The sequence below is a fragment of the Pseudomonas acericola (SeqCode) genome (genome assembly GCF_053456465.1).
This window is the reverse complement of the sequence record NZ_JBRFJB010000002.1, coordinates 964,588-1,022,258: the sequence shown is the minus strand read 5'-3', so window position 1 is coordinate 1,022,258 and position 57,671 is coordinate 964,588. Positions and strand designations below refer to the sequence as shown.

Sequence of the window (57,671 nt, the reverse complement as noted above, 5' to 3'; positions counted from 1 at the left end):
GGTGCAACACGGCATGCTCGGCCAGCAAAGCGAAACCGACCAGGCCGCCACCGCCATCAACGAGATGACCGCCACCGTCTACCACATCGCCCAACACGCCGGCGCCACCCGCGACCTGTCGCAGACCGCCGACTCTCTCGCCGGCAGCGGCCAGGAAGTGGTAACCCGCGTGCAACGCTCGATTGCCGGGCTGTCCACCGGCGTGCAACAGACCGCCGAAATGATCCAGAAACTCGCCGAAGACAGCCAGAAAATCAACGGCGTGGTCGGGGTGATCCACAGCATCGCCGAACAGACCAACCTGCTCGCTCTCAACGCCGCTATCGAAGCCGCCCGCGCCGGCGAAATGGGCCGTGGCTTTGCCGTGGTCGCCGACGAGGTGCGCAACCTGGCCAAGCGCGTGCAAAGCTCCACCGACGAAATCACCCGCATGGTCTCCGCACTGCAAGCCGGCACCCGCGACGCGGTGGACTTTATGCAGGAAAGCTCGTTCAAGGCCGACGACTGCGTGCAACAAGCCCTCGAAGCCGGCAACGCCCTCGCCGAAATCACCAGCGCCGTGGCGCAGATGCGCGAGAGCAACACCCAGATCGCCGTCGCCGCCGAGCAACAAAGCCATGTCGCTGAAGAGATGAACCGCGCAGTGGTGAGCATCCGCGACGTCACCGAAAACACCGTGCAACAAACCGTGGATTCGGCCACCACCAGCAACGAGCTGGCGACCTTGGCGGGCGAGTTGAGCAAGGCTATCGGGCAACTTAAGTTGTAAGCCAACGCAGGCTGGCTTTGGCTTTGGCTTTTCAGCTTTTGATCTTAGGCGCCCCGTTAACCACGCTGGCCGAACGCAGGCTTGAATCCGTGGGTAACCCGGCAGGACGCCGGGTTAGCCGCCCCGCGCCATGGATGGCGCGTGGCGGCGGCCCACGGAGTCAAGCCGGAGAGAGGGCACACCGAGCCTAGGCGAGGTGCCGAGTGGTGGGGCAAGAGCCCTTTTGGTTACTTTTGGGGCTCTTTTCCAAAAGTGACCCGCCGTAAGGGCGGAACCAACATCAGCCGTTACCCAAATAACGGATATGTACTCCGCCCAAAAAGCCTCAGCGCCTAACACATAGCTATCGCAGGCAAGCCAGCTCCCACATTTTGAACCGGTTTACACCCGGTAAAAATCGCCCGGCCGTCACGGGTACAGCAGCAATGCTGAAAGTTGTGTAGATACCTATGGCCCCCATAGCCAGCCTTGATTCGCCGACCTGCCCGCCCCCACCTAAACTCTGTTCAAGTTGTTTCAACGGACAGAGGATTTTTCATCATGGGCAAACGTCACCCCAATCTCCCCGCCTGGCAATGGCGCAGCTACCCGCAAAACCATCAGCACCCGACCAACCTGGCATTGCACCTGATTGCCGTGCCGCTATTTATCGTCGGGTTTCTGTTGATTGTGTCCGGGGTGTTCAGCTTGAGCCTGGCCAGCTTCGCCATTGGTGTGGTCGGCATCGTTGCCGGCCTGGCATTGCAGCGTCATGGCCATAGCCTGGAAGCCCAGGCCAGTGAACCCTTCAGTGATCGTAAAGACGCGCTGCAGCGTCTGGTGGTCGAGCAGTTCGTGACCTTCCCGCGCTTTGTCTTCAGCGGCGGCTGGTGGCGCGCCTGGCGGCAGCGCCATCGGCACTGAGTGTCAGGCGAACACCACCACGGTCTGGCGGCTGATGGCGATCAACGCGCCGCTCGGGCTCCACAGCGCGGCGGCGGCGTGACCGTAGCCGTCGCGGGCGTGTTCGATGGTTACGTAGTACTGGCACCAGTCCAGCGTGGTCAGCTCCTGCAACGGCTGGATGAACTCGATAGTCCAGGTCAGCGTGCTGCCCGGCGCGGGCTTTTTCAGGTGCGGCAGCAAGGCCGGGGGCCAGGCGTCAACCAACGCAAGGATGTGCGCCTCGGTCAGCGGTTCTTCCTTCACATCCCCCCGCAGTCGGACCCAACCGCCCATGTCGCGGGACTTGTTCCCGGTAAACGGTAGGCCGCCGACACTCCAGCGCATCGCCAAATGGCGCATGAACTCCGGCGTGACGCCCTTGATGTAGGGCAGTTCCTGGCATTCATCCCAGTGTTTGAACGCGGGCGGCGCGGCGCTTTCGACCACAATTTCCGACTCACGGGAACCGCCGAAGCTGGCCTGCACCAGCGTCGCCACTTCACCGTTCTGCACCACACGGCCGAGCAATTGGCTGACGGCCTTGCCCTCACGCAGCACTTCGACTTGGTAACTGGCGGGCACATCGGGTGCCACCGGGCCGACGAAGGTGATCGCCAGCGAGCGTAACGGACGGTCCGCTGGCACCTGGGCACGCAGGGCTTCGTATTGCAATGCGGCAACCAGGCCGCCGAAGGTCGCACGGCCCTGGGCCCATTCGGCGGGGATGGTGACGTCTTGCGGGTGGCTTCGGGCGGCGTCGAGCAAATCACAAAAGCGCATGGCGGCCTCACATCAAAGGAAACGGATGGGCGATCTTAACCAGCGTGGTGGCCTGGTACAGCGCCTATTCCGGCCAAAAGCCGGACGATTGTAGGACGCGGAGCGTCCTGGGCTGCGTTCCCACGCGGAGCGTGGGAACGATCGTGGGTCAGAAGCAATCGGCGCGGAGCTTGTCCAGCACGCGGTCCGCCTGCCCTTCGGCCTTGGCCATGGTGCGCCGCCACACGGCAACGCAGGGTTGCAGATCCGGCTGGTGTTCGGCCTGGGCCAGCCACTGCCAGCAGTCGTGCCAATCACCCAGGGCGCCTTGGGCTTTCTTCAGGCGGGACATGGCGTTGGCGGGGAGTTTGTGCAATTCAGGATAGGCCTCGGCGGCATAACGCACGCGCTTGATCAGCAACCGCAGGCGGTGGCGATCGTGGCCGGGGTCCTTCAATGCAGCGTCGAGGGCCTGCCATTGCTTGGCCAGGCGTTTCTCGATGCGCGGGCGCAGGCCCTTGAGCAATTTCTGATGGTCGGATGCGCGGATAAATCGCGGGAAGGCATCGAGGATCAGCAGCAGCTGCGCCAACTCGGGGCTTTGCGCCACTTGGCGATACGCCTCGGGTTGCAGGCGCAGGCGCCGATCCGCGGCGTCGTGATAGCCGTGCTGGTGCAGATAGGCCGCCAGCACCTCGCGGTCACGCAGCGGTGTGGTCAATTGGCCGACTGCGCTGGCGGCCGATTCAAGCTGTTCCACGCCGGGCAGTCCGCGCAAGGGCCGCAACACGCTACGCAGGCGGCGCACGGTGGTGCGCAGATCATGCAGGGCTTCATCGTCGGTGACGGCGGTGAGACGAGCCTGGCAGCTCAGTAACCCTACTTCCAGGCCAATGACCTGAGCGACTAACTGATCGACCAAAGCTGACATCCTGCCCTCACTCTCCGATGAAAAATCCTACTCGCCGCTCGGATCAACGCCCGGCGCGCGACTCACGAATGTAGAACCGCGCTTTCTCGGCCTTGTTGGCGCAGCCTTCAAACGCTTCAAATTGCTGCTGCGTCTTGGCACCGGTCAGCAGGGACAGGGCCTTGGAATAGCTGACAGTCCCGGCGAACCCTTCAGCCTTGGCCAGGTCCAGTTCGTGCCACGCGGCATCCAGTTGCGTGCCGCAGCTGTCGCGGTACGCGGTTTTCCCGGCACAACCGGCCAAGGCCAACACGATCACAGGCACACACATCCAGGCTTTCATCGATGACACCTCAAAATAAAGAAAAACAGTCGTAACGTTGTAGACGTTGCCTACATGAAAAAGTGCCTTGTCCTTAGCCTGAAATCGATCGTACCTATCACCAGAGCATACCCGAGGCTTAGCACTCCCGCAGCGAAGATTGAAGCCGCCCCCTCAATGGGTGCATTGTGGGCACCTGCCATCTGTAGGACATGACCATGAAGAAACGTGTTGCCTTGGTGCTGGGCTCTGGCGGGGCTCGGGGCTACGCCCATATCGGCGTGATCGAAGAGATCGAACGACGCGGCTACGACATCGCCTGCGTCGCCGGTTGTTCCATGGGCGCCGTGGTCGGTGGCATCTATGCCGCCGGCAAGCTGGATGAGTACCGCAACTGGATCGAAAGTCTCGATTACCTCGACGTACTGCGCCTGGTGGACGTGAGTTTTCGCCTCGGGGCGATTCGTGGCGAGAAGGTCTTCGGCCAGATCCGCAAGATTGTCGGCGAATTGAATATCGAAGAATTGCGCATCCCCTACACCGCCGTCGCCACCGACCTCACCAACCAACAGGAAATCTGGTTCCAGGAAGGCTGCCTGCACCAGGCCATGCGCGCTTCGGCGGCGATCCCCAGCCTGTTCACGCCGGTGATGCAAGGCAACCGCATGCTGGTGGACGGCGGCCTGCTCAACCCGCTGCCGATCGTGCCGGTGGTGTCGAGCCATTGCGATTTGATCATCGCAGTCAACCTCAACGCCACCAACCAGAAGCACTACCAATTACCGGTGATCCAGCGCCCGCCGGCGTTCAAGAGCCGCTTCAACAGCCTGGCCAAATCACTGGGTTCGCACCTGCCGTTTCGCCGCAAGCAGGCCGAGCAATTGATGAAGCTGGAACAGGAAGCCTTGCAGGCCGAAGCCGCCGACATCAACCCATGGCTGGACTCGGCGGAACCCGAATCCCAGCAACCCGCCGCCGCGCCGGAAAAGGCTGGCGCGCCGAAGTCGGCGACCGGTTCGTTCATCATTGATAACGTGGGGCCGGCGTCGTTGCTGGACCTGATCAACCAGAGTTTCGAGGTGATGCAGACGTCGTTGGCGCAGTACAAGATTGCCGGGTATCCGCCGGATGTGTTGATCAACGTGCCGAAGCGGGTGTGCCGGTTTTTCGAGTTCTACAAGGCGCCGGAGTTGATCGCGCTGGGGCGGGAGATTGCGCGGGACACCTTGGATCGGTATGAGAGTGAGCAGGGCTGAGACTTTTGGTGGTGCTGATGGCCTCATCGCAGGCAAGCCAGCTCCCACACTTGAATTGTGAACACTTTCAAAATGTGGGAGCTGGCTTGCCTGCGATGAGGCCGGACCAAACAACACAAATCTATGTGCTCAACAACCGATACCCCACCCCCGCCTCCGTCACGATAAACCGCGGCTGCGTCGGATCATCCGCCAGCTTCTGCCGCAAATGTCCCACCACAATCCGCAGGTAGTGGCTGTCCTCGGTATGGGTCGGCCCCCAGATATCCTTGAGCAATTGCTGCTGGGTAATTACCCGTCCCGGATGCCGCGCCAGTTGCGCCAGCACCGCGTATTCCTTGCGGGTCAGGGCGACCTCGACGCCGTCCAGCAGCACGCGGCGGTAGGCCAGGTCCACGGTCAGCGGGCCGAAACACAACGCCGCTTCCTGGGCCTCACCCGCCGGCGCCTGGCGCAGCAGCGCACGCACGCGGGCGAGAAATTCCTGGATGCCAAAGGGCTTGGTCACATAGTCATTGGCGCCGCCGTCCAGGGCTTCGACCTTCTGCCCTTCGCTGGCCCGCACCGACAGCACCAGCACCGGCACCGTGGACCACTCGCGAAATTCGCGCAGCACTTGCTGGCCGTCCATGTCCGGCAGGCCGAGGTCGAGCACCAGCAAGTCCGGTTTGCTCAGCGCCGCCTGGGCCAGGCCTTCGTTGCCGGTGCCGGCCTCGATCACCTTGTAGCCCTGGGAGGCCAGGCTGATACGCAGGAATTTGCGGATCTGCGGTTCGTCATCAATGACCAAAATCGTCGCGGTCTGGCTCATGGTGTCCAATCAGAATCGGGAGAGAAAACAGGGTAGCTCATGCCTCGCGCTCCAGGCCAGGCTGGGTCGGCAAGGGCAGGAACAGGGTGATGCAGGTACCGCGGCCGTCGATGCCATCGGCCACGCCGATATGCCCGCCGTGGGCGCCGACCATGCCCTGGCAGATCGCCAAACCGAGACCGGTGCCCTGCCCGCCACGGTCGCCACGGGCGGCGGTGTAGAACATGTCGAAAATCTTCGCGCGCTCGTCTTCGGGGATGCCGGGGCCTTCGTCGGCGACGGCAAAAAACAGCTGGTTATCCGCGACGCCCGCACTCAACTGCAAGCGCCCATGGGCCGGCGAAAAGCGCGCGGCGTTTTCCAGCACATTAACCAGTGCCTGCTCGATCAGCGCCGCGTGCACATACAGCAACGGCAATTGTGCCGGTACCTCGGTGTGCACCTGCAGCGGCGCCAGCACGGCGCGCAATCGGCCGAGGGCGCTGCCGACAATATCACCAGGGGACACCCAGTCCCGCGCCAGCTTCAGCGCGCCGTGGCCCAGGCGCGTCATGTCCAGCAGGTTCTGGATGTAACGGTCGAGGCGCTCGGCTTCATCGCGGGTGCCTTCCAGCAGTTCGCGGCGGTCCTCCAGCGGGATGGCCTCGCCGAGGGCCAGCAGGCTGTCGATGCTGCCGCGCATGGAGGTCAGCGGCGTGCGCAAATCGTGGGACACCGAGGCGAGCAAGGCGCTGCGCAGTTGCTCGGTTTCGCCGTGCAAGCGCGCCGACTCCAACTCCTGCGCCAGTTGCGCGCGGGCCAGGGCTTGCGCCAGCGGCTGGCTCAAGGCCGTCAGCAGGCGGCGGCGCTGGCCGCTCAATTCCAGGCCCGGTTTGGGGCTCACGCCGAGCAGGCCCAGCGGCCCTTCTTCAGCGGATAACGGCCACCACCACCAACGCCCAAGCGGCAAGGTGCCCGTGCCCATGCCGGCCGGTTGATCGTGCTGCCAGGCCCAGTCCGCAGCGGCGCGTTCGCCTTCGGTGAGGGTCAGCGGGCCACCGGTTTCTATCGTCCAACCCCCTTGGCCGTCGCGATTGACCAGGCACAGGTCGAGGTCGCTCCAGCCTTCCAGGTGATGGGCCGCCGCGCTGATCACCGCCTGGCGGTCGGTGGCGGCGGTGAGTTTGCGCGACAGGTCGAGCAACTCGCTGGTTTCTTCCTGGGTGTCGCGCAGCGCCTGCAGCTGCCGGCGTTGACGCGCCGCGAGGTTGCCGGTGAGCGCCGCCATCAGCAGGAAGAACAGCAAGGTCAGCACGTCTTCTTCACGCTGGATCGCGAAGGAAAAATTCGGCGGGATAAACAGGAAGTCATAGGTCAGAAACGACAACGCCGCACACACCAGCGACGGCCCCAGGCTGCTGCGCACCGCCACCAGCAGCACCGCGGCGAGGAACACCAGCGAGATATTCGGCAACGGCAACACGCTGGACACCGCCCAGGCCACCGCCGCCGCAACGATGGTCGCCACCACCGCCAGGCCGTAGTCGAACCACACCAGCCCGCGCACATCCGGCAGGCGCGGCGTCGCGGGGATGTCGTCGCTGTCGAGGACGTTGATTTCAAGGCCACGGGCATTGCGCAACAGGCGCGCCGCCAACCCGCCACCGAATACCCGACGGCGCCAGCGCATGCGCGACTGGCCCACCAGCAGCAAGCTGGCACGGCGCTCGGCGGCGTGCTGGATCAGGGTCTTGGCCACCTCCCCCGCGCGCAGCAACACCACTTCGCCGCCCAGGCGTTCGGCCAGTTGCTGGGCGTTTTGCAGGCGCAGGCGCGATTGTTCGTCGCGCGCGCCGCCGTTATCGATATGCACCAGGCTCCACGGCAAATGCCGACGTTGCGCGACACGGCTGGCATGCCGCACCAGGCGTTCGGCCTGGGCATCGCCATCCACGCCCACCAGCAGGCGACCGCGCACCGCTGGTGCGGCCTGGCCGAGCTGACGGTAGCCCTGGGCCAAGTCGTCATCGACGTGGGCTGCGGCGGTCTGCATCGCCAGCTCGCGCAGGGCCATCAGGTTGGTCTGGGTGAAAAATGCGTCGATGGCCGCGCGGGCCTGTTCCGGCACATACACCTTGCCGTCGCGCAGGCGCTCCAGCAGTTCGCGCGATGGCAGGTCGATCAGCAACAGTTCGTCGGCCTCTTGCAGCACCCAGTCCGGCAGGGTTTCGCGCACCTGCACGCCGGTGATGCCGCGCACTTGGTCGTTAAGGCTTTCCAGGTGCTGGACGTTGACCGTGGTAAACACGTTGATGCCGGCGGCGAGCAGTTCCTGGATGTCTTGCCAGCGCTTTTCATGCCGGCTGCCGGGGGCGTTGCTGTGCGCCAGTTCGTCCACCAGCACCAGCTTGGGCTTGGCGGCGAGCAGGCCGTCGAGGTCCATTTCTTCGAGCATCACGCCGCGGTATTCAGTGCGTAACAGCGGTTGCTGCGGCAGGCCGCTGAGCAGGGCTTCGGTCTCGGCGCGGCCGTGGGTCTCGACCACGCCGGCGATCAACTTGACGCCCTGGCGCAGCTGGGTGTGGGCGGCCTGGAGCATGGCGTAGGTCTTGCCCACGCCCGGCGCGGCGCCGAGGAAGACTTTGAGCCGGCCACGGCCGTTGCGGGGCAGGTCGGCTAGCAGGGCATCGGCGCGGCCGGAGTCGCTCATGCTTGGGGTTCCTTCAGGTATTTATGTTCACTGAGGATTCAGTGTGGGAGCGGATGTTTGTGGCGAGGGAGCTTGCTCCCGCTGGGCTGCGCAGCGGCCCCAAAAAGCTTGGGAGCGCTTCGCACTCCAGCGGGAGCAAGCTCCCTCGCCACAACAAGCTCGCTCCCACAGGGGATTACAGTTTTTCCAGGGCCATGTTCAGCGCCAGCACATTCACCACCGGCGGCCCCACCAACGGGCTTTCGATGTGCTCATCGAGCAAACGTTGCAGGGTCGACACCGGCACATTCCGCGCCGCCGCCACGCGCGCCAGTTGATAGGCAATCGCCTCCGGTGGCAAGTGTGGATCAAGACCGCTGCCAGAGGTAGTCAACGAGGCCAAAGGCACTGCCCCCTGGCTTGGCACCAGCTGTTTACTCGCATCGTCGAAGATGCGCGTGGCCAATGCCGGGTTGCTCGGGCCAAGGTTGCTGGCGCTGCTGGAAACCGTGGCAAAGGCACCGGCGGATGGGCGCGGGTGGAACCAGTTGTCACCAGTGAAGTCCTGGGCGATCAGGCTGGAGCCGCGCACCTTGCCGCTGGCGTCGTACACCAGGCTGCCGTTGGCCTGGTCGGGGAAGGCGACTTGGGCGACGCCGGTGACCACCAGTGGATAGGCGACGCCGGTAATCAGGGTCATGAGCACCAGCAGGCTCAGGGCCGGGCGGATGATGTTGGACATTTCAAGTTCCTCAATTCGGTCATTGCAACCTGTGGGCACTGGGAGAGCACCCACAGGCATCGGGTCAAACCAGGTGCAGCGCGGTCAGCAGCATGTCGATTGCCTTGATGCCCACGAACGGCACCAGCAACCCGCCCACGCCGTAGATCAGCAGGTTGCGTCGCAGCAACGCCGCCGCACTCGCCGCCTGTACGCGCACGCCGCGCAGCGCCAGGGGAATCAACACCACGATGATCAGCGCGTTGAACACGATGGCCGAGAGGATCGCGCTCTGCGGGCTCTGCAAGTGCATCACGTTGAGCACGCCCAGTTGCGGGTAGATCGAAGCGAACAGCGCCGGCAGGATCGCGAAGTATTTGGCCACGTCGTTGGCGATGGAAAAGGTCGTCAGCGCGCCACGGGTCACCAGCAATTCCTTGCCGATCTGCACCACGTCCAAGAGCTTGGTGGGGTCGCTGTCGAGGTCGACCATGTTCGCCGCTTCGCGGGCAGCCTGGGTGCCGTCGTTCATCGCCATGCCGACGTCAGCCTGGGCCAGCGCCGGGGCGTCGTTGGCGCCGTCGCCGCACATGGCGACCAGGCGGCCGTCGTTCTGCTCGTGACGAATACGCGCGAGTTTTTTCTCCGGGGTGGCTTCGGCCAGCACGTCGTCCACGCCGGCTTCGGCCGCAATCGCGGCGGCGGTCAGCGGGTTGTCGCCGGTGACCATCACGGTGCGAATCCCCAGCTTGCGCAGTTCGGCGAAACGTTCGCGGATGCCGGGCTTGACCACGTCCTTGAGGTGGATCGCACCGAGCAATTTGCCGTCGGCGCACACCAGCAACGGGGTGCCGCCGCTTTGGGCGATCTTGTCGATTTCCCGCGACAGCGCGGGTGCGAGGTCGCGGCGTTGTTGGCCGACAAAGGCCAGCAGCGAATCCACCGCGCCTTTGCGGAATACGCGGCCTTGGTAGTCGACGCCGGACAGGCGGGTTTCGGCGCTGAACGGTACGGCGGTCAGTTCGTCCAGGGACGGCTCGGCTTGGGGGTGCAGCGCACGCAGGTATTCAACGATGGATTTGCCTTCCGCCGTGTCGTCCGCCAGGGACGCCAACAGCGCGCCTTCGGCCAACTCGCGGCCACTGACGCCAGGCGCCGCGACCACCGCCGAGCAGCGACGGTTGCCAAAGGTGATGGTGCCGGTCTTATCTAGCAGCAACACATGCACGTCTCCCGCCGCTTCCACCGCGCGCCCGGATTTGGCGATCACGTTGAGGCGCACCAGGCGGTCCATGCCGGCGATGCCGATGGCCGACAACAGGCCGCCAATGGTGGTAGGAATCAGCGTCACCAGCAGTGCGACAAGGAACACCAGGGGCAAGCTGCCATTGGCGAAGTGGGCGAACGGTTGCAGGGTCACCACCACCAACAGGAAGATCAGGGTGAGGCCGATCAGCAGGATATCCAGCGCCACTTCGTTGGGGGTTTTCTGGCGTTTGGCGCCTTCGACCAGGGCGATCATGCGGTCCAGGGTGGACTCACCGGGGTTGGCGGTGATGCGGATTAGCAGCCAGTCCGACACCAGCCGCGTGTTGCCGGTGACGGCCGAGCGGTCGCCGCCGGACTCGCGGATCACTGGCGCGGATTCGCCGGTGATCGCCGCTTCGTTGACCGCCGCGATGCCTTCGATGACCTCGCCGTCACCGGGGATCATTTCCCCGGCGGCGACGCGCACCACATCGCCTTTGCGCAGGCTGGTGGCCGGCACGACCTTGAAGCTGCCGTCGGCTTCCTTGCGGCGCGCGCTGAGGCCTTCGCTGCCGGCCTTGAGGCTGTCGGCACGGGCCTTGCCACGCCCTTCGGCCAAGGCTTCGGCGAAGTTGGCGAACAACACGGTGAACCACAGCCACACGGCGATTTGCACGGCGACAAACGTCGGCACGGCGGTGTCGGGCACGAAGCACAACACGGTGGTGAGGATCGCGGTCAGTTCGACCACCAGCATCACCGGCGAGCGTTGCAATTGGCGCGGGTCCAGCTTGACGAACGCCTGGACCAGCGCCGGGCGCCACAGGGCGGAGATGGCGGTTTTGGCGGGCTCCTGGGTAGTCACGGGAGCTGCGTTTTTTGCAGGCATATTCATTGTCATATCCCCTTTAGCTCTTTATTTAGGAGCAGCCATGCTCAAATGTTCAGCAATGGGTCCCAGCGCCAGCGTCGGCAGGAAAGTCAGGCCGCCCACCAGCAAAATGGTCACGGTCAACAGGGTCACGAACAGCGGGCCATGGGTCGGGAAGCTGTTCTGGCCAATCGGTGCGGCCTTCTTCATCGCCAGGCTGCCGGCCAGGGCCAGGACCGGGAGGATGTAGCCGAAGCGGCCGATCAACATGCCAAGGCCGAGCATTAGGTTGTGAAACGCGGTGTTGGCGCTGAAGCCGCCGAACGCCGAGCCGTTGTTGGCACTGGCCGAGGTGTAGGCGTAGAGCAACTGGCTGAAACCGTGGGGGCCGGGGTTGCTGATGGCACTCGCCGGGCCGGGCAGGCTGGCGGCGATGGCACCAAGGACGAGCACGCCCACCGGCATCACCAGCAAGGTCACCACGAGCAGTTGCACTTCCTTGGCCTGGAGTTTCTTGCCGAGGTATTCCGGCGTGCGGCCGATCATCAAACCGGCGAGGAACACCGCGATCAACACGTTCAGCAACATGCCGTACATGCCGGCACCGACGCCGCCGAAGATCACTTCGCCGACCATCATATTGACCAGCGCGACCATGCCGCTCAGCGGGCTGAGGCTGTCTTGCATGCCGTTGACCGAGCCGTTGGACGCCGCCGTGGTGGTCACCGACCAGAGCACGGTGCCGGTGGTGCCGAAGCGCGCTTCCTTGCCTTCCAGCGGTGCAGTCTGTTCAACGGCTGGGTGGTTCAGGGTCGGGTTAGGCTGGTACTCGGACCACAGCGACGTGGCGCCGCCGATCAGGAACAGCGCCAACATGCAGCCGAGGATCGCGCGGCTCTGGCGCAGGTCCTTGACGTAGTGACCGAAGGTGAACACCAGCGCCACCGGGATCAGGATGATCGACGCCACCTCAAACAGGTTGGCCCACGCGGTCGGGTCTTCAAACGGGTGCGCCGAGTTGACGCCGAAGAAACCACCGCCGTTGGTGCCCAGTTGCTTGATCGCAATCTGGCTGGCGGCCGGGCCGAGAGGGATCACCTGATCCACGCCCTGCATCGTCAGCGCATCGACGTAATGCGCGAAGGTCTGCGGCACGCCCTGCCACACCAGGAACAATGCGAGCACCAGGCACAGGGGCAGCAGGCCGTAGAGGGTGGCGCGGGTCATGTCGACCCAGAAGTTGCCCAAGGTCTGCGCGGATTTGCGACCGATCCCACGGCACAACGCGACAAGGACTGCCAGGCCAGTGGCGGCGCTGACGAAGTTCTGCACGGTCAGGCCGGCCATCTGGCTGAGGTAGCTCAGGGACGCCTCACCGCTGTAGGACTGCCAGTTGGTGTTGGTCATGAAACTGACGGCGGTGTTGAAGGCCAACGTCCATTCCTGGCCCGGCAATTTCTGCGGGTTCAGTGGGAGGTAGTCCTGGAACAGCAGGATGGCGAACAGCAGCAGGAAGCCGGCAAGGTTGAATGCCAGCAGGGCCAGCATGTACTTCTGCCAGCTTTGTTCCTGATGTTCATCCACCCCCGAGAGGCGGTAGCAGGCTTTTTCGACAGGCCCCAGGACCGGGCTCAGCCAAGTGCGCTGGCCTTCCATCACCTTGTAGTAGAACCGGCCCAGAAACGGCGCCGGCACCAACACCACGGCAAAGAAGGCGATGATCAGCCAATAGTCATAACTGTGCATGGCCAAGCTCCTAGTTCCGATCCGCGCGTAACAGCGCAACCAGCAGATAAATGAACAGCGCCACGGCCAATAGCAGTGACACCCCGTCCAGAACGCTCATGGAAGTTTCTCCGTTTAGCGGCGTATTGCCGCGTGTGGGGCAATTGTCCGCAGGAGTGGCGTAAAGGAACGAGAGCGAGGATGCGGGCGGGGCGTAAAGACGGCGTAAAGAGTGGGTTTACGCGGGGGTTACAGGGGGATTTGTGCTGGCTGGGAGGGCCTCATCGCGGGCAAGCCCGGCTCCCACAGTTTGACCGGCCACCTCGGTCAGTGTGGGAGCGGGCTTGCCCGCGATGACGGCAGCTCAAACAACATCGCACTCATCTGGTGCAACCCTGCCGAGATTCAAACGCCAAACCATCCCCCCGACGACAGTTGTGCGGCTTTACGACAATGATTCTCAGGCTGGCATGGCCGCTGCAACACCTTGAATCATTCCAAACCGTTCAGGGAGCGCAACACGATGAACACACAACTCAAACCCACCTTGGGTACCCTGCATTTGTGGGGCATTGCCGTGGGGCTGGTGATTTCCGGGGAATACTTCGGTTGGAGCTACGGCTGGGGCGTCGCCGGGACCTTGGGCTTCCTGGTGACTTCGTTGATGGTCGCCGCGATGTACACCTGCTTTATCTTCAGTTTCACCGAACTGACCACCGCCATTCCTCATGCCGGTGGGCCATTTGCCTACAGCCGTCGCGCGTTTGGTGAGAAAGGCGGCTTGATTGCCGGGCTGGCGACCCTGATTGAATTCGTGTTCGCCCCGCCCGCCATCGCCTTGGCGATCGGCGCCTATCTCAATGTGCAGTTTCCGGCACTGGACCCGAAACACGCGGCCGTCGGCGCCTATTTCGTATTCATGGGCCTGAACATCCTTGGCGTGAAACTCGCGGCCACCTTTGAGCTGGTGGTGTGTGTACTTGCCGTGGCCGAGTTGCTGGTCTTCATGGGCGTGGTCGCCCCCGCGTTCAGCTTCAGTAACTTCGCCCTGAATGGTTGGGCCGGTTCCGACACCTTTGGCGCGCCGGCGATTGCCGGGATGTTTGCGGCGATTCCCTTTGCGATCTGGTTCTTCCTCGCCATCGAAGGCGCGGCCATGGCCGCAGAAGAAGCGAAAGATCCCAAGCGCACCATTCCAAAAGCCTACATCAGCGGCATCCTGACCCTGGTGATCCTGGCCATGGGCGTGATGTTCTTCGCCGGCGGCGTGGGTGACTGGCGCACCTTGTCGAACATCAACGACCCACTGCCGCAAGCGATGAAAACCGTGGTGGGCGACCACTCCGGCTGGCTGCACATGCTGGTGTGGATCGGCCTGTTCGGCCTGGTGGCGAGCTTCCACGGCATCATCCTCGGCTATTCGCGTCAGTTCTTTGCCTTGGCCCGCGCCGGGTACCTACCCTCTTTCCTCGCCAAGCTGTCGCGCTTTCAGACACCCCACCGCGCCATCCTCGCCGGTGGCGTGGTCGGCATCGCCGCGATCTACAGCGACGGTTTGATCAACCTGGGCGGCATGACGCTGACCGCAGCGATGATCACCATGGCCGTGTTCGGCGCCATCGTGATGTACATCATGAGCATGCTCAGCCTGTTCAAGCTGCGTAAGACCGAACCGCTGCTGGAGCGCACCTTCCGCGCCCCGGGTTACCCGATCGTGCCGGGCATCGCACTGGTTTTGGCAGTGGTGTGCCTGGTGGCCATGGCCTGGTTCAACACGTTGATCGGGCTGATCTTCCTAGGCTTTATGGCGGTAGGGTTTGCCTACTTCCAGATGACCGCGCAGCGCCGCGCCGATGCACCGGCGGATGCGATGTTGACCGGGCTCTGATCTACTTGAGGCAGAACGGGCCTACACTGAACTACTGAGAAAGCCCGTTACTCAAAGCAGTTATTCCCGTGGGAAAATTCTCCCACGGCAATCTGCCTCAAGGAGAGCCTTATGCCGTGGTACGCGTGGTTGATTTTAGTGGTGGCGATCGGCTCGATCGTCGGTGGCCTGCTGATGCTGCGGGACAGCGCCAACAAGGTGGAACTCACCGACGAACAACGCAAGCGCGTGGCCGAACGCAACGCCCAGGCGGATGCCAAGGACGCGCAGGATCGCTGAGCCTTGGGTTACTCCCAGGCAGCCTTGGCAATATGCAACCCGTGCTGCCCCTTGTAGGCAGCACGTTCCGGCTGGCTCCAGCCATTCAGCAGCGCCTCTTCCAACCGGTAGATCTCAACACCCAGCGGGCGACACACCGTCAGCGGGTCCTGCGCGTCCGGGCCCCACATCGGCAGCGACAAGTCTCCGCCCGGGCACGTCGACAGCGCGCACAGCAGATCAATCTCGGCAAAGAACTCCAGGTAATCGCCCTTCTGCGCCGGGCACGCCTTCATGAAATACATGTCGTCCTGATTGAGGCCGGTGCACTGGAAAATATTCAACACATCATGCACGTCGAACTCCGTCAGGCCGTGGGGTAAAACCGCCCGCGTCAGGTTCGAATGGCAATGGTGATGGAAGTCCTCGCCGGTGAGCATGCGGTTCACATACGGATCGCAGCGCGTACCGAGCAGATCATGCAGGCGCCCGCCATGCTCATCGATGCCGTAGCTCGCCAGGCTGTCATCGGTGATGGTCACCAGGGGCCGCAAAAACGGCAGGTTCGACCACAAGCGGTCATGGGTGCTGACATGGGCGCCCTGCAACTGCCGCGTGCGTGCTGCCCACAGTCGCTCGCGCGGGTCATTGGCGTTCCATACGTTAAAGTCGCCCACTTGCGGACCAACCGGCGTGGTCACCCGGAAGACGTGCCCCGCCGGGACCTTCCACGCCCGCCCCGTACGAATCGGTACCTCGAATTGCTCAATCAACGTGCGTTGGTCGGCGCGCTCGCGAATACGCTCGTAAAACGCCGTATCGACCTGCAGCGCCGAGCCTTTGCTGACCTGGTAAGCCGCCGGATAGTCTTTGTACATCATGGAACTCCTCGATCAAGGGTGGGTGAACAGAGCCAGCGACACACGCTCCGAATCGTCCAGATACAAAGCCAGCGCCTGCCCTGCCGCCGGTTTGTCCGCTTGGACCAATAGCGCGTATATCTCACGGTCACGCTCCAGCCAGGGCGACTGGAACCGCTGCTCATCGGGTGCCGCACAAAACACCAGGCGTAACTGGGCGATCACCTGGGCGAAAAACTCATCGAACAACGGGCTGCGCATCAGCCCGACAATCTGTTGGTGGAACACCAGGCTGTGGGTCGCCACGGCGCGCCAATCTTCACGTTCCCGCGCAAGGGTGGTGGCGTCGATAGCATTTTGCATGCGCTCGGACTGATCGACGGTCAATGCGCCGCTCTGAGCAATGGCCTGCAACTCCAACGTGCGTCGGACTACAAACAAGTCACGCACCTCTTCGCGCTCCAGGCGTCGGACCATCACCCCCTTGTTTCGCACGTACCGGGTCAGCCCTTCCTGCCCGAGGCGATGCAACGCTTCGCGAATTGTGTTGCGCGATGCGTTATAACTCTTCACCAACTCCACCTCGACCAACGCCATTCCCGGTAACAGCCGCCCGCCAATAATATCGGCGCGAAGCTCCAAGGCGATCTGGTCGGCTAACGACAGATTGAGTGTCATCACTACCCCACGATTGTTGAACAATCCTCCGCGTAGTCGTAATCACTTTTCGTGCCAAGCGCCGCAGTTCGCCGGATGTGTAATAACGTTCAACTCCGTTAAACTGCCCTCTCGTTACCGAGGCAGCCCTATGCGTTACTCCCACGACCATAAAGCCCAGACCCATCAGCGCATCATCAAGGAAGCGTCCGTACGTTTTCGCCGCGACGGCATTGGCGCCACCGGTTTGCAGCCGCTGATGAAAGCGCTGAATCTGACGCATGGCGGGTTCTACGCACACTTCAAGTCCAAGGACGAACTGGTGGAAAAAGCCCTGCTCGCCTCGGCCGCAGAGCTTGATGCCCACTGCGAGATGCTGTTCAGCCAGGAGCGGCCGCTGGACGCGTTCATCGACAGCTACCTGTCGGACTGGCACCACTCCTCCCCAGACCAGGGTTGCCCGTTGCCGACCATGTGTTCCGAACTAGGGCTACGAGGCCAGCCTAGTCCGACAACGGACGCAGTCCTCGACGCACGGCTCAAACAGATTGAAACAGCTTTGGGTGAAGGCCGCGCTGACGCCCAGGCACTGGTGATGATGTCGACACTGGTGGGCGCATTGGTGTTGGCCAGGAGTGTCGAGAATCCGCAGTTGGCAACGCAGATCATGGACGTGGTGCGAGACACTTTGAAAACGCAGATCCGGGAGGATGAAAAGGCCGATCAATGACCGGCCTCCTGGCGGGTTAGTTGATCGACAGCCTATCGCGGTTCTTCTCCAGCAACGCCTTGCCGATGCCCTTCACCTCCAACAACTCATCCACTGCCGTGAACGGACCGTTGCTATCGCGGTAGGCGACGATCGCCTTGGCTTTGGCGGCGCCGATGCCAAACAAGTCGCGACGCAGGGTCTCGGCGTCGGCGGCGTTCAGGTTGACCTTGGCGGCTTGCTCGGCCTTGCTGATTTGCGCAGAGATGGGGGTTGGCGCTTCGGGTTTGATCGAAGGGGCTGCGGTGGTGGTGACGGAAAGAGTGGTGAGGAAGGCGAAGATCAGGGAAGAAATGTAGGTGTTTTGCATGGGTGACGCTCCTTGACATCTATGAGAGAAAAGCAGCTTTCCGAAGCTGCTTTTCAAACTTAGGTGATGTGCGGGATTCGTCAAAAAGGGTTGAGTAACAGGGTGTTAAATCAAGGTTCCAGGCGACGTTGCTGGTAGATCCAATCGACGATTTCACCGTCGGGGGAATAGCCGCTGACGGTGTCGCGCAGGAGTTCACGGATACGCGCGTAATCGTCCTGATCGACCGCTGCCAATAGCTCTTTCAGCTTGCCCTTGAGCACATCCCACGACAAATGATCTTCACTGGCGCTCATAATCATCGGGTGCTGGGTCGCGACGACGTTATCGCCAATCAGTAACTCCTCGTAAAGCTTTTCACCAGGGCGCAGGCCGGTGAACTCGATGGAGATATCACCTTGGGGGTTTTTATCGGAGCGTACGCTCAGTCCAGAGAGATGAACCATCTTCTCGGCGAGCTCGATGATTTTCACCGGCTCGCCCATATCCAATACAAATACATCCCCCCCCTGGCCCATGGAGCCCGCCTGAATGACGAGTTGGGCGGCCTCTGGGATCGTCATGAAATAACGCGTGATCTTCGGGTGGGTAACCGTCAACGGCCCGCCGGATTTGATCTGTTTATGGAACAACGGAATCACAGAGCCCGAGGACCCTAGAACGTTGCCAAACCGTACCATCGTGAAGCGCGTTTTGTTGACGTGGGAAACATTGGACTTGTCGCCGAACAGTACGGGGGCCAACTCTCGACTCAGGGCTTGAAGCGTCAACTCAGCCAGTCGTTTGGTGCCTCCCATGATGTTCGTGGGGCGCACGGCCTTGTCGGTGGAGATCAATACGAAGTTGGCAACACCCGCCTGAAGCGCGGCCTGTGCTGTATTCAGTGTTCCAATGACGTTGTTCAACACACCTTCTGCAACATTGTGTTCAACCATCGGGACGTGTTTGTAGGCCGCTGCATGGTAGACAGTATCGACATGCCAGGTCTTCATGACGTCGAGTAGTTTCCCCTGGTTACGCACTGAGCCGAGAATCGGTAGAAGCTTTAATGGCAAAGACTCCCGCGCAATGCGTTGCTCCAGCTCGGACAGAATGGTGTACAGATTGAATTCGCTATGATCAAACAACAGCAACGTCGTTGGCCTTAGGGAAATAATCTGCCGGCAGAGTTCAGAACCAATGGAGCCGCCCGCGCCGGTAACCAGTACGACTTGAGCCTTGACGCAGTGCTCAAGCAAATCGGCCTGGGCCGGGACAGCATCACGACCCAGCAGGTCTGCAATATCTACTTCCTGGATATCATCGACTTTAACGCGTCCACTGGCGAGGTCCATGAAGCCGGGAACACTGCGCACGTGGAGTGGAAAGCCTTCGAGGAAACTGAGGATTTCACGACGACGGCCGCGATTGGACGAGGGGATGGCTAAAAGGATTTCCTGGGCGCCTGTTGCCTCGATCATTTGTTGAATGTGCTTGGGTTTATAAACATGCAAGCCCGATATGACGCGGTCTGAAATACTGGAGTCGTCATCAATAAACGCCACCGGGCGCATGACTCGACCCATTCGCAGTGCAGCGACCAGTTGATTCCCCGCAGAGCCGGCTCCGTAGATGGCAACTTTGATCAAGCCATCGTCACGACTGGTAAAAGGCACGTGCTGCGACGCAGTGAACCAGTCCCCCAGGAAATACTGACGCATCCCCAAGCGTAAGCCACCGATCATGATCAGGCTCAGCCACCAATAATTGAACACAATCGAACGCGGAACTACGTTTTGATGATTGCTGTACCAATAGACCACCAGCGCCAATATCAATGCTGACAAGCTGACGGCCTTGATAATCGCGATCAGCGCATCGTTGCCGAAATAACGCATGACCGCCCGGTACATGCCAAATCGTACGAACAAGGGAATGGCAATGATCGGCGCAGAAATGAACAGCCAGAAATGCATCCGCACAGGATTGACCATTTCATCAATGCCCAGCCGCACTACAAAGGCCATCCACAACGCGATCCACACCATCACGACGTCAGTCAGAACCTGCAGAACGCGCTTGTGACGCCTTGGCAAGCCCAGCAGCAGCGTGCGCATTCGATCCATCTTTACTCTCCAAAATGACATTCACCTGCAAACATAAAGTGCAGGGCAGATCTTGCTTTCAGAATATTTTAGTCTGCACTTGGATATTCAGAATGAATCAGTGCGCATCAACGCGCTCCAACGCTCCCGCGTGAAACCTTACTGCCAGCCAAACCAGAGGGGCATAAGCAAGAGCGAGTCCAAAAAGCCCATCGACATCCAATAGCACGACCGCGAGTGCGACGGGGAACATCCAGAATATGTTGATACAGGCAACCGCCAGCGTGACCGGGCGGTGGTGACCAAACTGCCGGGAGGCAAACTGATAGGCGTGACTGCGATGCGCTTCATAGACCTTGTCCCCGCGGATCAGTCGGCGTATCAAGGTGAAGGTGGCGTCCACGATGAAAACCCCCAGCATGATCAACCATGCCCAGAGCAACTGGGGGGAAACAGCACCGGCCTGCAATGAAAAGGTGCCCAGCATAATGCCGATAAACCCGCTTCCGGCGTCGCCCATGAAAATTCTAGCCGGTGGGAAGTTCCAATACAGAAATCCCGCTACCGCCATACTGAATACAAGTGGCGTCCACACGAGCAGTGGCTGACCAACCAACCAATAGATGACACACATACCCAAGCAGGCGCAAAGCGCCTCAACGCTTGCAATGCCGTCGATGCCATCCATGAAGTTGTAGAGGTTCAATAACCAGACCAGATAAACAACGGCCAGGAAATTCCCGAACCAGCCGAGGTCCAGGAGATAACCGAACACCCTGACTGGACCCAGCCCTTGAAGGAAAAACAAAACCCAGACGGCCGCAAGAAAATGACCGAGGAGCCGCCAACGTGCTGCAATATGCCCGTGGTCATCCATAAACCCCAGGATTGCCACGCCCATCCCGGCGCCCAACATGGCCCACGCCCATGACCACGGCAAAAGGTCGGCAAACGCCAGCGCGGGGACTGCTGCCAGAAAGCTGATCACAATCGCCACCCCGCCGCCCCTGGGCGTTGGAACAGAGTGGGAACTACGGGCGTTGGGCGTATCGATCAAACTGGTCGATAGTGCATAACGCCGAAGCAGCCACGTCAGCAGAAGCGAAACACCCGCCAAGCCGGGGAGTAGCCAAAGGAAATTCATCTTTTATTCTGATCCAGAAAATGGCGTGCCGTACCGTCCAGTGCTTGATCAACACCGATACGAGGTGCCCACCCAAGCAATGAGCGTGTCTTGCTGATATCGACCTGCAACGTCCCGCACAGCCGCTGAGAAAACCCGGACATCCCCAAAAGCTTAGCCGTGCCCTTGAGAAGCCAGGATGGAACGGGCACCAAACGCGCCGGCGTGTGCAGTGCACGCGCCATTCTGCGCAACAGATCGGTGGTAGAAAGGTCCTCATCATCGCTGACGAGAAAAACTTGATTGCTGGCGGCGGGATGATCCAGACAAGTAACGATCAAGTCCGTCACGTTTTCAAGGGCGACAAAACTGCGTTTGTTGTGAATAGCGCCCAACGGCAACGGGATGCCTCTGCGCAAAAAGCGCATCATGTTTTGAACGTTGGCTTTTACGCCTGGGCCGTAGATAAGCACGGGGCGAATGATGACGATATCCATCTCGACCTCCTCGGCCAATTGCAGCAGCCCTTTTTCAGCCTCCCATTTGGAGAGGCCATAGGCATCGATCGGTTTGGGCTCGTCATCGGGTGTGTAAGGCCTGCCGACCTGGGACTCTTCGCCATTGACCTTGATCGAGCTGATAAATACAAAGCGGCGAACCCCGGCTGCTGCAGCCTGTCGAGCCAGGTGCAGCGTAGCGTCGACGTTGACGTCGCGAAAAGCCTGAAGCGGATCCGCTGATTTATCGGCCATGATATGCACGCGAGCGGCGCAGTGAACGACGACGTCCACACCTGTCATGGCAGCTGTCCAGGATGTCCGGGTGTCCATGGCTCCGGTGAAATGCGTGACCACGCCCGCAGCGACATTGGTCTCGGCATTACGCACCGAGGCCGACAAACGATATCGACCCTCTGATTGCAAGCGACGGATCAGGTCTTTACCCAAAAAGCCGCCCGCTCCGGTAATGAAGATGTGTTCCATCAATGCCTCGTTCCCGGGCGCTTGACGTACTCCAATAATTTGAATGGAATTTTACTGAGCACCATGAGCAAGTTGGTATATACGCCATTTCGCCGACAGGCCTGAACGATTTCCCTATTAAGTTTAAGGCTGCTCTTGATACCGGAAGTACTGACACCACCGGAACGCATGCGCACCAATACTTTATCGATATACGAGAAGCTGTATTGTTTGCTCAACAGCAGCCGAACAAACATCTCGTAGTCAGCCGATATCTTGTACAACAAGGAATAGTCACCGACTTCCTTGTACGCCTGCGCCCTTATGAAAGTGCCCGGATGCGGAGGCATCCATCCAAACCGAAGCTTCCAGGCCTTGAAATGAGCGGCGCGATAGACCCGTGTCACCCGCTGCAAGTCGTCGGGGCTGACGAAGACGACATCGCCAAAAATCAACGCATCATCTGGGTTTAGTCGAAATGCCGCGGCAACGCTATCCAGCGACGAGGGGCTCTCGTAGAAATCGTCGGAGTTGAGAATACCGATAACATCGCCGGTCGCCAGCGCGATGCCTTTGTTCATCGCGTCGTATATCCCGCGATCCGGCTCGCTGACAATGGTCGCAATAGACGCTGCATACTCCGCGACCACCCCCATCGTATTATCTTTGGAACCACCGTCCACGATGATGTATTCAATGTCCGAATAGGTTTGCGCCAACACAGATTCAATAGTGTCTCTTATTGTTTTTTCACTATTGTATGAAACCGTGATAATCGAGATTTTCAAGACATCAACCCTTTACGCGACCGTAAATATCTTCAAACCGTACGATATCATCCTCTCCCAGATAAGACCCTGACTGAACTTCAATCAGTTCCAGGGGAATCATTCCCGGATTTTCTAGTGCATGCACCTGGCCAATGGGGATAAACGTGGATTGGTTCTCAGTGACGAGGTAGGTCTTCTCCCCGTTGGTGACGCGGGCAGTGCCACTCACGACCACCCAATGTTCGGCGCGGTGATGATGCATCTGCACCGAAAGCTTCTCGCCCGGTTTGACCGTGATGCGCTTGACCTGATAACGCTCGCCACTATCAATCGAATCGTAAACACCCCAGGGGCGGTAGACCTCGCGATGGTTGACCTGCTCTTGGCGGCCACCGGCCTTGAGTTGATCGACGATCTTTTTGACTTCCTGAACTTGATCTTTACGCGCCACAAGGACGGCGTCCTTGGTTTCCACAATAATCAGGTCTTGCACGCCAACAGTGGTGACCAGGCGATGGGTCGCATGAATGTAGCTGCCGGTAGTTTTTTCCGACAGCACATCCCCCTTGAACAGGTTGCCTTGCGCGTTTTTCTCGCCGGCCTCCCAGAGGGCCGACCACGAGCCGATGTCGCTCCAACCGGCGTTCAAGGGCACCATTACCGCATCCGAGGTTTTTTCCATTACGGCATAGTCGATGGACACGTCTGGGCTGGTGGCAAAGATGGCGCTATCAACCCGGGTAAAATGCATATCTTGCTGACCGCCGGCCAAGGCATCGCGACATACCGACACGATTTCCGGGTGAAATTTTTCCAACTCCTGGATAAAACGGCTGGCGCGGAACATAAACATGCCGCTGTTCCAAAAGTAATCACCTTGGGCCAGATATGACTTCGCAGTGTTTAGGTCAGGCTTTTCAACAAATTGACTGACCTGAAACCCTCCGGCGCCAACGGGTGCACCCAATTGAAGGTAGCCGTAGCCAGTCTCAGGGCTCGTTGGCGTAATTGCGAACGTGACCAACTTGCCCGACTCTGCGAGCAAAAGAGCCGTTGAAATACTCTTCTGGAAGGCCTCGACATCCTGGATCAAGTGGTCAGCAGCCAGCACCAGCATGATGGGGTCGGCCTGCTCGCCCAAAGCCTGCAGCGCGGCCAGAGTGATGGCAGGTGCCGTGTTCCGGCCGACAGGTTCAAGAATGATATTGGCGTCTTCCAGCCCCAGTTGCCGCAGCTGTTCGGCCGCGAGAAAGCGGTGATGTTCATTGCAAATCAACCGCGGCAGCCCGTGTTCAAGCCCATCCAGGCGCTTGATCGTGGCCTGGAGCATCGTCAGGTCCGCATCCACCAAGGGTAGAAACTGCTTGGGGTTCAGTTGACGAGAGAGTGGCCATAGCCGGGTGCCTGAGCCGCCCGCCATGATTACTGGAAGAAACATTCATTCATCCTTTGAGACCGAGGTCAGCGCCGCAGTACAGGCGAGAGTGTAATTTGCACTGCAGCCAATCATTGACTGCCACAATGAAGTGGGTGAGCCATGCGTTGAGAAGGCTATCACTACGAATTTTCAGCCTAGCGCGAACGAGCATGCAAGGCGTTTTCGGAGAACCAGGCATAGGCATCTCGCAACCCGTCCTCGAGGCCGATCGTCGCGCGCCATCCCAATCGCCCTAGACGCGAAACATCCATCAGCTTTCTTGGCGGCCCGTCCGGCTTAGTGGCATCAAAACTCAGACGCCCCTTGAATCCGGTGACCTTGGCGATGGTTTCGGCCAACTCTCGAATAGTGCAGTCCTCCCCCGTACCGACGTTGATATGAGAGAGCATCGGCTGGGTGTAAGCGCCATACTGTTTCTGATCCAACTCCATGATGTGAACTGAGGCGCTGGCCATATCATCGACATGCAGGAATTCACGCATCGGCGAACCACTGCCCCACATGACAACCTCTTCAACACCCTGTTCGACGGCATCGTGGAACCGACGCAGAAGCGCCGGTATGACGTGGGAGTTTTGCGGGTGGAAGTTATCATTCGGGCCATACAGGTTAGTGGGCATGGCGCTGCGATAGTCACGCCCGTATTGGCGATTGTAACTCTCACATAACTTGATCCCGGCGATCTTCGCAATCGCATAAGGCTCATTGGTAGGTTCAAGAACCCCGGTCAGCAGCGCCTCTTCAGCCATCGGCTGCTGAACCTTGATGGGATAGATGCACGAGGAGCCGAGAAACAACATTTTCTGCACGTCGTGTTGGTGCGCCGCATGGACAATGTTCGCCTGCATCGTCAAGTTTTCGTAGATAAACTCGGCCGGGTAGGTGTTGTTGGCATGAATGCCACCTACCTTGGCCGCTGCCATATAGACTTGCTCGATCTTGTTTTCGGCAAAAAAATCCGTCACCGCACGCTGATCCAGCAAATTCAATTGAGCCCTGTCGCGGGTCACAATATTGGTATAACCCAACGCTCGCAGACGCCGGACGATGGCCGAACCTACCATCCCCTTGTGGCCAGCAACAAAAACACATTCGCTCAATTGACGTGACATGTTAGTTCTCCAGCGACACCGGCAAGTCATAACCGTGATTCTTCAACAACGCATGACGCTGGGCGACTTTCAAATCTTCGCGAACCATCTCAGCACACATTTCCTGAGCCGTGATTTCCGGTACCCAGCCCAGCTTTGTTTTTGCCTTGGTAGGATCACCAAGCAGTGTTTCCACTTCGGCAGGACGGAAATAGCGTGGGTCAATGCGAACGAGCGTATCGCCGACTTTAAGCGCTGGAGCCTTATCTCCAACAATCGACTCGATGATGCCCCGCTCGTCTACACCTGTGCCTTCGAAACGCAAGGTCAGGCCAAGTTCAGCGGCAGACCAACGAATGAAGTCACGTACAGAGTACTGAACGCCCGTTGCAATAACGAAATCTTCAGGTACGTCTTGCTGCAACATCATCCATTGCATACGAACGTAGTCTTTGGCATGCCCCCAATCCCGCAACGCATCCATGTTGCCCATGTAGAGGCACTGCTCAAGCCCCTGGGCAATGTTTGCAAGGCCACGGGTAATTTTCCGGGTGACAAACGTCTCGCCACGTCGCGGCGATTCGTGATTGAAGAGAATGCCGTTACACGCATGCATGCCATACGCTTCGCGGTAGTTGACCACAATCCAATACGCGTAGAGTTTCGCGACAGCGTAGGGCGAGCGCGGATAGAACGGTGTGGTTTCTTTCTGCGGTGTCTCTTGTACCAAGCCATAGAGTTCAGAGGTGGAGGCTTGGTAGAAACGGGTCTTTTTCTCGAGCCCGAGCAGACGAATGGCCTCGAGAATTCGCAGGGTGCCCATGGCATCGACGTCAGCCGTATATTCCGGGGACTCAAAGCTCACGGCCACGTGAGATTGTGCACCGAGGTTGTAAACCTCGTCAGGTTGCACTTCCTGAATGATGCGGGTCAGATTCGACGAGTCGGTGAGATCCCCGTAATGCAAGATAAAGCGCTGATTATCAACATGCGGATCCTGATAGATATGATCAACACGTTGTGTATTAAAAGAGGATGCACGTCGTTTGATACCGTGGACTTCGTAGCCTTTTTCCAACAACAGTTCGGCCAAGTAGGAGCCGTCCTGGCCGGTGATCCCGGTAATTAGCGCTTTCTTCAGGGTCATGTTTAGGTCCTAAAACTCTTAGAGTTACTATTAAATCGCATTTAGCATGCTGGTAATGACATCAGGCATCGTTGATTGTGCCTTCCACCCCAACACCTGTTCGGCCTTTACTGGACAAGCGCGACTGACCAATAGATCAGTGGGTCGAAAGAACTCAGCCGATTGATCAACATGAGCCTTCCAGTCGAGGCCTAATTGTGTAAATGCTTCAGCGACAAAGGTTTCCAGCGTATGTGTTTGACCGGTGGCGATTACGAAATCACTAGGTTCGTCACACTGCAGCATCCGCCACATTGCATCAACGTACTCTGAGGCGGCTCCCCAATCACGTGCGATATCCAAACGACCAAGCGTCAACCGCTCCTTGGAGCCCTCAGCAATCCGTTTGGCTGTAGTCACGATTTTTTGTGTTACAAATCTGGAGGGGCGTAATGGAGACTCATGGTTAAACAAGATGCCCGTACACGCAAAAAGATTATAAGCCTCTCGATAGTTATCAACCAGCCAGAACGCTGAGGACTTAGCCACGGCATAAGGGCTGCGGGGATGGAAAGCTGTGCCCTCGGAAGCTGGCTCGCCATTTGTATCACCAAAACATTCGCTGGAGCCCGCTTGATAAAAGCGAATCGGACGCTCCGTCATCCGACATGCTTCAAGCATATTCAGTGTTCCCAGAGTAATGCTTTGAATTGTTTCAGCAGGTTGCTCGAACGACAGCCCGACTGAAGACTGCCCCGCCAGAAAGTAGACCTCATCTGGCTGGCTACGCTTGAGTGCCATGAAAACACTGCGAAAGTCCTCAGGCACCATCGACAGCAATTTCACCCTGGAGAATACATCCAGTCGCTTCAGATTTACGAATGAAGAGCCCTGCGCGTCCCGGGATGTCCCCCAAACGGAATAGCCCTTGTTCAGCAACAGCTTCGCGAGATAAGCACCATCCTGGCCACTCACACCGCAAATCAGGGCGGTTTTTTCTGAATATTCCAAAGTATTACCTTTGTAATGAATTGTAGATCGATAGTGTTTCCAGACTACAGCGCTGCCATGAAAATTGATTTAAACGCTCATGTCCAAGCGCCACCAATCTCGCAACTTCGCTAGCAGAGTAAACCACCCTTTCTATCGCTCCAGCCATTTCATCATCATTTACAGGGTCGAAAAAAACACCCGCGTTACCGATGATTTCAGGCATTGAACTGGTGCCGCTACTGATGACAGGGCATGAATGCGCCATCGCCTCCAGCGGAGGAAGACCAAAGCCCTCATAGATAGACGGATAGACAAATGCTTGGGCGCCCTCATAGAGCTCACCCAGTAAAGCATCGTCCCCGCCCATCTGCCGCACCTGACCTGCTGCAAAACCGAGGCGCTGCACCAACTCTTGCTCGCTAGCGGAGAACACACCGCCGCCAAAAGCAACAATGTCGAAATCCGACTTTAACCGTGTTGAACTCGCCACGGCACGGAGCAGTCCGGCAAAGTTCTTGTAGGCAAAGCGTGCCCCTACATACAACAGGTAGGGCCTGGGCATCCGGGCCTGTTGTTTTACCACGACGGGTTTGAATTGCTCAAAGCCCAAATGAACAACCGACAACTTGCTTTCAGGGACAGCGAACAGCCTCATAAGGTCTTGTCGTGTGCTCTCTGAAATACAGATGACATGGTCCGCACGCTCTACCGCCCGTCGCTTGAGCTGGGATGTCTTATCCTCTGAAGAGAAGCTTTCGGGATACAGCTCGTGGATCATATCGTAGACCGTCAGCACAGTCGGGCAGCCCTTGGGGGCCGTGCTCGAACGCGCGTAATAGGTTTCATGCACCACCTGGGGCCGCCAACGACTCATCGACGCTCGCCCTTGAAGACGGTTGTAGCCCAGCATGAGCCTCGCGGTATAGGGCGGATACTTTTCTATCCAGCGCCCATGAACGATCCCCTCAGACAAATCGTTCAAATAAGCATTGCGGTACAGGGGTGAAAAAACCCCCACATCGGTACCCGCCTGGGCCATCTGCTCGGCAATGCGGCAAAAATAACGAGAAATGCCACCGTAGTTTTGCAAGGCGAATATTTGGTAATCGAAAGCAACACGCATATTATTTTTTCGCTCGAGAGAAGGTTAAGCCCCAGCCGATTAAAAAACTGAGCTCGTAGCGCATCAAAGCCACTGCCAATTCGAACAAATGCTGCCGAGGCTGCGCCAGCGTCATAGGGCTCATTGATATATTACAGTGCATTTCTCCATTGAACCCTCCGGGTATCAACGCGAAAAACGAACAACCGGAGCGCCACGAGAACATAGCTTACCCCTAGCGATAAAAACATCACAAAGAGGTTGCCAACGCTTAAAACGTCATAGATCAACTTGAAAAACCACAATGAAGACACTGAAATCAGCAAAGGGATGACAATTGCTTCCAGGTACCAAACCTTCACGGGCTTGATATTTAACTTTCTAAAAACAATCGGCGGGCACAAGACCACAAAACCTATGTTCAGTAAAAGCCAAGGCCATGCACTGCCGGTGAGCCCGTAGGTACTCGCCAAATAATACGTCAATGGAACCACAAGAAGCGCGGCGATAAAATTTTGCCAGACGCTGAACCGAGTCCAGCCATGGGCCAATTGCAGCGCGTAAGGCATATGCATAAAAGAATGAACCATAGTGCCCACAACCAATATCAAAAGCGGCCCACTGGCGGCGGCGGCGATATTCGTATCCCTGGTCCACAGCGCAAGCAACGGGTGGCTGTACAGTGCAATCCACACCGAAAACGGAATAACCAGCATCGACAGTATCTGACTTGCCCTGATATATGACCCAAACGCTTCAGCCGTATTTCCAGAAGCGACCGCCGCAACGATTTTAGGATAATAGGCATTAAAGACTGGCGATATCATCCTGAAGGCGATAGTTCCCAGCGTCCAAGCAAGCATGTAATAACCAAAATCCGTCAATGACAACGTCTTGGACAAAACTATTTTGTCGGCCTGCATCAATAAAAATGCCAGGGCATTCGTCACCCCAACACCAACTGCAAAGCCCCGAAGGCCGCGCAGCGCCTCAACAGAAAACAGCTGAGACTGCTTCCAGCCGCCTAGCTCTCGAACCAACTGAATACGCAAAATAAAAACGGTCAGAACATTGATCACACACTGCCATATGAAGAACCATTCGACCGTAGGTGAAACAAGCCACAACACCAGCACAGTCCCGACCGAACGCAGCGTCGCAAAAACAGAGGTTGCAATATTTAGTTCGACTTGCTTCTGAAGCCCTGTCAGAGCGCCATAATAGAATGCGATAGGAAACTGAAGAACCAACGCCACGCCCATGACTCTTAGCGACTGAGTCACCGACTCCAGTTTACTGGGCGTCACATCAAGCCAATAGTAAGAAATCACCGGAGCCAAACATATGACGACCGTGCCTGCCGTGAGCGCTACACCCCAAAATATCCACTCAACGCTTCTCAGCAGTAAAACTACCTTTAGCTTTTCCGTCGGCGAAGCAGCCTCATATACTGAAGCCTCTTTAGTCGCTACCGCGCCGAAGCCCCCATCAAGCATCGTCATAGCAGCAGAGAGAATTACAAAAAAGCCAATTAGACCGTAACCTTCAACGCCAATAAACTTTAAATACAAAGGTACAAAGCAGATCCCCATCAAGGCAGCCCAGCCCTGCCCCAGAAAGTTCGCGGCTACGTTCTTGAGAGCGCTATTCATGCATCACAGCCTTTCAGCACACAACGGGTAACTTCGGGAAAATCAATTAACTTTAAAGACATCTTCGATTATATTCCGTCGCAATTCAGACCCTTCGGAAATACGCGCGCCCTGTACCTCCACCACACGTCCAGTCTTTACAAAAAACGTACTTAACAGCACCACTGAAACAGCCCCACCGCTCAGAGCACTTATACCGACCGAACAGAAAGCCTGGCATCAATGAGAACCTTAGCATGACGCCGGAGCACTGAAAAGTCTTTGGACAAGCACAGGCCCTTGATTTTAAAGGCAAAATGCCATCCACCACAAAAACACTGACGCTTGCGAGCCCCCATCCATGCACGCAAATGACGCCCTTGAGCGCCCCGCCTTGAAGCGGCGGGACAACTCAAGATATGCGACTATTTGGCAACTGATGGCGCCTTCAGCCATGACAATGTTTTTTTAATGCCCTCCTGCTGCCTCACTACGGGGTAAGCATTCGCCTTTTCCGCCGGAGAGCAATTCACAACATTATCAGTTGTCATGTTCTTTAGCCGAAAACTGCCAAAAGGAAACCTCAAACCGACAAAATTGCAGACATCACCAAAACGCGCCAAGCAGTGGAAAAAAAACATCGGGGCCTTGATCGGTTTCCGACGACCTGCAAGCGACGCAATGCTCAAACTCCACTCATCCACATTCAAGGGTGGCGCATCACCAATATAATAATATTCAACCCCGTCGTCAGACGTTTGAGAAATTGAAATAATCTGATTCACACTGTTTTCTACATAACCGTACGTCTTCGTACTCGACGCTTTGCCAATTCGAATGTAGCGGCCGGCGAGCACTATATCGAAGAAGTTTCGATAAGGTTCTCCAAACCAGGGGCCCCAAATAGATGTAGGACGTACGATAGAGCATCTCGGCATCTGCGCCTTCCACTTCCTTACGATGCGCTCACCCTCTACCTTGCTTTTGCCGTACACCGTAGTCGGCGAAACATCTTCGATCGTAGACGGTATATGACCAGCCCTACAAACCAGCATACTAGAAGCAAAAACGGCATGTTTGACGTAGTCAGCCGAAGACAGAACCTTGCACAAGTTCTCCACACCCGCGATATTTTCCCGGTAGTCCTCCAGGGCCTTACCACGGAGGTCTGTCCGCGCCGCGAGGTGAAATACATAATCAGGCTTGAATAATTCAAACGCCTCAGCCAGCAGCTCAACATCGCAAATATCGCAATAGCGGTGGACGTCGAGATTATCGCTATTTCTGGGTGGCGCGACATCCAGACTTAGAACCGCACATCCCATATCCTTTAGCCGGCACACCAAGTTAGTCCCTATAAAGCCTGACCCACCTGTAACTAAAATCCTAAAGTTAGTCACGCTGCAACTCCTCATAGACCTTAAGATAGCTGGATGCCATCGCAGAAGAGCTGTAACGCTCACGCGCAATTTTCAGCACCGCCGCCGCCTTGGACTCATCGGCCATGCATTTCATCACTGCTGCGTCAAGGCTAGCCACGTCATCCACTTTAAAAAAACAAACCGCCTCTTCAGTGAAGAGTTCCCGAAAAATAGGGATATCGGAGCATACGATCTTTTTCGAGTGGAGGGCGGCCTCAATCAACGCAAGCCCAAAACCTTCCGCGCGAGAGGGCATGGCAAACACATCGAAAAAAATATTACATTGGTGCGCATAGGGGACGGACGAAATAAAGACACATCGATCATCAACACCCAACGATACACTCAACTCTTGCAATGACTTCTTCGCAGGCCCATCACCAATGACCACCAGCCCCGCACGAGCATTTTCACTCAACAACCTAATTAATTGATCAACGCCCTTGGTGGCAGTGAGCACGCAGTACGTGCCCAATAAAACATCGACACGAACCTTTAACGCCTCGATCTCACTGGCGCACCATTCCTCGATCAAATCATAATCAACAACAACATCCCGACCGTTGTAAACCCGGGTTATTTTCTTATTATATGAAAATCTCGAGTAATACTTAGCCGCATCCTCACTCAAAACAACCAAGCGGTTGTGACGTAACCAGCACACATTCCAAATGAAACTAAAAACAAAAGAGATAAATTTGTTGTAATGAAAATACAACTCCTTCTCGACATAATTGTGCAAGGTGCTCACATAGCGCACCTCGCCAAACAAAGACTTGTTTCTGAATACAAAAGCATCAGCCCTTAACAAGTGGGAGTGGACCACATCATAAGCAGAAAAATCAAAGGCCTTATAAAAACTAACTCGCTCAAACCTTACACCCGCGAGCAACTCAATCTCGACACGCTCGTCAAAATAAAGCACCGTAACGTCATGCCCCCTAAGAAGCATCTGCTCGCACAACTGCAAAACTACTAAAATAGGGGCCTTATTGACAATGGCAGGAACCACATAGCAGATTTTCATTTCTTCACAGCCCCGCCATAAACCGATAGCAGCTTCATCACCCCACGGTCACCCAACACAACACTGAGTAAGAAAAGAGTCAATCGTTTGAGAAAAATCGAGTCAACCAAATACACTGGAGACAACGCCAACTCTTTCCGAAGCCTGAAATTCTCACGAATAATAGACATCATCAAACTCGGCTTATTACTAAGCCCACCCACTCGGTGAGTGACGACGGAAAAAGGATAAAAACCCGCCTCCTGCTCCCGAAGCGCACGAAGAATAAAATGGTAATCCCCAATCACCTTATAACTCTCGTCAAATCCATTTCCCACTTCAAACAGCGACGCATGATGAAAACACCCCGGGTGACGTATGGTCATCTTCTTTTTCAGGCCGACGCTTGCCGCCTCCCAAGGTAAACCAACCTCCGCGATAAATACTCCAGACTCGTCAACAAGATTATTTTTGCCGTAGACGATGTTAACACCGTGCTCGCTGGCAGCATCCAAATGCTCAATTACAGAGGACAGCGCTGACGGCGAGCTAAAATAATCGTCGCTCCCGAGGAACGTTATCCATTCCGCGTCTACCTGCGCCAATGCCTTGTTCCATGCATTGTAGACGCCAGAGTCCTTCTCACTGGAGAATCTGGCCACTCCATACTCTTGTATTATCTTTAGCGTCCCATCGGTACTACCGCCATCTTGAATATACAAATCGATATCTTTAAAGCTCTGCGCCATAATAGAATCCAAACACTCGCGCAGTGTTCTTTCACTATTGTACGTAGCAACCACGATCCCAACTTTCGCCCTAGGCATTCTAGCTTACCCTATCTTAATTCATTTAGATCGCGACCAATCTTTGACTACGTAGTTGCACCGACTGACAATATACCTTATCAAACAAAGCAGTTATCATCATAAAAAACACAAAATGATATTTATAAAAATACATCACATTACCAAAAGAACCCACCACAACAAATGCCAATAAAAACGCCCTAGCCAGGGTACTTTTATTTCTCCGGTAACTGTAAATTACCAGCGCGAGAAAAAACGCCACACCCAACACACCCGCCTCGATCGCGGCACTTAACAAAAAGTTATGGGCCGGGTAATCAATCCCAGACAATGCGAAAATCACCTGGCTTTCCGTGCCGATACCGTACCCAAAGGGGTTTTGAATAAATGCCTTCAATGCAGCACTGTAGAGAACCTCTCGCGTCGGGTCAAATCGGGAAAAATCCCAACCAATTGCGGCAATCACCGCTCCTAGCACCAAAAACACAAAGAACAATTTCGACACTCTAAGTCTTGCAAAGCATAAATAAACCAACGCAAGCGTGACCGCCAGCAAATCACCCTTGGAGAAAAGCATTAGAGGCGGGAGCAGCATGAACATGCTGAGCAGCAAATACACCGTCTTTCCGGTGACGTTATACTTCAACAAATTCAAATAGATCGACAACAGCAATACCGTACCCACCGTATTGATGTGCACACTCAGAAAAGAATATGGGCCATTAAAAAAATCTTTATAGTGCTGCTGACTTCCTACCAACACACTCGCAGAGTAGTCCAACTTGAAGACTAGGTAAAACACTATCAACAGCGCAAACACCGGCCCCCAATTGGCCATTCCATCAAGCATCGCCGTTTTTTCAACATCAGACATCAGCGACATGACAATAACAACAAGCAAGACCTGAAGTATACGAAAGAACACATCATAATTAACAACAAGGCCACTCATATAAACCAGTATCGCCCCGTAAAAAACATAGGCCAGGACAACAAATACATAACCAAACATTACGAGCTTAGCGTGGCGAGCACACAAAAAAACCACACCTATAAAAACAAGCAAAAATTCATCTAGCTTGTAATTCACGCCCCCAACATCGAACATCTTCACGGGAAAAACCATTAAGGCGCCGAGTAGATAACACAGGTACTTCATCTGCATGTACCACAGACTCTATCCAGCACTAACTTCCGGAGCCTATCGACCTTAGAGCATCTCCAAAGCACTCCAAGTAGCTTAATACCGTTACCGCTCCAAAGCCAATCACCGGCAGCGTTCGCCCCCCGATCAATTGAATCGAGAGTAACTTGCGGCACAGAGCTAACCGCACCATGGGTGGCTTGCCAACTATTTGCTTTCATCAGACCCCCTGTTTGCCCATATTGGCATGCCCCGCCTACCGAGTAGTCAGGAAAGAACAATCTCCATGACCCGACGAAGCCTAAATAGGATCACCCCTAGGGCCAACGCCCCCTGAGCATTCCTTCACAGAAAGCAAAGCCCTGTCACGACATAGTGGCAAGATGACTGCACACCCAATACCGACCTCAAACTGCTTGGTACTTGAGGATGAGTACGACTAATGGAGAATTTCGGCGACTGCAAATTGCCTTCGCTCGACAGCTCGAAACTCCGAGCAACTTGAAAATAAACGCTGGACGAGCAAAACAAATATTACTTTGAAACTTACGATCTCGCATCATGCAAAATCTTTTCAAACATCAAACCGAACAATACGCTACAAAAATCAGAGCTAGCCGTAGGAAATATCCGAACCAGTGATAACGATGTAACCCTGCGCTCAGCGGAAGACAAGTACACACCAGATTATACCGAACAACCTGATATCGAATTGACGGCAGCAGCGATCGATCAACTTATACGCCGCTTATACTTCAGGCGTTACTAAAGCCCGTAGCCAACACCGGCGTGAACCACTCAAACACGCCTGGACTGCCCGGCTCGCCTCGTTAACATCCCCAGGCAAGGGCCTATCAAGGTACCAATTATCAAAGCAAGTACCACAAACACAGCTACCGGGAATCTGGCGCTTGTCCACCCCAGGAAAGACAAAGCCACACCCTGCTGGTTTTCCAACACGAATGCGATGACCCCCAAGATGACAATCATCAGGGTCAACCCCAAGAAAATACGCCCAACTCTACCCATGGCAGCTTTCCTCAAAGAAACTCAGACACCCTCTTCCTCTTCTTCGTTCACCCGATCCCGCAGCTCCTTGCCCGGCTTGAAGTGAGGAACGAACTTACCGTCGAGACTGACCGACTGCCCGGTCTTGGGATTACGCCCAACCCGCGGCGCGCGATAGTGCAGCGAGAAGCTCCCAAACCCACGAATCTCAATTCGATCGCCGGTAGCCAGACACTGGGACATCTGTTCAAGCATGGTCTTGATGGCAAGCTCCACATCCTTGGATGAAAGCAGCCCTTGATGGGTGACAATTCGTTCGATCAACTCCGACTTCGTCATATTTTTCCCTTCTTTTTCAAGCAGCTAGGAAAATCGCTTCGAAGGTTTTAGCATGACTTGACGAATTTGAACAGCCCATGCTTCAACTTATCTAGCAGAGAGATCAACGACAGCAAAACAGGGCTTATCCCCTCAATTACAGATCACCAACATGGTCCGAGTGACGGCACCTGCCGGATTCCAGCCGAATAGATAGTCACCCTCCTCGTCCTTTGCATCGCTGGACCTGGTGACAACCTTGTAGCCTTGCATCTTGCACTCACGTGCCGCGCGCTTCTCACACTTGTCCCATCCAGAGCCGAGGCCCGAGCAATCGATCTCGATACCGCTTACACCGTGCCGGGCATGGGTCTTGGCGCTAGTGGCTGAGCACCCTGCAAGCACCACTACTGCAAATACTACGATAAGCCTGTTCATTCCAACCCTTACTGAATAACCAACACGGGAACAGCTTTTCAATCGACTATAGTCAGTTCTGACAGCCGCTCATACCGCTTGGTTCTTGGTTGTTGATTCAACGAATTTCAGGCACAAAAAAGGGCGACCGAAGTCGCCCTTTTTCTATAGCTTTACAGAACTTAGTTCTGCTTGGCCATTGCTTGACGCAACAGGGCAGCCATAGTGGTGTCTGCTGCTGCTTCGCCTTCCGGAGCCGCTTTCAGGCTCTGGATTGCTTCTTTCTCTTCAGCATCGTCTTTCGACTTGATGGAGAGTTGGATCACGCGGCTCTTGCGATCAACGCTGATGATCTTGGCTTCTACTTCCTGGCCTTCTTTCAGAACGTTGCGCGCGTCTTCAACGCGGTCACGGCTGATTTCGGAGGCTTTCAGAGTCGCTTCGATATCGTCGGCCAGAGTGATGATGGCGCCTTTAGCGTCAACTTCCTTCACGATGCCCTTAACGATTGCGCCTTTGTCGTTGTCCTGAACGTATTCAGAGAACGGGTCGCTTTCCAGCTGCTTGATGCCCAGGGAGATGCGCTCGCGCTCTGGGTCAACCGACAGGATAACGGTGTCCAGCTCGTCGCCCTTCTTGAAACGACGAACAGCTTCTTCGCCAACTTCGTTCCAGGAGATGTCGGACAGGTGAACCAGGCCGTCGATGCCGCCGTCCAGACCAATGAAGATACCGAAATCGGTGATCGACTTGATGGTGCCGGAGATTTTATCGCCCTTGTTGAACTGGCCAGAGAAATCTTCCCATGGGTTAGATTTGCACTGCTTGATGCCCAGGGAGATACGACGACGCTCTTCGTCGATGTCCAGAACCATAACTTCCACTTCGTCGCCGACTTGTACGACTTTCGAAGGGTGGATGTTTTTGTTGGTCCAGTCCATTTCGGAAACGTGTACCAGGCCTTCCACGCCTTCTTCCAGCTCAGCGAAGCAGCCGTAGTCGGTCAGGTTGGTAACACGCGCGGTTACGCGAGTGCTTTCTGGGTAACGGGCTTTGATAGCAACCCATGGATCTTCACCCAGTTGCTTCAGGCCCAGGGAAACACGGTTGCGTTCGCGATCGTATTTCAGAACCTTTACATCGATCTCGTCGCCAACGTTGACGATTTCAGATGGATGCTTGATGCGCTTCCAAGCCATGTCGGTAATGTGCAGCAGGCCATCGACGCCACCCAGATCGACGAATGCGCCGTAATCGGTGAGGTTCTTGACGATACCTTTGACTTGTTGGCCTTCCTGCAGGGATTCCAGCAGAGCTTCACGCTCGGCGGAGTTCTCTGCTTCCAGGACGCTGCGACGGGAAACGACAACGTTGTTGCGTTTCTGGTCGAGTTTGATGACCTTGAATTCGAGTTCCTTGCCTTCCAGGTGCGTGGTGTCGCGCACTGGACGAACGTCGACCAAAGAACCTGGCAGGAACGCACGGATGCCGTTAACGTCGACAGTGAAGCCGCCTTTAACCTTACCGTTGATAACGCCCTTGACCACTTCTTCAGCTGCGAAGGCTGCTTCGAGAACAATCCAGCATTCAGCGCGCTTGGCTTTTTCACGGGACAGCTTGGTTTCACCGAAACCGTCTTCAACCGAGTCCAGAGCAACGTGAACTTCGTCACCGACATTGATAGTCAGGTCACCAGCATCGTTGTAGAACTGTTCCAGCGGGATCAGAGCTTCAGACTTCAGACCAGCGTGAACGGTTACCCAGCGAGCTTGGTAATCGATATCAACGATAACACCGGTGATGATGGAGCCTGCCTGAAGGTTCAGGGTTTTTAGGCTTTCTTCAAAGAGTTCCGCAAAGCTTTCGCTCATTTTAATTCCTGTTGATAAGGGCGAAGAATACGCCCATCTCCACACCCCAGACGGTGTGGGTCAGTTTCAGTTAAAAGAAGCCACCGCAGGACTATGACTGGTCCCCTGCGGCCTTCTTGATCACCCGGCGATATCGCGAATGGCGATTTCGCTCAAGATGCGTTCCAGCACCTGCTCGATGGACAACTCCGTGGAGTCCAGCTGTATCGCATCAGCCGCCGGTTTGAGCGGGGCTACTGCGCGCTGGGTATCACGCTCATCGCGTGCACGGATCTCATCTAGCAGACTCGACAGACTAACACCATCGACTTTGCCCTTCAACTGCAAGTAGCGGCGACGAGCCCGCTCCTCGGCGCTGGCGGTCAGGAAAACCTTCAGCGGCGCCTCGGGAAACACCACGGTTCCCATATCGCGACCATCAGCCACCAGGCCAGGCGGCTCCTGAAAAGCCCGCTGACGCTGCAGCAACGCATCACGTACGGCCGGCAGCGCGGCAATCTGCGAGGCCCAGGAACCGACCTGTTCATTGCGCAGGTCATCGGTCACATCATCCCCTTCCAGAATAATGCGTTGCGGATGACCTTCCGTCGCCCCGACGAACTGCACATCTAGATGCGCCGCCAACAGCTTCAAGGATTCTTCGTTGGTCAGGTCGACACCATGGTTGCGCGCGGCAAAGGCCAGCAGGCGGTACAGCGCGCCGGAATCCAGCAGGCACCAACCCAGGCGCTTGGCCAGGATGCCGGCGATCGTGCCTTTGCCCGAGCCGCTTGGCCCGTCGATGGTAATCACCGGTGCTTTAATATTCACAATTGAGCCTCTTGGGCTACACGCATGCCGACTTGGGCACACAGTGTAAGAAAGTTCGGAAAAGATGTAGCTACATTGGCGCAGTCACGGATATGAATAGGCGCTGTCGCCCGCAGGGAGGCAACGCTGAAGGCCATGGCAATCCGATGATCACCGTGAGCATGGACTTCACCTCCGCCCATCGGGCCACCGTCAATAATAATCCCATCAGCGGTTGGTTCACACTTGACCCCCAGCGCCAGCAGACCATCGGCCATGACCTGAATACGATCAGACTCTTTGACACGAAGCTCTTCGGCACCCCGCAAAACTGTGCGCCCTGCTGCGCAAGCCGCCGCAACAAACAGCACTGGGAACTCATCGATCGCCAACGGCACCAGCGCCTCGGGAATCTCGATACCCTTCAGCGCCGCCGCGCGCACACGCAGATCGGCGACAGGTTCCCCACCCACTTCACGCGGGTTTTCCAAGGTGATCTCCGCCCCCATCAGCCGCAGGATATCAATCACCCCGGTACGTGTCGGATTGATGCCAACATGCTCCAACAACAAGTCGGAGCCTTCGGCAATCGAAGCAGCCACCAGGAAAAACGCCGCAGAGGAAATATCCCCCGGCACCTCGATACGGGTTGCCGTCAGCGCATGCCCGGACTCGACCGACGCCGTCGCCCCGTCAACCGTCACCGGATAACCGAAGCCGCGCAACATGCGCTCAGTGTGATCACGGGTCGGCGCCGGCTCGGTCACCGAGGTCTTGCCTGCGGCGTACAGCCCGGCCAGCAACAGGCAGGACTTGACCTGCGCGCTGGCCATCGGCAACGCATACGTCAACCCTTTCAGCGCCTGGCCGCCACGAATCGTCAGCGGCGGCCGCCCTTCAGGGCCGGTCTCGATCACTGCGCCCATTTCCCGCAGCGGCTTGGCCACGCGGCTCATGGGACGCTTGGACAAAGAAGCATCGCCCGTCAGCACACTGTCGAAGCTTTGCGCCGCCAGCAGCCCGGACAGCAACCGCATCGACGTACCGGAGTTCCCCAGGTAAATCGGCCCCGGCGCCGCCTTCAAACCATGCAAACCTACGCCATGAATGGTCACGCGCCCGTGGTGCGGCCCTTCAATCACCACGCCCATGTCGCGAAACGCCTGCAAGGTCGCCAGGGCATCTTCGCCTTCGAGGAAACCTTCGACTTCCGTCACGCCCTCGGCCAACGACCCCAGCATGATCGAGCGATGGGAAATCGACTTGTCGCCCGGCACACGAATACGCCCGCTCAAGCAGCCGCCTGGACTAGCCAGGAACGTCAACTCATCGGCATCCACCGCCGTCTCCATGTAGGCCCGGCGCGCCAGAATCTTGCTGAAATGCTCCCGCGCCACCCGCGCACGGGTGAACACGCCCAGCAATTGGTGCCCATCACCCGCGTCAACCGCATCGCGCAAGGCGTCGAGGTCACTGCGGAAAGTATCCAGGGTACGCAACACTGCTTCGCGGTTGGCGAGGAAGATGTCGTGCCACATCACTGGATCACTGCCGGCAATCCGCGTGAAATCACGGAAGCCGCCGGCGGCGTAACGGAAAATCTCTAGGTTCTCGTTGCGCTTGGCCAGGGAGTCCACCAAGCCAAAGGCCAGCAGATGGGGCAAGTGACTGGTCGCCGCCAGCACTTCGTCGTGACGCTCGACCTGCATATGCTCAACGTCCGCGCCGAGCTCGCGCCACAGCCGATCCACCACCGCCAGCGCCGCCGGATCGGTTTGCGCAAGCGGCGTGAGGATCACCTTGTGCCGACGGAACAGCTGCGCATTGGACGCCTCCACCCCACTCTGCTCGGAGCCCGCAATCGGATGGCCCGGCACAAAGCGCGCCGGCATGCCGCCAAAGGCCAGTTGCGCCGCGCGCACTACATTGCCCTTGGCGCTGCCGACGTCCGTCAGGATCGCCTGGCCCAGGTCCATGCCAGCCAACAACGCCAGCACCTTTTCCATGGCCAGGATCGGCACAGCCAGCTGGATCACATCTGCGCCCTGGCAGGCAAGCGCCAGGTCGGCCTCGCAGCGATCGACTACCCCGAGCTCAACCGCCAACTTGCGCGATTGCGGGTCCAGGTCCACACCGACCACTTCGCCACACAACCCGCTTTCACGCAGGCCTTTGGCAAAGGAGCCGCCGATCAACCCCAGACCGACCACCACCAGGCGACCGATCATAGGCACAACAGGTTGCATTGCAGTGACATCAACCACGAGCCAGAACCTTGGCCAGCGCCTCCAGGAAGCGGGCGTTCTCGGCCGGCAAACCAATGGTGATACGCAGGTGGTTCGGCATGCCGTAGTTGGCCACCGGGCGCACGATCACACCTTCAGCCAGCAGGCCCTGGAACACCGGGGCCGCCACTTGGCCAAGATCGACACAGATGAAGTTGCCCTTGGACGCAATCCAGCCCAGGCCCAACGCACGGAAACCTTCCTGCAGTTGCAACATGCCGCTTTCGTTGATGCGGCGACCTTCGTCCAGGTACTCGGCATCCTTCACCGCCGCACAGGCCGCCGCCAGGGCGAGGCTGTTGACGTTGAACGGCTGGCGTACGCGGTTCAGCACATCGGCAACAACGGCCGTGGACAAACCATAGCCGACCCGCAACGAAGCCAAGCCATAAGCCTTGGAGAACGTGCGCGATACCAGCAGGTTCGGGTAGGCCGCCAGGAAGTCCAGACCATCCGGCAGGTCGCTGCCTTCGGCGTACTCGATGTAGGCCTCGTCCAGCACCACCAGCACGTGCTCGGGCACGTCCTGCAGAAAATCGTTCAGCGCCTGTGCATCGAACCAAGTCCCGGTCGGGTTGTTCGGGTTGGCGATAAACACCACGCGGGTCTGTGCATCGATGGCCGCCAACATGGCCGGCAAGTCGTGGCCCCAATCCTTCGCCGGGATCACCCGCGCATCAGCACCCACCGCCTGGGTGACGATCGGATAGACGGCAAACGCGTGCTCACTGAACACCGCATTGAGACCCGGCGCCAGGTAAGCACGGCCGACCAGCTCAAGAATGTCGTTGGAACCGTTGCCCAACGTCACCTGATTCAGCTCGACCCGGCACTTCTCGGCCAGCAGCGACTTCAGGGCAAAGCCGTTGCCATCGGGATAACGGGTCAGCTCGGCCAGCTCTTCACGAATCGCCGCCAACACCTTGGGACTTGGGCCCAACGGGTTCTCGTTACTGGCCAGCTTGACGATCTTCGCCGGGTCCAGGTTCAACTCACGCGCCAACTCGTCCACAGGCTTGCCCGGGACGTAAGGCGACAGTTGTTGCACGCCCGGCTGCGCCAGGGCGAGGAAGTTGCCACTCATGTTAACGCCTCACAAAACCGCTTTCGGGTAGGAGCCCAGCACCTTGAGTGCCACCGCTTCCTGACTGATTTTCTCCAGCACACCTTTGACCAGCGGGTCACGGTGATGGCCGATGAAGTCGATAAAGAACACGTAGGTCCATTTACCGCTGCGCGACGGACGGGTCTCGATGCGCGTCAGGTCAATCCCGTTGTCATGGAACGGCACCAGCAGCTCATGCAGCGCGCCGGGCTTGTTGCTCATGGAGACAATGATCGAGGTCTTGTCGTCGCCGGTCGGCGGCACTTCCTGGCTACCGATCATCAGGAAGCGCGTGGAGTTATCCGGACGGTCCTCGATTTTCTCGGCCAGGCGCGTCAGGCCGTACAGGCCCGCTGCCATATCACCGGCGATGGCCGCCGAGTTCCACTCGCCCTTGACCCGCTTGGCCGCTTCGGCATTGCTGGACACCGCCACGCGCTCGACATTCGGGTAGTGCGCATCCAGCCACTTGCGGCACTGGGCCAGGGACTGGGCGTGGGAGTAAATGCGGCTGATGCTGTCGGTCTTGGTGTTTTCACCCACCAACAAGTGGTGGTGGATACGCAGTTCGACTTCGCCGCAAATCACCATGTCGTGCTCAAGGAAGCTGTCCAGGGTGTGGTTGACCGCGCCCTCGGTGGAGTTTTCCACCGGGACCACGCCAAAATTCACCGCACCGGCCGCCACTTCACGGAACACTTCGTCGATCGCCGCCATTGGCTTGCTGATCACTGCGTGACCGAAGTGCTTCATGGCCGCCGCTTGGGTGAAGGTGCCTTCCGGGCCGAGGTAAGCCACTTTCAGCGGCTGCTCCAGGGCCAGGCACGAGGACATGATTTCGCGGAACAACCGCGCCATCTCTTCGTTGCCCAACGGGCCTTTGTTGCGCTCCATCACACGCTTGAGCACCTGGGCCTCACGCTCAGGCCGGTAGAACACCGGCACTTCGCCTTCCGCCAGGGACGCCATCTTCACCCGCGCCACTTCCTGGGCGCACCGCGCGCGCTCACTGATCAGCTCCAGGACCTTCTCGTCCAGGCTGTCAATGCGTACGCGCAGGGCCTTGAGTTCTTGCTCAGACATTAGCCGTGTTCCTTTTCGAACTCCGCCATGTAGGCAACCAGCGCGTTGATCGCGTGGATGTCGACGGCGTTGTAGATGGAGGCGCGCATGCCACCGACCGAACGGTGGCCCTTGAGGTTCAGCAGGCCACGCGCGTCGGCGCCCGCCAGGAACGGCTTGTCCAGGCGGTCGTCAGCCAGGCGGAACGGTACGTTCATCCACGAGCGGTCGCTGAGGTTGATCGGGTTGCTGTACAGGCCGCTGGCGTCGATGAAGTCGTACAGGGTGCGCTTCTTCTCTTCGTTGAGCTTGCCCATGGCGGCGACACCGCCCTGCTCTTTCAGCCACTCGAACACCAGGCCGGACAGGTACCAGGCGAACGCTGGCGGGGTGTTGTACATCGAGCCGTTATCGGCCGCGACCTTGTAGTTGAGCATGGTCGGGCACAGCGAACGGGCGCGACCCAGCAGGTCTTCGCGGATGATGTTGACCAGGATGCCGCTCGGGCCGATGTTCTTCTGCGCGCCGGCGTAGATCATACCGTACTTGGACACATCGATCGGGCGCGAGAGGATGTCCGAGGACATGTCGCACACCAATGGCACGTCACCGACTTCCGGCACCCAGTCGAATTCCAGGCCGCCGATGGTTTCGTTCGCCACGTAGTGCACGTAGGCCGCGTCCTTCGACAGCTTCCACTCGTTCTGACCGGGAATCGCGAAGTAGTCGTAGGGCTTGGCGGTACCGGCGACGTTGACGTTGCCGTAGCGCGAAGCCTCTTCAATGGCCTTCTGCCCCCAGATACCGGTGTCGATATAGTCGGCAGTGCCGTCTTCCGGCAGCAGGTTCAGTGGAATCTGCGCGAACTGCTGGCTGGCGCCGCCTTGCAGGAACAGCACTTTGTAGTCTGATGGGATGTCCAGCAAGTCGCGCAGATCCTGCTCGGCCTTGTTGGCAATGGACACGAACTCATCACTGCGATGGCTCATTTCCATCACAGAGAGGCCTTTTCCATGCCAGTCGAGGAGTTCACCCTGCGCACGCTGCAGGACTGCTTCAGGAAGCGCCGCGGGACCGGCACAGAAGTTATAGGCTCTCTTGCTCACATCCAATCTCACTCTGATCTGGTGGGGCTGCAATCATGTTCGGCAACACCCTTTCCCTGGAGCGAACCCTTGTGGGAGCTGGCTTGCCTGCGATAAGGGCACCTCGGTATCGCATTGATACCGCGGCGCTGCCATCGCAGGCAAGCCAGCTCCCACATTGACCGCGTCCAGCCAAAGGACGTGTTATTTCATAAGGGACAAACAACAAGGGGGCGAATCTTCATCCGCCCCCTGTGTGTCCGCTTATTCCTGCGGTTCTTCTTCGTCTGCGGCAGCGTCGAGGGTTGGCTCGTCAACGTTGTCATCGCCGCTTGCGATCACCTCGCCGTCAAACTCTTCACCTTCCAGCTCCTCGCCTTCGACTTCCGATGGCTCCTGGACTCGCTCCAGGCCAACCAAGGTTTCGTCGCTGGCCAGCTTGATCAGCGTCACGCCCTGGGTGTTACGGCCCAGGCTCGACACTTCAGCCACACGGGTACGTACCAGGGTGCCCTGGTCGGAAATCAGCATGATTTCCTCGCCATCGAGCACCTGGACCGCACCGACCAGACGGCCGTTCCGGTCGTTGCTGACCATGGCGATCACGCCTTGGCCGCCACGCTTGTACTCCGGGAACTCGCTGATGGCAGTACGCTTGCCATAACCACGCGCCGAAGCGGTGAGGATCTGGCTGCCTTCTTCCGGGATCAGCATCGAAATCAGCTTTTGCCCTTCTGGCAGGCGCATGCCGCGCACACCGCGGGCGGTGCGGCCCATGGCGCGAACGTCGGATTCCTTGAAGCGGGTTACCTTGCCGCCGTCGGAGAACAGCATGACTTCACGCTCGCCATCGGTGATGGCGGCGGAGATCAGTACGTCACCTTCATCCAGCTCCAGGGCGATCAGGCCCACGCTGCGCTGGCGGCTGAAGGATTCCAGCGGGGTCTTCTTGACGGTGCCTTTGGCGGTCGCCATGAAGATGAAGTGACCTTCGGTGTATTCCTCGACCGGCAGCATGGTGGTGATGTATTCATCACTGTCCAGCGGCAGCAGGTTGACCAGCGGACGACCACGGGCGGCACGGGAGGCTTCCGGGATCTCGTAGGTCTTGAGCCAGTACACCTTGCCTTTGCTGGAGAACAGCAGCAGCGTGGTGTGGCTGTTGGCCACGAGCAGGTGAGCGATGTAGTCCTCGTCCTTCACGCCAGTAGCCGATTTACCTTTACCACCACGACGCTGAGCCTGATACGCAGCCAGCGGCTGGGTCTTGGCGTAGCCACCGTGGGAGATGGTCACGACGCGCTCTTCTTCCGGGATCATGTCACCCAGGGTCAAGTCGAGGCGGGCATCAAGGATCTCGGTGCGACGCACGTCGCCGTATTCGGCGCGGATCACTTCCAGTTCTTCGCGGATCACTTCCATCAGGCGCACGGCGCTGCTGAGGATGCGGATCAACTCGCCAATCTGGTTGAGGATTTCCTGGTACTCGGCCAGCAGCTTCTCGTGCTCCAGGCCGGTCAGGCGGTGCAGACGCAGCTCCAGGATGGCCTGGGCCTGCTCCGGCGACAGGAAGTACTTGCCTTCACGCAGACCGTATTGTGGGTCCAGGGTCTCTGGACGGCACGAGTCGGCACCGGCACGTTCAACCATCGCCACCACGGCGCTGGATTCCCAAGGCGTGCTGATCAGCGCCTCCTTGGCTTCCGACGGGGTTGGCGAGGCCTTGATCAGGGCGATTACCGGGTCGATGTTCGACAACGCAACGGCCTGGCCTTCCAGGATGTGGCCGCGTTCGCGGGCCTTGCGCAGTTCGAACACGGTACGACGGGTAACCACTTCGCGGCGGTGACGCACGAAGGCTTCCAGCAGATCCTTGAGGTTCAGGATGCGCGGGCGGCCGTCGATCAGTGCTACCACGTTGATACCAAACACGCTTTGCAGCTGGGTCTGGGCGTAGAGGTTGTTGAGGATCACCTCCGGCACTTCGCCACGACGCAGCTCGATCACTACGCGCATACCGTCTTTGTCAGACTCGTCGCGCAGCTCGGTGATGCCTTCCAGCTTCTTCTCTTTGACCAGCTCGGCGATCTTCTCGATCAGGCGCGCCTTGTTCAGTTGGTAAGGCAGTTCGGTGATGACGATCTGCTGGCGGCCACCGACCTTGTCGATGTCTTCGATCATCGAGCGGGCGCGCATGTAAATGCGGCCACGACCGGTGCGGTAGGCTTCGATGATGCCGGCGCGACCGTTGATGATCGCGGCGGTCGGGAAGTCCGGACCCGGGATGTATTGCATCAGTTCATCGACGGTCAGCTCAGGGTTGTCGATGAGGGCCAGGCAACCGTCGATGACTTCACCGAGGTTGTGCGGCGGGATGTTGGTCGCCATGCCCACGGCGATACCGCTGGAACCGTTGACCAGCAGGTTGGGAATACGGGTTGGCATGACAGCCGGGATCATTTCGGTGCCGTCGTAGTTCGGCACCCAGTCCACGGTTTCTTTGTGCAGGTCAGCCAGCAGCTCGTGCGCCAGCTTAGTCATACGCACTTCGGTGTATCGCATGGCCGCGGCGTTGTCGCCGTCGACCGAACCGAAGTTGCCCTGGCCGTCTACCAGCAGGTAGCGCAGGGAAAACGGCTGCGCCATCCGAACGATGGTGTCGTACACCGCAGTGTCGCCGTGAGGGTGATACTTACCGATCACGTCACCGACAACACGGGCAGATTTCTTGTACGGCTTGTTCCAGTCGTTACCCAGCTCGCTCATCGCGAACAGCACACGCCGGTGCACGGGCTTCAAGCCATCGCGCGCATCAGGCAGTGCCCGACCGACAATTACGCTCATCGCGTAGTCGAGGTAGGACTGTTTCAGCTCGTCTTCGATATTGACCGGGAGGATTTCTTTGGCCAGTTCGCCCATGAGAAGCCTGATTCCTTTTTCGGGTGAAACCTCGTCACATCCATATGGGACGAACGAAGCTCGCCGCTGCCGGCACGGTGCCTGACAACGACTTACGACAAATCAACGAGTTATGACACGGATCTGCACGTTATAGGCAACCCCTCGGGGCGGCCTTGGAAACCGCCGGATGTTATCACAATCGCCGCCACGCACCTATCCCCCAGATGCGCATGGAGCATAGTTAGTTGACGGGTGACAGGCTTGAGGGGGACGAGAGGGGCTTAGAGAAGCGTTGAGGCTATTTTTTGTGGGCAGATCCGAGGGTTTTGTTGACTTTGAGGGCCAATCGCAGGCAAGCCAGCTCCCACAATTCAATCGGCGTACACCGTCAGTGTGGGAGCTGGCTTGCCTGCGATGGCCATTTCACAGACGCCAAAGCCCTCAATGCAGACGCTTACGGCACATCAACTTGGCCATCTTGGCCACATCCGGCCGCTCGACAATACCCTTTTCCGTGACGATCACGTCGATCAGATCCGCAGGCGTCACGTCGAACACCGGGTTGAACGCATCCACCCCCAAGCGCTGCCCGACAATCTCCAGCAACTCGCCCGGATCACGCTCCTCCAACGCGACGTCATCGCCCGTCGCCAGCATCAAATCAACGGTCGAACTCGGCGCCACCACCATAAAGCGCACGCCATGGTGCATGGCGCACACGGCAAGCTGATAAGTGCCGATCTTGCTGATCACATCGCCATTGGCGGTAATGCAATCGGCACCGACGATCACCCAGGTCACGCCTTTGGTCTTGAGGATATGCGCGCCCGCCGAGTCGGCATTCACCGTCACCGGGATGCCCTCGCCCGCCAGTTCCCAGGCGGTGAGCCGCGAGCCTTGCAGCCAGGGCCGGGTCTCGTTGGCGTAGACCTGCTCGACCATGCCTTCCAGGAAGGCCGCGCGGATCACCCCGAGCGCCGTACCCACACCGCCGGTGGCCAAGGCGCCGGCATTGCCATGGGTCAGGATCGCCTGGGCGTTGCCCTGGTGCTTGCGGATCAGCTCGACGCCGAGCTGGGCCATGTTCAAGTTGGCTTCCCGATCACTTTCGTGGATCGCAATGGCCTCGGCTTCCAGCACCGCCACCGGATCGGCGTGCTTCTTGAGCCGATCCAGACGGTCGCGCATGCGTTTCAAGGCCCAGAACAGGTTCGACGCGGTGGGACGGCTTTCTGCCAACAGTGCGTAGTCTTCTTCCCACGCAGCCTGCCAGTCACCGCCCTCGGCGATACGTTCACGGGCCGCGAGCACCAAGCCATAGGCGGCGCTGATGCCGATGGCCGGCGCGCCGCGCACGACCATGGTGCGAATCGCTGCGGCCACGGCCTCGACCGTGGAGCACGCCACCCAGCTTTCCCGGGACGGCAAGGCACGCTGATCGAGCAGGTACAGCGCGCCATCACGCCAATCGATGGCCTTCACTTTCTCCGCAGCCAACAGTCGATCGCGCATCCCTTACTCCGCACTCATGAACAAAAGCCGCCGATTATAGCGATCCGCCAGCCAGGACGCTCGGGTATACTTCGGCCTTCTTTTATAGCTGCCTGGGAAGAAGCCCGCGATGACCGCCACTGCCGCCCCGCTCGACTTGGTGTTGCTGCCCACCTGGCTGGTGCCCGTCGAACCTGCCGGCGTGGTGCTCAAGGAACATGGCGTGGGCATCCGCGATGGGCGCATTGCCTTTATTGGCCCACGGGCGGCGGCGTTGAAACTGGCGGCCACCGAGGTCCGCGAGTTGCCGGGCATGCTGCTCAGCCCGGGCCTGGTCAACGCCCACGGGCATGCGGCGATGAGCCTGTTTCGCGGCCTGGCCGATGATTTGCCGCTGATGACCTGGCTGGAAAAACACATCTGGCCCGCCGAAGCCCAGTGGGTCGATGAAGCTTTCGTGCGCGACGGCACCGACCTGGCCATCGCCGAGCAGCTCAAGGGTGGCATCACCTGTTTCTCGGACATGTACTTCTACCCCAAGGTCGCCAGTGACTGCGTGCACAACAGCGGCATGCGTGCGCAAATCGCGATTCCGATCCTCGACTTCCCGATTCCCGGCGCCAGCAGCGCCGACGAGGCCATCCGCCAGGGTGTCGAGTTGTTCGGCGACCTCAAGCACCACCCGCGCATCAAGATCACCTTCGGTCCCCACGCGCCGTACACCGTGTGCGATGCCAACCTGGAAAAAATCCGCGTGATCGCCGAAGAGCTGGACGCCGCGATCCACATGCACGTTCACGAAACCGCCTTCGAAGTGCAGCAAGCCGTCGAACAGACCGGCGAGCGCCCGCTCGCGCGCCTGGGCCGTCTCGGGCTGTTGGGCCCGCGCTTCCAGGCCGTTCATATGACCCAAATCAGCGAGGATGACCTGGCTTTGCTGGTAGAAAGCAACACCAGCGTGGTCCACTGCCCGGAATCCAACCTGAAACTGGCCAGCGGCTTCTGCCCGGTAGAACGCCTGTGGCAGGCTGGCGTCAATGTGGCCATCGGCACCGATGGCGCCGCCAGCAACAATGACCTCGACCTGCTGGGCGAAACCCGCACGGCAGCGATGCTGGCCAAGGCCGTCGCCGGTTCGGCCACCGCGCTGGATGCCCACCGCGCCCTGCGCATGGCCACCCTCAATGGCGCGCGTGCCATGGGCCTGGAAAGCGAGATTGGCTCGTTGGAAGTCGGCAAGGCGGCGGATATGGTCGCCTTTGATCTGTCGGGACTGGCGCAACAACCGGTCTACGATCCAGTCTCACAGCTTATATATGCCACCGGACGGGATTGCGTGAAACACCTTTGGGTCGCCGGCAAGCAATTGCTCGACGACCGGCAATTGACCCGCATGGATGAACAGCAACTGACCGCCACGGCCATGGCCTGGGGCAAGCGCATCAGCGGGCACCACGAATAACGCCGGCCTTGAAGCCGTACGATCAAGACCGACAAACCGATTTATCAGATTTAGAGGATGCACCATGAGCAACGTCGACCACGCCGAAATCGCCAAATTCGAAGCCCTGGCTCACCGCTGGTGGGACCGCGAAAGCGAGTTCAAGCCCCTGCACGACATCAACCCGCTGCGGGTCAACTGGATTGACGAACGCGTCAACCTGGCCGGCAAGAAGGTGCTGGACGTCGGCTGCGGCGGCGGCATCCTCAGCGAAGCCATGGCCCAGCGCGGCGCCACGGTGATGGGTATCGACATGGGCGAGGCGCCACTGGCCGTGGCCCAACTGCATCAGCTGGAATCCGGCGTAAACGTCGAATACCGCCAGATCACCGCCGAAGACCTCGCCGAAGAAATGCCCGAGCAGTTCGACGTGGTCACCTGCCTGGAAATGCTGGAACACGTGCCGGACCCGTCCTCGGTGATCCGCGCCTGCTTCCGCATGGTCAAGCCGGGCGGCCAGGTGTTCTTCTCCACCATCAACCGCAATCCCAAGGCCTACCTGTTCGCGATCATCGGCGCCGAATACATCATGAAGCTGCTGCCGCGTGGCACCCATGACTTCAAGAAGTTTATCCGCCCGTCCGAGCTGGGCGCCTGGAGCCGCCAGGCCGGGCTGACCGTCAAGGACATCATCGGCCTGACCTACAACCCGCTGACCAAGCACTACAAGCTGGCCAGCGACGTTGACGTCAACTACATGATCCAGACCCTGCGCGAGGAGTAAGCCTGTGAAGTTGCGAGCGGTTCTCTTCGATATGGACGGTACGCTGCTGGACACCGCGCCGGACTTTATCGCCATCTGCCAGGCCATGCGCGCCGACCGTGGCCTGGCGCCGATCAACGATGCACACATCCGCGATGAAATCTCCGGCGGTGCGCGGGCGATGGTCGCCGTGACCTTTTCGATGGACCCGGAGTCCCCGGGCTTTGAAGAGTTGCGCCTGGAGTTCCTGGAGCGTTACCTCAAGGGTTGCGCGGTGCACAGCAAACTGTTCGACGGCATGGCCGAACTGCTGGCGGACATCGAAAAGTCCAAGCTGGTCTGGGGCGTGGTCACCAACAAGCCGCTGCGCTTTGCCGAACCGATCATGCAGCAACTGGGCCTGGCCGAGCGCTCGGCGCTGCTGATCTGCCCGGACCACGTGAAAAACAGCAAGCCAGACCCTGAGCCGATGATCCTGGCGTGCAAGATGCTCGACCTGGACCCGGCCAGCGTGTTGTTCGTGGGCGATGACCTGCGCGATATCGAGTCTGGCCGCGATGCCGGCACCCGCACCGCTGCGGTGACCTACGGCTATATCCACCCGGACGACAACCCACGCAACTGGGGCGCCGATGTGGTGGTGGACCATCCGCTGGAACTGCGCAAGGTGCTGGATAACGCGCTGTGCAGTTGCTGATAGGAAGAGCTTGTGGCTGATGCGCCTTTGTGGCGAGGGAGCTTGCTCCCGCAGGAGTGCGAAGCGCTCCCAAGCTTTTGGGGCCGCTGCGCAGCCCAGCGGGAGCAAGCTCCCTCGCCACAAAAGCCCGGTTGCGATCAATCACATGGATTTACTGTGAATTTTGTCGAGGCTATTTATGTTTGATTACTCTGCTCGTCCAGAACTGCTCAAAGGCCGGGTGATCCTGGTCACCGGCGCCGGTCGCGGGATTGGCGCGGCGGCGGCAAAAACCTACGCCGCCCACGGCGCCACCGTGCTCTTGCTGGGCAAGACCGAAGCCAACCTGGCCCAGGTGTATGACGAAATCGAAGCGGCCGGCCAACCTCAGCCGGTGGTGATCCCTTTCAACCTGGAGACCGCCCTGCCCCATCAATACGATGAGCTGGCAGCGATGATCGAAAAAGAATTCGGCCACCTCGACGGCCTGCTGCACAACGCCTCGATCATCGGCCCACGTACGCCGATCGAACAGTTGTCCGGTGAGAACTTCATGCGCGTGATGCACGTGAACGTCAACGCGATGTTCATGCTGACCAGCACCTTGCTGCCACTGCTCAAGCTGTCCCAGGATGCGTCGGTGGTATTTACCTCCAGCAGCGTCGGGCGCAAGGGGCGGGCGTATTGGGGGGCTTATGGCGTGTCGAAATTTGCCACTGAGGGTTTGATGCAGACCTTGGCCGATGAGCTTGAGGATGTGGCAGCGGTACGCTCCAACAGCATCAACCCAGGCGGCACACGCACCAGCATGCGGGCCCAGGCGTACCCGGGGGAGAACCCGATGGAGCGGCCGGCGCCGGAAGAGATCATGCCGGTGTACCTGTACCTGATGGGGCCGGACAGTGCGGGTATCAACGGCCAGGCGTTTGACGCGCAATAATTCCTGAAATAGCGCAAACCTAATGTGGGAGCTGGTTTGCCTGCGATTGCGGTCTGTCAGTTGGCATTTCTGGCGACTGACGCTCCGCGATCGCAGGCAAGCCAGCTCCCACAGTTGATCTATGTTGTCGGTAAGGACTTAGTTTTTCACGACTTCTTCAAGGGTGAAACGACCCAATGGGTTTTGCAGGAAGTTGCTCACATTCTTGCGTGAGATGTTGATGTACGGGCTGTAGTACAAGTCAATCCAGTTCACGTCCTGCTTCGCCAGCTTCTGCAACTCCACGTACATCTGCTCACGCTTGACCGGGTCGGCCTCGATCCGTGCGGCCGCCACCAGGTCCTTGACCTTGTCGTTCTTGTAACGGGTCATGTAGTTCTGGTTGGTGTCGTGACCCAGCACGAAGGTGGTTTTCTGGTCCGGGTCGAGGATGTCGTTGGTCCAGTACATCACCGAAATATCGTACTCACCATCCACCAGCATCTGCCAGCTTTGGGTCGGGTCGACCTTTTGCAGGTTTGCGGTCACGCCGACCTTGGCCAACTGGTCCTTGATGATCACGGCGATCTGCTCGTCGGCTTCGTTGCCGGCGTTGACCACGTAGTTGAGTTTCAAGTCCTTGGCGCCGGCATCGGCCAGCAGTTTCTTGGCGGCCGTCGGGTCATACGGGCGTTGCAAGTTGTTGGCGTAGTGGAACAGCGAGCCTTTAGGAATGTAGGAATACGCCACCGTGCCTTGACCGTAAGTGGCGGTCTTCACCAGCGATTGTTTATCGATGGCCATGTCCAGCGCCTCACGCACTTCCTTTTTGGCCAGCAGGCCGTGGGCGTGATTGATCAGCAGGTGATCTTCGCGGGTGGACGGGTCGGAGTGGATCACCACGTTCTTGTCTTTCTTCAACTCTTCAACGCGGGAGAACGGCACGAAGATCGCCGTGTCCAGTTCGTTGTTCTGCACCATGCGCATGCGCGTGTTGTCGTCGGTCACGGAGACCCACTCTACGCCGTCCAGGCTGACGTTCTTGGCCTGCCAGAAGTTCGGGTTCTTCTTCAGGATCACACGGTCACCCTTGCGCCACTCGTCCACGGTGAACGCACCGGAGGTCACCGGGTTTTCCGAGTAGGCGTCTTCGCCCATCTTGGTCATGGCTTTTTCCGACAGAATCGACACCGTCGGCGACGCCAGTTGCGAGAGGAAGGCTACGGCAGGCGTCTTGAGGGTGACCACCAGGGTCTTCGGATCGGCCGCCTTGGCCGTGTCGATCAGACTGAACGGGTCGCTCCACAGCGAGGCCTTGTTGTCACGGATGCGCAACAGGCTGAACGCCGCGTCATCGGCGCTGATCGCCGAGCCATCGGAGAACTTCGCATCGCGCAGCTTGAAGGTGTAGGTCAGGCCGTCCTTGGAAATCTCCCAGCTTTCTGCCAGCCCCGGCTCCATCTTGGTGCCCAGGTTGTCCACGCGCACCAGAGTGTCGTACACGTTGGCGAATACCCAGGTGTCACGATTTTGCGCGCTTTTGATCGGGTCGAACGTGGTGCTGTCTTCACGGCAGCCGATGGTCAGCACACCAGCAGCTTGCGCCAAGCCGGCAGTGAGGGACCAGGCGGTCAATGTGGCGGCGGCGAGCAACTTCAAATGACGCGATTGCATATCACAACTCCTTGTTAATGAATGGCAGAGGGTTAAAGCAACGGTTCTTCAAGCACGCAACTGTACCGATGCTCGTGCAGGAAATGGGTAGGCGGCAACACCACGGAACACATGGTTCGCGCATGCCGGCAACGTGGGTGAAAGGCGCAGCCGGTAGGCAGGTTCAGCGGGCTAGGTGGCTCACCAGGCAAAGGTTCTGTAGGCAACGGCCTAAGCGGATCGATCTCGGGAATCGCCTCGATCAACGCCGCCGTATACGGATGACGCGGCGACGTGAAGACCGCTTCCACCGGCCCTTCCTCGACGATCTTGCCCAGGTACATCACCGCCACGCGGTCGCACAGACGGCGCACGATGGCCAGGTCATGGGCGATAAACAGGATCGCCAGGTTCATGCGCTGTTGAAGTTCCAGCAACAGGTTGATGATCTGGCCCTGGATCGACACGTCCAGCGCCGCCACGCACTCATCGGCGATGATCAGGCGTGGCTCCACCGCCAATGCGCGGGCGATACCCACGCGCTGGCACTGGCCGCCGCTGAGGGAGCCGGGCTTGCGGCTGGCCAACTCGGGGCGCAGGCCGACCAGGTCGAGCAGCTCATCGACGCGGCGCGGGATCTGGTCCGGCGTGACCTTGCGCTGCACCCGCAGCACTTCGGCGATGGTTTCGCCGATGGTCTGTCGCGGGTTCAGTGCAGCATAAGGGTCCTGGAAGATCATCGCGGTTTCGTGACGCAGGCGGGCAATATCGATGGGGCTGCCGTGAGCCATGTCGATGCCATCGAACAGCACCTGCCCGGCGCTGATCGGATTGAGGTGCAGAATCGCCCGACCCAGGGTGCTCTTGCCACTGCCGGACTCGCCGACCAAGCCCAGGGTTTCCCCCGCCGCCAGGCTCAGCGAAACACCGTTCACCGCCCTCACCCACTGCTTGTTCAACCCCAGGAAACCGCTGCCGGACGCGGCAAACTTCACCTCCAGGTCCTTGATCTGCAACAGGCTCATGAGTGCGCTCCCAACGGGTAATGACAGGCCACGCGCACGCCTTGCGGCACGTGCTCAGTACACAAGGCGCCCACCTGCGGGCAGCGCGGATTGAAGCGGCAACCGGCGGGCAGCGCATCCAGCAGCGGCGGCTGCCCGGCGATGGTACGCAGCAACGCGTGGCCGCTGCTGTGGGCCGGTTGACAAGCGATCAGGCCGGCGGTGTACGGGTGTTGCGGGCGCGCCAACAAGTCGTACTTGCTGCCCTGTTCACACAGGCGCCCGGCGTACATCACCGCGATGGAATCACAGGTCTGCGCCACCACGCCAAGGTCATGGGTGATCATGATGATCGACAGGCCGCGCCGGTCGCGCAGGTCCAACAGCAAGCGCAGGATTTGTGCTTGCACGGTCACATCCAGGGCGGTGGTCGGTTCGTCGGCGATCAACACTTTCGGGTTGCAGCCCAAGGCGACGGCAATCATCGCGCGCTGGCGCATGCCCCCGGAAAATTCGTGGGGATAGTTGTCGACCCGCGCCTGGGGATCGGGAATGCCGACCTGGCGCAGCACCTCGATGGCTTGCCGGCGCGCGTCTTTTTTCGACGCGCCCTGGTGCAGGCGAATGCCCTCGGCAATCTGCTCGCCGATGCGCATCAGCGGGTCGAGGTGGCTGCTGGGGTTCTGGAAGATCATGCCCAACTGACCACCGCGTACGGCGCGCATGCCGGCATCGTCCAGCGCCAACAACTCCTGGCCGGCCAGCCGCACGGCACCGCCCTGCACCCGCAGGTTCGGCGACGGCAACAGGCGCATCAGCCCGCGACAGGCCATGGTCTTGCCCGAGCCGCTTTCGCCCACCAGCCCGAGGATTTCGCCTTCGGCCAGGTTGAAGGAAACACGGTCCACCAGCGTCACATCGCGCCCGGCGTTGTTGGCAATCACGCTCAGGTCTTGCACCTGCAACAGGCTCATGAGCGGTCCCCCAACACTTGCGCGACACCGTCGGCCAGCAGGCTGAAACCCATGGCCAGGGTGACGATGGCCAGGCCCGGGAATGTACAGATCCACCAGGCCGTGGTGATAAACGCCTGCCCTTCGGCGACCATCGTGCCCCACTCGGCAGTCGGCGGTTGCACCCCCAGCCCCAGGTAACTCACGGCGGCGCCGTTGAGCAGCACCAACACCGCATCCGACATGGAAAACACAATGGAGCCAAACATCGCATTCGGCAGCAAATGACGGAACAGAATGCGCCCATGGCCAAAACCCAGGCTCTTGGCGGCCAGGGCAAAGTCGCTTTCCTTGAGCACCAGGATCTGCGAGCGGATCAACCGCGCATATGACACCCAACCCACCAGCGCCATGGCGATATAAAAGCTCTGCAAGCCCGGCCCGAGGATGGCCATGATCGCCAGCATCAACACCAGGAACGGGAACGCCAGGATCACGTCGATCACACGCATGCAGAAGCTGTCGAAACGCCCGCCGATGTAACCGGAGACCGCACCGACAAAGGTGCCGATCATGAACGGGAAAATCACCCCAACGATGGCCAGTTGCAGGTCGATACGCGCGCCCCAGATCACCCTGGAAAGAATGTCACGGCCGTAGTTATCAGTGCCGAAAGGATGGGCCAGGCTGGGGCTCAGCAAACTGAACTCAGTGTTCTGCGCAATCGGGTCATAGGGGGCGATCCACGGCGCAAACAGCGCCAGGGCAAACCACACCAACAGGATCAACAGGCCCCACGCGGCGGTCAGCCGGCCATTGCGAAACCCAAAGCGCAGGCGCAAGCGCCACGGGGCAATCAACGGGCGGCTGCTCATTGCATCTTCACCCGTGGGTCGAGGGCCGCCGTGACCACGTCGGCGGCAAAGTTGACCATTACCGTCGCACACGCCAGCACCATGGCCACGCCCTGCACCACCATGTAGTCGCGGGTAAAGATGCCGCGCACCAGCAATTGGCCGATGCCGGGGATCGCAAACAGGCTTTCGATCACCACCGTGCCGCTGATCAGCCAGCCGATATTCACCGCCAGCAGGTTGACCGCCGGCACCAGGGAATTGGGCAACACATGACGGCGAAACACCGCCGCTTCCGACAACCCGCGCGCCCGCGCAGCGGTGACGTGATCGGCCTGCAACTCCATCAACATGCTCGCCCGCAGGTTGCGCACCAGCACCGCCGACAGCGCCAGGGCAATGGTCAGGCACGGCAAGACCATGTGATGCGCCTTGTCGAGAAAGGTGCGGCCGTAGCCAGACACCGGAAACAAGCCCCACTTCACACTCAGCAGCAGGATCAGCATCAAGCCCAGCCAAAACGCCGGCATGCCTAGGCCGACCGTGGTGAATACACGGATCAGGTTATCCACCCAGCCACCCTTGTTGCGCGCCGCCAGGGTGGCGAGCGGCACCGCGATCAACAGCGCCAGCAGAACGCTGCCGAGCAC

At 58.6% G+C, this 57,671-nt stretch carries 51 protein-coding genes (2 of these 51 only partly in view); 10 read left to right on the top strand and 41 right to left on the bottom strand.

Going from position 1 to position 57,671, the window contains the following annotated elements; all coding sequences use genetic code 11:
- On the top strand, positions 1–769 hold the 3' portion of the coding sequence (locus ACU688_RS10835; protein ID WP_448184691.1) for a methyl-accepting chemotaxis protein. Its footprint begins 713 nt before the window's first position; the window shows 769 of its 1,482 coding nt (coding positions 714–1,482); its start codon lies off the left edge, out of view; its stop codon occupies positions 767–769.
- A gap of 540 nt (positions 770–1,309) precedes the next feature.
- On the top strand, positions 1,310–1,672 hold the full coding sequence (locus ACU688_RS10830; protein WP_448184690.1) for an Mpo1-like protein: 363 nt from the start codon (positions 1,310–1,312) through the stop codon (positions 1,670–1,672).
- A gap of 3 nt (positions 1,673–1,675) precedes the next feature.
- Here the strand turns inward: ACU688_RS10830 and ACU688_RS10825 are convergent, their stop codons facing one another.
- The 3 genes from ACU688_RS10825 to ACU688_RS10815 form a co-directional block, all read right to left on the bottom strand.
- The gene (locus ACU688_RS10825; protein WP_448184689.1) at positions 1,676–2,473 is read right to left on the bottom strand and encodes an acyl-CoA thioesterase; all 798 of its coding nucleotides are present in this window, start codon (positions 2,471–2,473) and stop codon (positions 1,676–1,678) included.
- Between the two features lie 148 nt (positions 2,474–2,621).
- Complete coding sequence (locus ACU688_RS10820; protein ID WP_448184688.1) at positions 2,622–3,383, bottom strand: CHAD domain-containing protein; 762 nt, start codon at positions 3,381–3,383, stop codon at positions 2,622–2,624.
- 43 nt (positions 3,384–3,426) lie between these two features.
- Complete coding sequence (locus ACU688_RS10815) at positions 3,427–3,705, bottom strand: hypothetical protein (RefSeq protein WP_017734442.1); 279 nt, start codon at positions 3,703–3,705, stop codon at positions 3,427–3,429.
- 197 nt (positions 3,706–3,902) lie between these two features.
- Here ACU688_RS10815 and ACU688_RS10810 point away from each other — a divergent pair, with 197 nt between their 5' ends.
- Positions 3,903–4,940, top strand: a complete 1,038-nt coding sequence (locus tag ACU688_RS10810) for a patatin-like phospholipase family protein (protein WP_017734443.1) — start codon at positions 3,903–3,905, stop codon at positions 4,938–4,940.
- Between the two features lie 121 nt (positions 4,941–5,061).
- On the opposite strand, the gene ACU688_RS10805 is transcribed toward ACU688_RS10810, so the two are convergent.
- The 6 genes from ACU688_RS10805 to kdpF all read right to left on the bottom strand — a co-directional run bounded on the left by ACU688_RS10805 (position 5,062) and on the right by kdpF (position 13,105).
- Entirely contained in the window at positions 5,062–5,751 is a 690-nt protein-coding gene (locus tag ACU688_RS10805; protein ID WP_448184687.1) for a response regulator, read from the bottom strand.
- A 37-nt stretch (positions 5,752–5,788) separates the two neighbouring features.
- Positions 5,789–8,440: a DUF4118 domain-containing protein gene (locus tag ACU688_RS10800; protein ID WP_448184686.1), complete on the bottom strand. Its 2,652-nt coding sequence runs from the start codon at positions 8,438–8,440 to the stop codon at positions 5,789–5,791.
- Positions 8,441–8,615: 175 nt separating this feature from the next.
- Entirely contained in the window at positions 8,616–9,161 is a 546-nt protein-coding gene (gene kdpC / locus ACU688_RS10795; protein WP_448184685.1) for a potassium-transporting ATPase subunit KdpC, read from the bottom strand.
- A 64-nt stretch (positions 9,162–9,225) separates the two neighbouring features.
- The gene (kdpB, locus tag ACU688_RS10790) at positions 9,226–11,283 is read right to left on the bottom strand and encodes a potassium-transporting ATPase subunit KdpB (RefSeq protein ID WP_448184684.1); all 2,058 of its coding nucleotides are present in this window, start codon (positions 11,281–11,283) and stop codon (positions 9,226–9,228) included.
- A 21-nt stretch (positions 11,284–11,304) separates the two neighbouring features.
- Entirely contained in the window at positions 11,305–13,005 is a 1,701-nt protein-coding gene (gene kdpA, locus ACU688_RS10785; RefSeq protein WP_448184683.1) for a potassium-transporting ATPase subunit KdpA, read from the bottom strand.
- A 10-nt stretch (positions 13,006–13,015) separates the two neighbouring features.
- Positions 13,016–13,105, bottom strand: a complete 90-nt coding sequence (gene kdpF, locus ACU688_RS10780; protein ID WP_003218754.1) for a K(+)-transporting ATPase subunit F — start codon at positions 13,103–13,105, stop codon at positions 13,016–13,018.
- A gap of 402 nt (positions 13,106–13,507) precedes the next feature.
- On the opposite strand from kdpF, the gene eat reads away from it, so the two are divergent.
- Positions 13,508–14,872: an ethanolamine permease gene (eat, locus tag ACU688_RS10775; protein WP_448184682.1), complete on the top strand. Its 1,365-nt coding sequence runs from the start codon at positions 13,508–13,510 to the stop codon at positions 14,870–14,872.
- A 111-nt stretch (positions 14,873–14,983) separates the two neighbouring features.
- Positions 14,984–15,151, top strand: a complete 168-nt coding sequence (locus ACU688_RS10770) for a DUF2897 family protein (RefSeq protein ID WP_008437727.1) — start codon at positions 14,984–14,986, stop codon at positions 15,149–15,151.
- Positions 15,152–15,159: 8 nt separating this feature from the next.
- Here the strand turns inward: ACU688_RS10770 and ACU688_RS10765 are convergent, their stop codons facing one another.
- Positions 15,160–16,008: an urea carboxylase-associated family protein gene (locus ACU688_RS10765; RefSeq protein WP_448184681.1), complete on the bottom strand. Its 849-nt coding sequence runs from the start codon at positions 16,006–16,008 to the stop codon at positions 15,160–15,162.
- A 15-nt stretch (positions 16,009–16,023) separates the two neighbouring features.
- Entirely contained in the window at positions 16,024–16,668 is a 645-nt protein-coding gene (locus tag ACU688_RS10760) for a GntR family transcriptional regulator (protein ID WP_448184680.1), read from the bottom strand.
- A 130-nt stretch (positions 16,669–16,798) separates the two neighbouring features.
- Between ACU688_RS10760 and ACU688_RS10755 the strand changes: the two genes are divergently transcribed.
- Positions 16,799–17,377: a TetR/AcrR family transcriptional regulator gene (locus ACU688_RS10755; RefSeq protein WP_448184679.1), complete on the top strand. Its 579-nt coding sequence runs from the start codon at positions 16,799–16,801 to the stop codon at positions 17,375–17,377.
- 16 nt (positions 17,378–17,393) lie between these two features.
- Here ACU688_RS10755 and ACU688_RS10750 read toward each other — a convergent pair whose 3' ends face one another.
- The 25 genes from ACU688_RS10750 to mtnA all read right to left on the bottom strand — a co-directional run bounded on the left by ACU688_RS10750 (position 17,394) and on the right by mtnA (position 48,779).
- Complete coding sequence (locus ACU688_RS10750) at positions 17,394–17,726, bottom strand: ComEA family DNA-binding protein (RefSeq protein ID WP_448184678.1); 333 nt, start codon at positions 17,724–17,726, stop codon at positions 17,394–17,396.
- Between the two features lie 110 nt (positions 17,727–17,836).
- Complete coding sequence (locus ACU688_RS10745; RefSeq protein ID WP_448184677.1) at positions 17,837–19,831, bottom strand: polysaccharide biosynthesis protein; 1,995 nt, start codon at positions 19,829–19,831, stop codon at positions 17,837–17,839.
- A 97-nt stretch (positions 19,832–19,928) separates the two neighbouring features.
- Positions 19,929–20,954, bottom strand: a complete 1,026-nt coding sequence (locus tag ACU688_RS10740; RefSeq protein WP_448184676.1) for an MraY family glycosyltransferase — start codon at positions 20,952–20,954, stop codon at positions 19,929–19,931.
- The gene (locus ACU688_RS10735) at positions 20,951–21,916 is read right to left on the bottom strand and encodes a UDP-glucose 4-epimerase family protein (protein WP_448184675.1); all 966 of its coding nucleotides are present in this window, start codon (positions 21,914–21,916) and stop codon (positions 20,951–20,953) included. The genes ACU688_RS10740 and ACU688_RS10735 overlap by 4 nt, the downstream gene beginning before the upstream one ends.
- On the bottom strand, positions 21,916–22,683 hold the full coding sequence (locus tag ACU688_RS10730) for a glycosyltransferase family 2 protein (RefSeq protein ID WP_448184674.1): 768 nt from the start codon (positions 22,681–22,683) through the stop codon (positions 21,916–21,918). Before ACU688_RS10730 ends, ACU688_RS10735 begins: the two co-directional genes overlap by 1 nt.
- 4 nt (positions 22,684–22,687) lie before the next feature.
- Positions 22,688–24,103: a mannose-1-phosphate guanylyltransferase/mannose-6-phosphate isomerase gene (locus ACU688_RS10725; protein ID WP_448184673.1), complete on the bottom strand. Its 1,416-nt coding sequence runs from the start codon at positions 24,101–24,103 to the stop codon at positions 22,688–22,690.
- Positions 24,104–24,237: 134 nt separating this feature from the next.
- Positions 24,238–25,215, bottom strand: a complete 978-nt coding sequence (gene fcl / locus ACU688_RS10720) for a GDP-L-fucose synthase (RefSeq protein ID WP_448184672.1) — start codon at positions 25,213–25,215, stop codon at positions 24,238–24,240.
- A gap of 1 nt (position 25,216) precedes the next feature.
- Entirely contained in the window at positions 25,217–26,341 is a 1,125-nt protein-coding gene (gene gmd / locus ACU688_RS10715) for a GDP-mannose 4,6-dehydratase (RefSeq protein WP_448184671.1), read from the bottom strand.
- A gap of 30 nt (positions 26,342–26,371) precedes the next feature.
- Positions 26,372–27,331 (bottom strand): GDP-mannose 4,6-dehydratase, encoded by a 960-nt coding sequence (locus tag ACU688_RS10710; protein ID WP_448184670.1) that lies wholly within the window; start codon positions 27,329–27,331, stop codon positions 26,372–26,374.
- 4 nt (positions 27,332–27,335) lie between these two features.
- Positions 27,336–28,436: a glycosyltransferase family 4 protein gene (locus tag ACU688_RS10705; protein ID WP_448184669.1), complete on the bottom strand. Its 1,101-nt coding sequence runs from the start codon at positions 28,434–28,436 to the stop codon at positions 27,336–27,338.
- 131 nt (positions 28,437–28,567) lie between these two features.
- Positions 28,568–30,067, bottom strand: a complete 1,500-nt coding sequence (locus tag ACU688_RS10700; RefSeq protein WP_448184668.1) for an oligosaccharide flippase family protein — start codon at positions 30,065–30,067, stop codon at positions 28,568–28,570.
- 404 nt (positions 30,068–30,471) lie between these two features.
- Positions 30,472–31,446 carry an NAD-dependent epimerase/dehydratase family protein gene (locus ACU688_RS10695; protein ID WP_448184667.1) on the bottom strand — a complete coding sequence of 325 codons (975 nt, stop codon included), beginning with the start codon at positions 31,444–31,446 and terminating at the stop codon, positions 30,472–30,474.
- Complete coding sequence (locus ACU688_RS10690) at positions 31,439–32,494, bottom strand: glycosyltransferase family 4 protein (protein WP_448184666.1); 1,056 nt, start codon at positions 32,492–32,494, stop codon at positions 31,439–31,441. Before ACU688_RS10690 ends, ACU688_RS10695 begins: the two co-directional genes overlap by 8 nt.
- The gene (locus tag ACU688_RS10685) at positions 32,491–33,300 is read right to left on the bottom strand and encodes a glycosyltransferase family 2 protein (protein ID WP_448184665.1); all 810 of its coding nucleotides are present in this window, start codon (positions 33,298–33,300) and stop codon (positions 32,491–32,493) included. Before ACU688_RS10685 ends, ACU688_RS10690 begins: the two co-directional genes overlap by 4 nt.
- Positions 33,301–33,325: 25 nt before the next feature.
- Positions 33,326–34,396, bottom strand: coding sequence for an O-antigen ligase family protein (locus ACU688_RS10680; RefSeq protein ID WP_448184664.1), 1,071 nt, complete (start codon positions 34,394–34,396; stop codon positions 33,326–33,328).
- Positions 34,397–35,476: 1,080 nt separating this feature from the next.
- Positions 35,477–35,773: an integration host factor subunit beta gene (gene ihfB, locus ACU688_RS10675; protein WP_003189779.1), complete on the bottom strand. Its 297-nt coding sequence runs from the start codon at positions 35,771–35,773 to the stop codon at positions 35,477–35,479.
- A 132-nt stretch (positions 35,774–35,905) separates the two neighbouring features.
- Positions 35,906–36,190, bottom strand: a complete 285-nt coding sequence (locus ACU688_RS10670; protein ID WP_448184663.1) for a hypothetical protein — start codon at positions 36,188–36,190, stop codon at positions 35,906–35,908.
- 161 nt (positions 36,191–36,351) lie between these two features.
- The gene (rpsA, locus tag ACU688_RS10665; RefSeq protein ID WP_448184662.1) at positions 36,352–38,040 is read right to left on the bottom strand and encodes a 30S ribosomal protein S1; all 1,689 of its coding nucleotides are present in this window, start codon (positions 38,038–38,040) and stop codon (positions 36,352–36,354) included.
- A gap of 120 nt (positions 38,041–38,160) precedes the next feature.
- Positions 38,161–38,850, bottom strand: coding sequence for a (d)CMP kinase (gene cmk, locus ACU688_RS10660; RefSeq protein WP_124528091.1), 690 nt, complete (start codon positions 38,848–38,850; stop codon positions 38,161–38,163).
- Positions 38,847–41,057, bottom strand: a complete 2,211-nt coding sequence (locus ACU688_RS10655) for a bifunctional prephenate dehydrogenase/3-phosphoshikimate 1-carboxyvinyltransferase (RefSeq protein WP_448184661.1) — start codon at positions 41,055–41,057, stop codon at positions 38,847–38,849. The genes cmk and ACU688_RS10655 overlap by 4 nt, the downstream gene beginning before the upstream one ends.
- Before the next feature lie 28 nt (positions 41,058–41,085).
- Complete coding sequence (gene hisC / locus ACU688_RS10650) at positions 41,086–42,198, bottom strand: histidinol-phosphate transaminase (RefSeq protein ID WP_448184660.1); 1,113 nt, start codon at positions 42,196–42,198, stop codon at positions 41,086–41,088.
- A 9-nt stretch (positions 42,199–42,207) separates the two neighbouring features.
- Positions 42,208–43,302 (bottom strand): prephenate dehydratase, encoded by a 1,095-nt coding sequence (pheA, locus tag ACU688_RS10645; RefSeq protein ID WP_003172650.1) that lies wholly within the window; start codon positions 43,300–43,302, stop codon positions 42,208–42,210.
- Positions 43,302–44,387 (bottom strand): 3-phosphoserine/phosphohydroxythreonine transaminase, encoded by a 1,086-nt coding sequence (serC, locus tag ACU688_RS10640; protein WP_448184659.1) that lies wholly within the window; start codon positions 44,385–44,387, stop codon positions 43,302–43,304. The genes pheA and serC overlap by 1 nt, the downstream gene beginning before the upstream one ends.
- 243 nt (positions 44,388–44,630) lie before the next feature.
- Positions 44,631–47,285, bottom strand: a complete 2,655-nt coding sequence (gene gyrA / locus ACU688_RS10635) for a DNA gyrase subunit A (protein WP_448184658.1) — start codon at positions 47,283–47,285, stop codon at positions 44,631–44,633.
- Between the two features lie 423 nt (positions 47,286–47,708).
- The gene (mtnA, locus tag ACU688_RS10630) at positions 47,709–48,779 is read right to left on the bottom strand and encodes an S-methyl-5-thioribose-1-phosphate isomerase (protein WP_448184657.1); all 1,071 of its coding nucleotides are present in this window, start codon (positions 48,777–48,779) and stop codon (positions 47,709–47,711) included.
- A 109-nt stretch (positions 48,780–48,888) separates the two neighbouring features.
- Between mtnA and ACU688_RS10625 the strand changes: the two genes are divergently transcribed.
- From ACU688_RS10625 to ACU688_RS10610, 4 genes are all read left to right on the top strand, one after another.
- The gene (locus ACU688_RS10625) at positions 48,889–50,220 is read left to right on the top strand and encodes a TRZ/ATZ family hydrolase (RefSeq protein WP_448184656.1); all 1,332 of its coding nucleotides are present in this window, start codon (positions 48,889–48,891) and stop codon (positions 50,218–50,220) included.
- Positions 50,221–50,284: 64 nt separating this feature from the next.
- A complete protein-coding gene (gene ubiG / locus ACU688_RS10620) occupies positions 50,285–50,983 on the top strand; it encodes a bifunctional 2-polyprenyl-6-hydroxyphenol methylase/3-demethylubiquinol 3-O-methyltransferase UbiG (protein WP_017734479.1) in 699 nt (232 codons plus the stop codon).
- Positions 50,984–50,987: 4 nt separating this feature from the next.
- A complete protein-coding gene (gene mupP, locus ACU688_RS10615) occupies positions 50,988–51,659 on the top strand; it encodes an N-acetylmuramic acid 6-phosphate phosphatase MupP (protein WP_026136488.1) in 672 nt (223 codons plus the stop codon).
- Between the two features lie 178 nt (positions 51,660–51,837).
- Positions 51,838–52,578, top strand: coding sequence for a YciK family oxidoreductase (locus ACU688_RS10610; RefSeq protein WP_016975315.1), 741 nt, complete (start codon positions 51,838–51,840; stop codon positions 52,576–52,578).
- Between the two features lie 138 nt (positions 52,579–52,716).
- Here ACU688_RS10610 and ACU688_RS10605 read toward each other — a convergent pair whose 3' ends face one another.
- The 5 genes in view from ACU688_RS10605 to ACU688_RS10585 are tightly spaced (at most 32 nt apart) and all read right to left on the bottom strand, a layout consistent with a single transcriptional unit that may run on beyond the window.
- Positions 52,717–54,231, bottom strand: a complete 1,515-nt coding sequence (locus tag ACU688_RS10605; RefSeq protein WP_448184655.1) for an ABC transporter substrate-binding protein — start codon at positions 54,229–54,231, stop codon at positions 52,717–52,719.
- A 32-nt stretch (positions 54,232–54,263) separates the two neighbouring features.
- Positions 54,264–55,235 carry an ABC transporter ATP-binding protein gene (locus ACU688_RS10600; protein ID WP_448184654.1) on the bottom strand — a complete coding sequence of 324 codons (972 nt, stop codon included), beginning with the start codon at positions 55,233–55,235 and terminating at the stop codon, positions 54,264–54,266.
- The gene (locus ACU688_RS10595) at positions 55,232–56,188 is read right to left on the bottom strand and encodes an ABC transporter ATP-binding protein (protein WP_448184653.1); all 957 of its coding nucleotides are present in this window, start codon (positions 56,186–56,188) and stop codon (positions 55,232–55,234) included. The genes ACU688_RS10600 and ACU688_RS10595 overlap by 4 nt, the downstream gene beginning before the upstream one ends.
- Positions 56,185–57,042: an ABC transporter permease gene (locus tag ACU688_RS10590; protein WP_448184652.1), complete on the bottom strand. Its 858-nt coding sequence runs from the start codon at positions 57,040–57,042 to the stop codon at positions 56,185–56,187. Before ACU688_RS10590 ends, ACU688_RS10595 begins: the two co-directional genes overlap by 4 nt.
- Positions 57,039–57,671 carry the 3' portion of an ABC transporter permease gene (locus ACU688_RS10585; RefSeq protein WP_448184651.1) on the bottom strand. Its footprint extends 315 nt past the window's final position, so the window shows 633 of its 948 coding nt (coding positions 316–948); its start codon lies beyond the right edge, outside the window; it ends in the stop codon at positions 57,039–57,041. Before ACU688_RS10585 ends, ACU688_RS10590 begins: the two co-directional genes overlap by 4 nt.

What these genes read in the sequence shown, in the direction of transcription:
- ACU688_RS10590 (WP_448184652.1), bottom strand. Translation starts at nt 57,042, where the DNA reads ATGAGCAGCCGCCCGTTGATTGCCCCGTGGCGCTTGCGCCTGCGCTTT.
- ACU688_RS10625 (WP_448184656.1), top strand. Translation starts at nt 48,889, where the DNA reads ATGACCGCCACTGCCGCCCCGCTCGACTTGGTGTTGCTGCCCACCTGG.
- ACU688_RS10770 (WP_008437727.1), top strand. Translation starts at nt 14,984, where the DNA reads ATGCCGTGGTACGCGTGGTTGATTTTAGTGGTGGCGATCGGCTCGATC.
- ACU688_RS10810 (WP_017734443.1), top strand. Translation starts at nt 3,903, where the DNA reads ATGAAGAAACGTGTTGCCTTGGTGCTGGGCTCTGGCGGGGCTCGGGGC.
- hisC (WP_448184660.1), bottom strand. Translation starts at nt 42,198, where the DNA reads ATGAGTGGCAACTTCCTCGCCCTGGCGCAGCCGGGCGTGCAACAACTG.
- rpsA (WP_448184662.1), bottom strand. Translation starts at nt 38,040, where the DNA reads ATGAGCGAAAGCTTTGCGGAACTCTTTGAAGAAAGCCTAAAAACCCTG.
- kdpC (WP_448184685.1), bottom strand. Translation starts at nt 9,161, where the DNA reads ATGTCCAACATCATCCGCCCGGCCCTGAGCCTGCTGGTGCTCATGACC.
- ACU688_RS10735 (WP_448184675.1), bottom strand. Translation starts at nt 21,916, where the DNA reads ATGGAACACATCTTCATTACCGGAGCGGGCGGCTTTTTGGGTAAAGAC.
- ACU688_RS10600 (WP_448184654.1), bottom strand. Translation starts at nt 55,235, where the DNA reads ATGAGCCTGTTGCAGATCAAGGACCTGGAGGTGAAGTTTGCCGCGTCC.
- ACU688_RS10745 (WP_448184677.1), bottom strand. Translation starts at nt 19,831, where the DNA reads ATGGATCGAATGCGCACGCTGCTGCTGGGCTTGCCAAGGCGTCACAAG.
- ACU688_RS10700 (WP_448184668.1), bottom strand. Translation starts at nt 30,067, where the DNA reads ATGAATAGCGCTCTCAAGAACGTAGCCGCGAACTTTCTGGGGCAGGGC.
- ACU688_RS10815 (WP_017734442.1), bottom strand. Translation starts at nt 3,705, where the DNA reads ATGAAAGCCTGGATGTGTGTGCCTGTGATCGTGTTGGCCTTGGCCGGT.
- ACU688_RS10805 (WP_448184687.1), bottom strand. Translation starts at nt 5,751, where the DNA reads ATGAGCCAGACCGCGACGATTTTGGTCATTGATGACGAACCGCAGATC.
- ACU688_RS10595 (WP_448184653.1), bottom strand. Translation starts at nt 56,188, where the DNA reads ATGAGCCTGTTGCAGGTGCAAGACCTGAGCGTGATTGCCAACAACGCC.
- ACU688_RS10605 (WP_448184655.1), bottom strand. Translation starts at nt 54,231, where the DNA reads ATGCAATCGCGTCATTTGAAGTTGCTCGCCGCCGCCACATTGACCGCC.
- ACU688_RS10610 (WP_016975315.1), top strand. Translation starts at nt 51,838, where the DNA reads ATGTTTGATTACTCTGCTCGTCCAGAACTGCTCAAAGGCCGGGTGATC.
- ACU688_RS10830 (WP_448184690.1), top strand. Translation starts at nt 1,310, where the DNA reads ATGGGCAAACGTCACCCCAATCTCCCCGCCTGGCAATGGCGCAGCTAC.
- eat (WP_448184682.1), top strand. Translation starts at nt 13,508, where the DNA reads ATGAACACACAACTCAAACCCACCTTGGGTACCCTGCATTTGTGGGGC.
- ACU688_RS10655 (WP_448184661.1), bottom strand. Translation starts at nt 41,057, where the DNA reads ATGATCGGTCGCCTGGTGGTGGTCGGTCTGGGGTTGATCGGCGGCTCC.
- ACU688_RS10820 (WP_448184688.1), bottom strand. Translation starts at nt 3,383, where the DNA reads ATGTCAGCTTTGGTCGATCAGTTAGTCGCTCAGGTCATTGGCCTGGAA.
- ihfB (WP_003189779.1), bottom strand. Translation starts at nt 35,773, where the DNA reads ATGACGAAGTCGGAGTTGATCGAACGAATTGTCACCCATCAAGGGCTG.
- fcl (WP_448184672.1), bottom strand. Translation starts at nt 25,215, where the DNA reads ATGTCACGTCAATTGAGCGAATGTGTTTTTGTTGCTGGCCACAAGGGG.
- ACU688_RS10765 (WP_448184681.1), bottom strand. Translation starts at nt 16,008, where the DNA reads ATGTACAAAGACTATCCGGCGGCTTACCAGGTCAGCAAAGGCTCGGCG.
- kdpF (WP_003218754.1), bottom strand. Translation starts at nt 13,105, where the DNA reads ATGAGCGTTCTGGACGGGGTGTCACTGCTATTGGCCGTGGCGCTGTTC.
- ACU688_RS10740 (WP_448184676.1), bottom strand. Translation starts at nt 20,954, where the DNA reads ATGAATTTCCTTTGGCTACTCCCCGGCTTGGCGGGTGTTTCGCTTCTG.
- ACU688_RS10800 (WP_448184686.1), bottom strand. Translation starts at nt 8,440, where the DNA reads ATGAGCGACTCCGGCCGCGCCGATGCCCTGCTAGCCGACCTGCCCCGC.
- gyrA (WP_448184658.1), bottom strand. Translation starts at nt 47,285, where the DNA reads ATGGGCGAACTGGCCAAAGAAATCCTCCCGGTCAATATCGAAGACGAG.
- pheA (WP_003172650.1), bottom strand. Translation starts at nt 43,302, where the DNA reads ATGTCTGAGCAAGAACTCAAGGCCCTGCGCGTACGCATTGACAGCCTG.
- kdpA (WP_448184683.1), bottom strand. Translation starts at nt 13,005, where the DNA reads ATGCACAGTTATGACTATTGGCTGATCATCGCCTTCTTTGCCGTGGTG.
- ubiG (WP_017734479.1), top strand. Translation starts at nt 50,285, where the DNA reads ATGAGCAACGTCGACCACGCCGAAATCGCCAAATTCGAAGCCCTGGCT.
- ACU688_RS10670 (WP_448184663.1), bottom strand. Translation starts at nt 36,190, where the DNA reads ATGAACAGGCTTATCGTAGTATTTGCAGTAGTGGTGCTTGCAGGGTGC.
- ACU688_RS10750 (WP_448184678.1), bottom strand. Translation starts at nt 17,726, where the DNA reads ATGCAAAACACCTACATTTCTTCCCTGATCTTCGCCTTCCTCACCACT.
- ACU688_RS10690 (WP_448184666.1), bottom strand. Translation starts at nt 32,494, where the DNA reads ATGAAAATCTGCTATGTGGTTCCTGCCATTGTCAATAAGGCCCCTATT.
- ACU688_RS10825 (WP_448184689.1), bottom strand. Translation starts at nt 2,473, where the DNA reads ATGCGCTTTTGTGATTTGCTCGACGCCGCCCGAAGCCACCCGCAAGAC.
- ACU688_RS10705 (WP_448184669.1), bottom strand. Translation starts at nt 28,436, where the DNA reads ATGCGTGTTGCTTTCGATTACCAAATATTCGCCTTGCAAAACTACGGT.
- gmd (WP_448184671.1), bottom strand. Translation starts at nt 26,341, where the DNA reads ATGACCCTGAAGAAAGCGCTAATTACCGGGATCACCGGCCAGGACGGC.
- ACU688_RS10725 (WP_448184673.1), bottom strand. Translation starts at nt 24,103, where the DNA reads ATGTTTCTTCCAGTAATCATGGCGGGCGGCTCAGGCACCCGGCTATGG.
- ACU688_RS10760 (WP_448184680.1), bottom strand. Translation starts at nt 16,668, where the DNA reads ATGACACTCAATCTGTCGTTAGCCGACCAGATCGCCTTGGAGCTTCGC.
- ACU688_RS10755 (WP_448184679.1), top strand. Translation starts at nt 16,799, where the DNA reads ATGCGTTACTCCCACGACCATAAAGCCCAGACCCATCAGCGCATCATC.
- kdpB (WP_448184684.1), bottom strand. Translation starts at nt 11,283, where the DNA reads ATGAATATGCCTGCAAAAAACGCAGCTCCCGTGACTACCCAGGAGCCC.
- ACU688_RS10685 (WP_448184665.1), bottom strand. Translation starts at nt 33,300, where the DNA reads ATGCCTAGGGCGAAAGTTGGGATCGTGGTTGCTACGTACAATAGTGAA.
- mtnA (WP_448184657.1), bottom strand. Translation starts at nt 48,779, where the DNA reads ATGCGCGATCGACTGTTGGCTGCGGAGAAAGTGAAGGCCATCGATTGG.